Here is a 43,990-nt window from a genome sequence, read left to right as displayed (position 1 = left end):
GCTTTAACTGGCATCAATGCTCTAACATCTGATCGACTGGGCAACAAAATTTTAGAATTTCTTCACTTCAACCCTTAAACGCAACATAGCTGTCTGTGACCATGGGTGGACCATCATGGACCAAAAATTGGCCATCTTTAATGACCAGCTCAAGCAACCGATTACCTTCCCTGTCCACAATGGCAATGTAGCCAGGACAGTTAAAATCAAAGCAAATTGGGTCTATAAATAATGACCTACCTATATCTACTGCTGCAGTGGCAATGGAACCACGGGCACCCTTTTCATTAATGGATGCCTTGATCTTCTGAACTATGTGCAGTTGATCATCCGACTGTGTACCTAACTTTGATAAATCCTGTGCTTTTATGGAGGTTCCTAATACCTGATTAATTTTATCCAGTAACTCAGTATTACAACTGTTCGTTATGTCAATTTTGGGTAGTTTTAGCTCAACCTCCATTTCAACATTTTTTAGCTTGTCAATCAGATGATTAATCGTTTCAGAATTCAGGTTGTTAATTGCTGTCGCACTGCTTTTGCGTGGTTTTATCGCCACTAATTTAAGATCTTCTCCATTTGCAGATCGGAATTCTTTGGCAATGGCCGCAAAGTTTCCGTCAGTAGCCACGTTAAGAACTTCAGTTTTACACATCATAAGGACGTTATTAATAAAAGTTCCATCTGCACACTGAAATAGCCCCTTTTCCGTGTCATCTTCAGAAAATCTTTCATCCCAGTCAATCTGGAAATTCATCACACTGCCTAAAGCCGCTTCAACTTTGTGCCGCTGAGATTCAGTAAGATGACCAAAAACCGTATCAATTTCTCCTTCGGTCTTATCATGAACAAAAGAATCTATGGTGTCGGCAAGGTTCTTGCCGTTGTTATTATTGTCCAGCTTTTTGGTTTTATAATATTTTGACAGTGACTGTTCATACTGCTCATTATCGTAGCAAAAGGTAGACCCAATAAAGTTAGTGATACGGATTGACTGATCAGAGTCAGGATCGTTAGAGTGTTTTACGGCACATTTACCGAGTTCTGTATGAATCTTATCTTTCAGGTCTTGAGTTAAGGAACCCGGGGAGATGCCAAGAGCCGATGCCACGATGGTGTCGTCTGTCATACTCAACAGAGCCATGCCCAGAGCCTGAAGCAGGCTGACAAGAGAGAGTGCCTTACTTTTATTGCCTTTAATGTCCAAGAGTTCAAGGGATAATTTATCCACCATTGTTTTAACAATATCAGAGGCCGATAAAGTGGCCGGGGACGCTGTGTCTGGCAGATTTGTTCTCTGGAATAACGCTGACATCCCTGGGTCAAAAGGTATGGCATCCATAGTATTCTCTCCAATGCTTGATAAAAATTATTTAGCGAGGACAAACTCGCTGCCTCCATGCTTTGTGGCAAGGGATTGTCTTGTTAATCAGCCGCAAGTGACGGAAAACTGTAATGATTTACAGTATTGATCTGATAAATGGATATTCAGAGTTGCCGACCTGGATATTATTAAGACATTTTGTGTGGATAATAGTTCCCTGGACGGTCACAATCTTTGGTCTATTCTCGGTCCCCAGAGCCCTGCGCCAGCACCACATGCACAAGCTGAGCATACCAATCGCAAATTTCATGCAGGGTGAATTGTTGACCGATATCGGCAATGGCTTCTTTGAGACTTTTGTTAATAAATCCGGAGGTGATTAATCTCCGGTTTTGCATTGTATTTATTTATTCACGAAGTAACTTATCACGCAGTGCTTTCCAAGCCTTGAATGTAACCTTTACTTTAACAGGTTCTAATCTCTCCCAAACGTCAACAAAGTTTTTATGTTCTTCTTCATCAATTAATTCAAATACTTTTTGTCTAACCTTATTTGCGGTATCCACAGTATCAACAGTGATAGATAACTCATAATCATAAAATAACTTAACGCTGGAAATATTCAGCTCTCCACTCGGGTTAAGCCCATGTTGTATTAATGTACTCACATCATTAACAGCTTGAAAAGGTTCAGGAGTTGATAACCTGTTTAATGTAGAGGTATTAACGTCATCATCATAATCCGACTGATCATCATGCCACGGATCAACATCTTTCCAACCTTCAGGGATAGTGATCACAGGCGAACCATCAGGCACCAAAAAGCTGTCATCCTTAATGACCATCTCAAGCAACCGATTACCTTTGCTGCCTACAATGGCTATATAGCTGGGGCAGTCAATATTAAAGGTGTTTTCGCCCCCCCTTGAAGCCGCTGTTGCAGCAGTGGCAATTGTGCTGTCAGCACCCTGTTCGTCAACGGATACTTTGATTTTCTGCACCATCCGCAGATTATAAGTGGGTGATGGGTTTAACCTGGACAAATCCTGAGCGGTTATGGATGTTCCCAGGGCATCTGTAATTTTTTCCAGTAGTTCAGTATCACCACCTTTCTTAACTTCTATAACTGGAAGATCCAGCGTAATCTCCGTTTTATTTTCATCCAAATTGCCAATCAGATGGTTAATGGTTTCAGAATCAAGTTTGTTAATCGCTGTCGCACTGGTCTTGTTCGGTGTTATCGCGACCAATTTAAGATCTTCCCCATTTTCCGATCGGAAATCTTTGGCAATGGCAGTAAACACTTTATTGCGAGCAAAGTGTAAATTTTCTTTTATACGCATCTTCCTGACGTTTTTCATAGTTCCATTTGCGCACAGAAAACGGCACGAAGCCTCACTATTCAGGGGAAAAGCTTCCCTCCAGACACCTCGGATTTCCATCACATTACCTAATACCAATGAAATCTGGTTCCGCTCATATTCAGTAAGATCATCAAACAACTGTTTAATTTTTCCTTTGGTTTTCTCTTTAACAAAAGTATCTGCGGCGTCCGCTACTTTCTCTTTATCAATTTCCAACGTTTGGGTTTGATAACATTCAGACAGTATCCGGTCAAGATACTGATCCGTGGTAACAGAGGCTGTACCAACAAAGTTAGCGGCAGAGATGATCTTGCCAGTTTCATCATAAGGGCGGTCTTTGCTGAATTCACCAAGCTTTTGATGGATTTCCATCTCCAGCTCTTCAGTTAAGGAGCCCGGGGGGATTTTCAGGAGCAATTCCTTCTTGGCGTTATCTTTCATACAGGCCAGAACCATGCCCAGAACCGGTGCCAGGCTGGCAGAAGACACTACCCTGCTTTTTTTGTCGGTAATACTCAGGATCGCAAACGATACGGTATCCATCAGTTTTTCAACGATATCAGAGGCCGATAAATCGCTCCGGGAGGATGTGTCCGGCGGAGTTAATGGCTCCAATGGCACTGATCGTGTTGGGCCTGACGATATTGGTCCCATAATATTCTCTCCATTTGATAATAATTAATGAGTCAGAAAATACGATTTCATTTGGTTAACTACTTACTGATGATTGACAGTATCCGGTCACGTATTGCCATCCGCTGTGCCTCTGTTATTAATGCCGCCCGTTCCCATTGTGGCGGTATCTCTGTCCGAAGTTCCGCCAGAAGCTGTTGGGCTTCCGTCTGTTTGTGGGATATGCCCTCAAGCCACTGTAACCAACGCAGATCAAGGGTCGCTTCATGCAAATCAAGAAAACGGCGATGAATGTCCAGAACTTCCGGACACCGGCTGGCAGATGGGTAGATATACATAACATCCCCCTCCCGACCATCGATGGGATCAAATGGGTCGGCAGTCGGCATACGGCCATGCCATTGTAAATAGCCCTCAGCACCGGATCGCCAGAGATACAGGCCAGCTGCTAACCGGGGTTTGGGCATGTTGTATAGCCAGACCGTGCTGTTTTCCTGCCAATCGTCAATATTTTCTTCGGTCACTTCGGTGCCGTGGTTGATCAGGAGAAGATCCGTTACTTCGGCAAGTTCAGCCTGATGGTCATGGTTCAAATGGCCAGCCGTTTTCAATGGCAGAGCGTTATCGGTTAGCACTCTGACGGTGTTCTTTATTTGCGAAAAGTGATCATTGGCGGGCTCGTCAAAAATTGACCAGTAAATGTCAGGGAGATTCTGGTTCTCTGATAACTGTTGCAGCTGTTTTAAGTCCGCTATTGCCTTTGTTTCGCCCTTCTGACTTAACAGGCGTTTCAGCGGTGCGTAAGCCAGAATCTTGCCGTTGAAGCCAAAGCGCATTAGTTGTTGCAGTTGCTGAATAAACGTCTGTCGTCCGGTCTCGGTGCCAGGTGTTGCCAATGCCGGGGCAACCGTGCTGAAACCGTGGGAAGCCAGCAGGGAAAGATCGCAGGAGGTGGCATTGGCACTCTGTCCTGCCAGTGCCTTGAACCACTGATAGTAAGGTGGCGGTTCCAGATAGAGGCCTACAGGGGTTTCCAGTTCTGGCAGCACGGTCGGAAGTACCCGTACTTTATAATGCAGCAACCGCAGTTCACCGCCGCTGAACAGCTGAATCATACCAGCGTAGTCGCCAGCACGTGCTTCAGCGGGAACTTCCACCTGAACATAGAGACGTCTGGGCCTTTTGCTGGAGAGACGAAGGCTTGCCATATCGGCACGGAGATAGCTGTCATCCAGTATCAGTGACGTGGCATTGGGTGTTGGTCTTTCATAGCGCCAGTGCCCATAGCGGGTGATGACGGTTAAGGGCTCTCCATCCGACGATTTGGGCGGGGAGACTACAACCGCAGGTGCAACATCATCCATCGGGCTGGCTATTTCAAAGGTCAGGTTCAGCAGGCTGTTTCTGGCTGCCAGATAAAAAGTGTCATCATCTTTTACCTGCTGGCTGATATCTGCCAGTGACAGTGAGTCTGGCGGGGTGTATGGCTCAGTCGCTACAGGCCATTGATTTAGCAGGCGTTCCTGTCGTTTTTTCTGGGTGGCCTGGGCAAAGGTACCTTTAATAGGTTCCAGAACCAGAGCCGCCAGGTATCTGGCGTCATAGTCACCGGTCAGATCGATAGTCAACATCCCGTTGATGACACCAATGTTTTTGCTGATAAAGTGACTTCGGCGTTCACCAACCAACGCCCACAAGTCCCCATCGATACCGCCTTCTTTTTTCCTGCCAGCCAGATAAACGTCATTGATCCACTGCTCTTGAGTAAACTTCTCATCAACGATGGTGGTGCCATTGGCGATGATTTGCCGTTTAAGAAAGTGAGGCAGGTATTCCCATTCCCCTTGATCCTGTGTCCACAGGCTGAGTTTCCATAATCCATCAGACCAGGGGATCTGCAGGCTGGTAACCCCGGCAATACCATCCCGAATCAGTGCATCACCGGAAGTACGAACCCGTTCGGTGATTTTGCCTTGCAGGTATGAGCTGTTTTTGCCAATGGATTCAAAGCCGGGGAAAGCCGCACTGTCGCCTGAGCCAAAATCCAGCGCCAGGGTGTTTTCGGGCAGACTGGCGGCGGAGCTGATATGGATTTTTTCCAGCTCGATGCCCGCCCACATATCGGCACTGAACACAAACAGTTTGGTGTATGGCTGTGTAAACGGTTGTCCGCCGGATGTTTTCAGCCCTGAGAGGGGCAGTACCACGGCAAACGGACCGGGTGAGAGCGTGAACTCCTGGTTGACCCTGGACCGGTAATCTGCGGAGTTTTCATTATCAATCCGCACAATCAGGATTTGCTGTTTGTCTGAGCCATTATTACCACTGATGATCAGCTCAGATCCATTTTTAAAGTCGGACTGCTGGAAGGTGTGGATAAAGGGAGGGGATTCCGCTTCACTCAGCAGCAGGTTTTCATCATTTGCCGAAGAGAAAGGACTGCTAAGGCTTAAAATACAGGCAGCTGATGCAAACCATTGTCTGGTCGTTCTGCCAGTTAACCTTGCTTTCGGCCATATTAACTTTCGAAGCATGTACTCAATGGCCTGTTCCATGATCCTTTCAGCTGCCTCACAGTTGTTTGGGGGTAGCCTTAATATCGACGGAAAGAAGACAGTTTAAAGAATCTGAAATGGAGGGGGAGACAGGCGCTAATCCAGAGATCAGCGCCAGTGGTCAGATTGGCAGAGTCAGGCCAGGGCACCCAGAAAATTCTTCAGGGTAATAATAATGATCACCAGAACCATCAGGGAAAAATCCAGCCCGCCAAGGGGTGGGATCACTTTGCGTATACGGCTGGTGAGTGGCTCGGTAATCTGGAACAGCAGCATCAGTCCAGGGTTATAGCTGTTCGGCGCTACCCAGCTGGCGATGGCAATAATGATCAGACTGAACATATAAATATTCAGAAACTCGATGCCCAGTTTAATCAGGCTGCTGATCAGGACGCTGGGGAAAGGAATGGTCGCCGGAGAGAAACCGCCTATCAACAGCAGTACATAGAGCAGTGTGATCTGAAGTATCAGCGCCAGAACCAGAGAGGCCATGTCCACACCGCCATAACCGGGAATTATCTTGCGGATGGGGTTGAGCAGTGGCGATGTGGCTTTCACGATAGCTTGAGAAATCGGGTTATAGAAGTCGGCTCGAACCAGCTGAAGCAGGAAGCGAATCAACACAGCCATGATATACAAACCGCCCAGGGTCTGGATCAGGAAGCTGAGACTCGAAGAAAGTGCAGACATAGAGTGTATTGGTTACCCTTTGGTCAAAATAATTTAATAATCTTTGCGCATATTACCGCTTTCCATCGCCCGTCAACAGAATCAGTCTTGCAGCGTTTCTGCCAGTTCTATCGACCGGTTGACGGCAGCATTCATCGCCTGTGCCACCAGCTCAGGCAACCCCTGTTCCTGAAACGTTTTTATGGCCTGTTCCGTGGTTCCGTTGGGAGAGGTAATGCGACGACGAAGCTCGGCGACATCAACATCACTTTCCGTTGCCATCCTGGCAGCCCCCAGGGCCGTTTGCAGGGTCAGCTGTCTTGAGGTTTCTGTATCAAGGCCAAGGCGAACACCGACCTGTTCCATAATTTCCATCAGCAGGAAATAGTAGGCCGGGCCACTGCCGGAAACGGCAATGACCGCATCAATTAACGACTCATGGTCGACCCATCTGGCAATACCAATGGCATTAAAAATATCATCGGTCAGCGCTTTTTGGGCAGTACTGACGTTTTTGTTAGCAAACAAACCGCTGGCACCGCATTGCAGCGCAGAAGGTGTGTTTGGCATGCTGCGCACGATCGAAAGGTGCTCGCCTCCCCAGTTCTGCAGACTTTCCATGGTAATGCCGGCAGCGACGGAGATAACCAGGGCATCCGGTTTTATGGACGGGCTTAAGTCGGTCAGAACCGCTTTCATCACCTGTGGCTTCACACAAAGCATAATGATGTCCGCCTGGCTGACGGCCTGGTGGTTATCCACGGTGGTGGCAATATTAAATTTTTCACGGATATCGGACAATGTTTCTGCCGTTCTGGCGGAAGCAATCAACTGGTAGGTTGGCCAGCCATTATTGATCAGGCCACCGATAATACTGCTGGCCATATTGCCAGCACCGATAAAAGCAATGGTTGATTCATTCATGCGTTGCTGTCCCTTTCAGGCGCTTGATGGGCAGAGGTTCTGGAGCCAAACAGTGCAGTACCAATACGGACCATGGTTGAACCTTCCTGAATCGCTGCCTCAAGATCATCCGTCATGCCCATGGACAGGGTGTCCATCGTCAGTGAGAACTCGGTATTCAGGGAATGTAACGCATTGGTCAGTGCCCGGAAAGGCTCGCGCTGTCGGTCAGGGTCGGTTTCCGGGGCGGGAAGAGCCATCAGGCCACGCAGCTTCAGGTGGGGTAAACGGGCAATGGAGGTTACCAGCGCTGGCAGCTCATGCAGGCGGATCCCGGATTTTGACGCTTCGCCGCTGATATTCACTTGCAGGCAGATATTTAACGGGGGGAGCTCCCGAGGACGTTGATCATTCAGCCTTTGCGCGATTTTCAGCCGGTCAACACTGTGAACCCAGTCAAAGTGGCTGCTGATATCCCGGGTTTTGTTGGACTGGATTGGACCGATGAAATGCCAGTGGATATCCACAAGGTCACTGAGCTCATCCATTTTGCCCAGGGCTTCCTGAAGGTAGTTTTCGCCAAAATGCTTTTGACCCAGATGCCATGCTTCACGCACCATAGAGGCAGGTTTGGTTTTGCTGACTGCCAGCAGTTGCACTTGCCCGTTGCGATTGCAGGCTTGCTCAGCTTGATGAATTCGGTCATAAACCCGTTGAAATCGGTTTTGTAATAAGGTCATCAGGTTGTACATTACCGGGTAAATAATAAATTGGCAGGAAGATTGTCCGGGAATAGCGCTATTCCCTGACAATCTCATAGTTTACCTGCTTCCTGGTGTAAGGGGGATAATAAATGGATATTACTGAGCTATTGGCGTTCAGCTATAAACAGGGGGCTTCGGATCTGCATCTGTCGGCAGGACTTCCGCCAATTATTCGAATCGACGGTGATGTTCGCCGTATCAATCTGCCGCCCATGGAGCAGAAAGAAGTTCATGGTTTGATCTATGACATCATGAACGACAAACAGCGTAAAGATCTGGAAGAGCACCTGGAAGCGGACTTCTCGTTTGAAGTACCGGGCGTTGCCCGTTTCCGTGTCAATGCTTTCAATCAAAACCGGGGAGCGGGGGCGGTGTTCCGGGCTATTCCCAGTAAAGTACTGACCATGGATGACCTGGGCATGGGACAGGTATTTAAAACCATTGCGGATAAACCCCGGGGGTTAGTGCTGGTGACTGGCCCTACCGGCTCTGGCAAGAGCACCACGCTGGCGGCCATGATGGATTACATTAATGACACCAAATATCAGCATATCCTGACCATCGAAGACCCCATTGAATTTATCCACACCCCGAAAAAGTGTCTGGTTAACCAGCGGGAAGTGCATCGGGATACTCATAGCTTCAGCAATGCCCTGCGCTCTGCGTTGCGTGAAGATCCCGATATTATTCTGGTTGGTGAGATGCGTGACCTGGAAACGATTCGTCTGGCGATGACCGCTGCGGAAACCGGTCACCTGGTGTTCGGTACGTTGCACACCACCTCGGCGGCAAAAACCATTGACCGTATCGTCGATGTATTTCCGGCGGAAGAGAAGTCCATGGTGCGTTCAATGCTCTCGGAATCACTCCAGGCTGTGATCTCGCAAACACTTTTGAAGAAAAACGGTGGAGGCCGGGTAGCTGCCCATGAGATTATGCTTGGCACGCCAGGTATTCGAAACCTGATTCGCGAAGATAAAGTTGCCCAGATGTACTCGGCCATTCAGACCGGCGGTGGACTTGGCATGCAAACACTGGATCAGTGCCTGACGAACCTGATGAAAAAGGGACTGATCTCTCGTGATGTGGCCCGTGAAAAGGCCAAGGACCGTGACGCATTCTAGGAGCCTGTCCGAGAATAGCGCCCGTAGCGAGGATGGCAGAAAATTGAGGATAAAAATTCCGTTTTGTGAGGTGAATAGCGGGGCTATTTGCCGAACAAAACGGAATTTTTAGACCAATTTGCTGCCACCGCAGTAGGGCAGTCTATTCTCGGGCAGGCTCCTAGGTCTTTCAGATCACCGTTTGCCGGGAGTGAGCACCGGGCTGTCTTTTAACGTCAATGTGATGATAAATGGATATTGAAAAATTATTAAAACTGGTTGCCGTAAAAAAAGCATCGGATCTGTTTATCACTGCCGGCTATCCTCCCAGTGTCAAGCTTGACGGACGTTTGATACCTGTCAACAAGACACCGTTGACGGCCGCAGAAGCAAAAGATTTTGTGCTTGGGGTAATGGATGAGAAGCAGCGCCTGGAGTTTGAGCTGAAGCATGAGTGTAACTTTGCCATTGCCAAAATGGGTATTGGCCGGTTCCGGGTCAGTGCTTTTCAGCAGAGAAACCAGTCAGGGATGGTTTTGCGCCGAATTGAAGAGAAAATACCCGGTTTTGAACAGTTGAAACTTCCACCTATCCTGAAAGACCTGACCATGGTCAAACGAGGGCTGGTTATCCTGGTGGGCGCTACCAGCACGGGGAAGTCGACAACCCTGGCGGCGATGCTTGGCTATCGTAATGAAAACGACACAGGTCATATCATCAGCATTGAAGACCCCATTGAATTTATCCATCAACACAAAAGGTGCATTGTAACCCAGCGGGAAGTGGGGATTGATACCAAGTCTTATGAAGTCGCGCTGAAAAATACCCTGCGTCAGGCTCCTGATGTCATTATGATTGGTGAAATTCGCAGTCAGGATACCATGCAATATGCCCTGAACTTCGCAGAAACCGGCCATCTGTGCCTGGCAACGCTGCATGCCAATAATGCCAACCAGGCATTGGATCGCATTCTTCACTTTTTCCCTCCGGAACATCATCACCAGGTGTGGATGGATCTTTCCCTGAATCTGAAGGGCATTGTCGCCCAGCAGCTGGTTCCTTCTCTGGATGGTAAAGGGCGGCTTCCGGCCATAGAAGTGTTACTGAATACCCCCCTGGCCCAGGATATGATTCGCAAAGGGGATGTTCATGCACTGAAAGAGTTAATGAAAAAATCCCGGGAGCTGGGCATGCAAACTTTCGATCAGGCATTATTTGATCTCTACAACCTTGGCGAGGTCAGCTATGAAGACGCCATCCGGCATGCTGATTCTGCAAACGACTTGCGTCTGATGATTAAGCTGGGTTCAGAAGTAGATGAGAGTTATCTTACCCAGCGTTCCGGTAAATTGACCTTGCAGATGGAAGAAGCCTAGGAGGCTGACCGAGAATAGACTGCCCTACGCGGTAACTGCTCCTGCGTTGCTCTAGCTCCTGCATCCATGCAGTCGTGCGGTGGCAGCAAATTGGTCTAAAAAGTCGGAAATTTTTAGCAAATAGAACCACTATTCGCTAAAAATTTCCGACTTTTTATCCTCAATTTTCTGCCATCCTCGCTACGGGCGCTATTCTCGGTCAGCCTCCTAGAAACGTCGGCTCTTGATCCCGAGAACCTTGCCCATGCCTTCTTTACACAGGGCAAGTTCCAGGGAGCTGCGAATCACCTGCGCATTGTCGTGCTTCATTAAATCCGACAATATCATTTTTGCACGATCCATACCGATGCGTCTTAACACCCATTTTACTTTTAACAGATTCACGGCGCTCATCGACAGCATATCGAAGCCCATGGCCATTAACAGTACCGCTGCCGCAGGGTCACCTGCCATTTCACCGCAGATGCTGACGGTCTTTCCTTCCTGATGGGCATCGTCCGCAACCTTCTGCAAGGCATGCAGTACGGCGGGGTGAAAGGAGTGATAAAGGTCAGATACCCGGGGGTTGTTGCGGTCTACGGCCAGCAGGTATTGAATAAGGTCATTTGATCCGATGGAAAGAAAGTCGACACGTTGTGCAAGGTCCTTGACCATATAAACGGCAGCGGGCACTTCCACCATCACACCCACCGGTGGCATGGAGACTGGCAGGCCTTCAGCAAGCACTTCCGCATGGGCCCGGTGAATGAGGTGTTGCGCTTCCTCGACTTCAAAAATACTGGATACCATCGGCAGCATAATCCGGAGATTATCCAGCCCCACGCTGGCTTTTAACATGGCCCGGACCTGCACCAGAAAAATTTCCGGATGATCCAGTGTTACCCGAATCCCCCGCCAGCCAAGGAAAGGGTTATCTTCCTTGATGGGGAAATAACTCAGCGACTTATCACCGCCAATATCCAGGGTTCTCATGGTCACGGGGCGTGGCGCAAAAGCTTCAAGCTGGTGCCGGTAGATCTTTTCCTGTTCGGATTCACTGGGAAAGCGATCCCGAACCATAAAAGGGACTTCTGTCCGATACAGACCAACACCTTCAGCTCCTCTGTCCAGTGAGCGGATGGTATCGGTCATCAGTCCGGTGTTGACCCAGAGCGGAATACGGTAATTATCCGGGGTCTCACAGGGCAGATCTCTGATGGCTTCCAATCCCTTACTGAACTGATTTTCCTCTTCCAGCACTTCGGTGTAATAATCCAGCAGCTCCTGGGCCGGAGAGGAGTAAATCAGGCCAAGATTACCATCCACAATCAGCTTTTTACCGGACAGCTTATGGAAAGGCAGATCAACCACCCCCATGACGGTAGGCACGCCTAAAGCGCGGGCAAGAATAGCCACATGGGAGTTACTGGAACCTTGCTTGGAAACCAGACCCGCCAGTGACTCCTGTGGCACCTCGCCCAGCATAACCGGAGAAAGCTCCTCACTGATCAGAATGGTATTCGCCGGGTATTCAACCCTCGCATGCTCTCCCTGCTGGAGATGAGAAAGTACTCTGCGCCCCAGGTCCCTGACGTCGGCAGCCCGTTCACGGAGATAATGATCGTCCATCATTTCGAAATTGCGGATATGCTCTTCGATCACCTGTCTCAAGGCACCCTGTGCCCAGGATCCACCCCGAATCCGCTCTCTTATCTCCTGCCCAAGGGCCCGGTCATCCAGCATTCTCAGATAAACATCAAAGAGTGCATGTTCCTCGGCAGGTAAACGGTCAGACAATCGTTCAGCGGTGTCTTTCATTTCTTTTCGCACCGCAGCCAGTGCATCGTCAAGCAAGGCGAGTTCCAGATCTATATCCTTGCAGGTACGCTCAGGTACTGCACCAAGATCGGCCGGAGGCGTAATCACCACCGCCTCACCAATGGCTACCCCTGTGGCGCCGGCACTCCCCTGAAAGCGAGCAATTCGTTTTGTGCGGGTGGGCGTGGAGACATTATTGATCGAGCCGGTTGCCTGGGCATGGGCAATAACCCCTGCCAATTGGGCCGACATGGTGACCAGAAACGCTTCTTCATGTTCATCAAAACGTCGCTGCTCAACCTGCTGAACCACCAGCACACCCAGCGTATTACGGTGATGGATAATGGGGACACCGAGAAAAGAGGTGAATCGCTCTTCTCCGGTTTCACGGATATAGTGAAATTTCGGGTGAGAAGCGGCATCTTCGAGGTTTATGGGCTCTTCCCGCAGCCCCACCTGCCCAACAAGACCTTCAGAATGAAAGAGAGTCACCTGTCCGACCGCGGAAGGGTTCAAACCCTCTGAAGCCATCAGCGTATAAGAGGTGCTCTCAGAATCGTATAGATAGACCGAGCACACCTCGGTGTTCATGGCACCACGAACCCGCTGCACAATAATCTGCAGTGCCACCTGTAGATCAGAGGCAGAACTGACTTCCTGTACGATATTGCGCAGGGTGTTTAGCATGTCTATCACGTATCCGGTCTGATAAGTAGTTGGCCAAATGGAATCGTATATTTCTGGCTAAGTGGGCAGTTGCTATGCAAGGCGCAACGTAGGGAGCATAGCCGTAGCTATGTGACCGGAGTTGCAACGCCGCAGAGTGACTGACAACTTAGTCAGAAATATATGATTTCATTTGGTTAACTACTTAATACTTGCTGCAACTACTTTAACAGTACAATAGCAATCCATGGCAAATTATATTGCCTGTTAACATCTTTCCTGTTATTGCAGCCCACAGGTTTAAAGAAATATCCATTGGGCCCGGGAGGCTGGACGGAAGCTTAAGTCCGACAGGCTCATGGCAACCTGTCACCCCCCTCTGGACTGTAACTTCCCAATTCTGGGTACCAACTCTTTCAGCGCCCGCCTGTAGACTTCCCGTTTAAAAGAAACCACCTGACCAAGAGGGTACCAGTAACTCACCCAGCGCCAGCCATCAAATTCCGGAGACCTCGTGTGGTCAACCCGAATACGGTCATCATTGCTCAGCAGCTGCAGCAAAAACCATTTCTGCTTCTGCCCGATGCACAGCGGTTGCTGATCCCGTCGGACGAGACGTCTCGGTAGACGATAACGTAACCAACCCCGGGTGCAGCCAAGGATTTCTACATCTTCAGGATGAAGACCTATCTCCTCAAACAGCTCTCTGTACATGGCATCTTCCGGCGTCTCCCCATCATTGATACCACCCTGGGGAAATTGCCAGGCATCCTGCCTGATCCGCCGAGCCCACAATAACTGACCGTGATGATTCGCCAGGATAATGCCTACATTTGGCCTGAATCCATCGATGTCAATCACGTATATGGCTACCTTAGAGCCACCATCCTATGGTACGAATACCCTCCCACTTCCAGGAACATAATCATAACCCCACACTAAAACGGGGCATGAAGCTGACTGTTCAAAGAACAACAGGATTTAGACGCAATCACTTGTCGGTGGCCACTTAAACTATTACTTATCACGCATTGTTTCACAAACGGATACAATACAGCAAACCTTCAGGGTGAATGGCGATTGGAACTATCAAACTCATTGACATGACGTACCAGAAGGCTGTTCGAAAATATCCGGTATAGACTGCACTACTACACGGATGCAGAATCCAGAGGTAACAAGGGGGCCTTTGTTACAGAGGTCCGTTTCTTCCCGAACAGCCGTTTGTCTTCCATTGATTGTGAGTAAAGCCGGTTATACCAGTCATTTGCTGAACGACTGAATTCAGGGTCCACGTCGTCCTGGAAAGCGCGCATGGCGATGGTTATATACTGGTAGGTCTTGTCGGCTAAAGCTCTTGAGCCATCAAAGCAATTCATATAGTAATGAATAGAGTCCAGATACTCACCTTTTCTGAAAAAGATAAACCCCAGTTGCTTATTTATGGCCATGAAGTACGTGTGTTCATTTGCATATTCATGCACAGACAACTGCTGGAACAGAGTGTCGATGGCCAGATCCAGCTGATTCAACCGGGTTAATGCTATCGCTACATTAAGGTTGAAATGATAATTCAGCTTTTTACACTCCAAAGCAAAATTCAAGGCACAAGTCCAAGACGCAAACCAATTAGGATCTCCTGGCTTCAGGCTCGCAGCCAGGGATTCCAGATCTTTCCATCGGGTAATGGCCCATTTCATCTGATCTGGCACCAGATACTCTGTGTAAGTCTGTGAAGCTTCTAAGGAAGACATAGATGAATAATAGAGTGGAAAGATAAAATTAGAGATCTCTACTTTATTTTTTCTTGTCTTTGGCTGCAGGTAATTGAACCAGCAAACAGCATTGGTTACAAATTGTTTGTCATCACACATTCTAATAGTTTGCTTCATTGCGGAATGTATAAATGAGTAAATATAATTAGGGACATCCATCGTGCCTACAAAGCCATGCATATAATATTTTATGGAAGTGACGTAGCTCTGTTCTTTATAAAATAAGAATCCTAACTGTTTATTAACACCCAAAAGATATCTCTGATCATTAGACTTAGCCAGCTGATCAAGCAAAATCTCTTTTGCCCGGTCCATATACTTGAGTCTTGTTAAAGCTTTCGCCACATTTAAATTGTAGTGATAGTCCTCCTCAGAGCACTGCAAGGCAAAATCAAGGGCGTTCTGCCACGCTTTAGCCCATTGACTGCTCCCTCCTTTCTGAGACTTTGCATACCTTTCCAATAAGCCCCAATGGGAAATCAGGATTTTTTTTCTTAAAAAAGCCGGAAGTTGTTGAGAACTGTGTACATCCGCCGCCGATGACTCCAAATGTGCAGCGGTAATTACTTCTTCACCACGGTTGGTCGAAGCGACAGATTCACTTGCATGAGGTGTCTGGGGAGGTGCAAGATCCTGTGTTTTTACAGGGTCAGCACTTGCTTCTGCTTCCAGTGGCCAGAAGTTCGGAAAACTGACTGCTCCAGATTGCTCACCGATACTCAGGTTTTCCATCAAATAAACAGGAGCTGATGCAACATGATCTCCCGATGGGGTGGGTTTGCTTAAATAACCATCCACCGTTTCAGGCCCTGTGTTGGATACCTGCCTTTGCTTCCATAAATGGCTAAAGCTATTATCCACTGTTTGAACATAAGGCTCTGCAAACGGCTGTGGTATCATGCAGGTAGTTGGCAGAAACACAGAAGAGAGGCTCTCTCTTTGCTGATCCACCAGACAAGTTGTAACAGGCGTAGATGGAGAAAACCCGGTCACCGGCACCGCATGAGTCTGTTGGCCTTGCAGGGCATTTAAATGACTCAGAGGAGTCGAATAATGGGCTGGCTTCGGAGCTAAACGCCCTCCATTCTCATCAAGCAGGTTAAACAGATCTTCCTTAATCCTATATCCCGGATCTTGACTATTCGCATTAGCCAGATAATTTGTTCTTGCTTCAGGGGGGCAGTTTGATACTTGACGTTGGCCAAAAACAGCTGAATCAGTCTGAACGGTTTTGCGGTGATCATAATAATTCATCAGGCCAAATGGCGTACCCGGTAATACACCACTATTTCTTTCCATAACAAAACTCAATCGATAAAAAACTATTAGACAGTCTTGGTAATAAAAAATTCAAAAAACTTAATATTCAGAATTGGGTAATTGCTTTTGGGTTGATAAAGAACCTGTATAATCCCGAAACACTCGGCCTGACTAATAAACCGGAGTAACAATGACCCTGGCAATCTTTGATCTGGACAATACTCTCATTGCTGGCGACAGTGATGCCCTGTGGGGAGAGTTTATGGCCGCTAATGGCCTGGTGGATAGTGAAAGCTTCAGGGAAGGTAACCATCGTTTTTATAAACAGTATCAACAGGGGGTTATGGACATCCGGGAGTATCTGGATTTTTGCCTTGAACCATTAACACAATACTCCCTGGAAGCGCTTGCAACCTGGCATGGTCAGTTTATGGCACAGGTTATCAGCCCCATCCTGTTGGATAAAGCACTGGCCAGGATAGAACACCACCGCCAGCGTGGTGATTATATTATGATCATCACCGCCACCAATCGCTTTGTGACCAAACCCATTGCTGACCAGTTCAAGGTAGATGCCCTGCTGGCCATTGACCTGGAGATCAGCGACAACCGCTATACTGGCAACGTTACCGGAATCCCCACCTATCAGCAGGGGAAAGTACTCCGCCTGCAGGAATGGCTCAACCAGCACCCGGAGCACTCAATGGCAGGCAGCTACTTCTACAGCGACTCTCAAAATGACCTGCCGCTGCTGAAGAAGGTCGACAACCCTGTCGCTGTCGACCCCGATCCGGAACTCAAAAGCTTTGCAGAAGCCCATGGCTGGCCAGTTATCAGTTTCCGTTAGTGGCTCTATGAACCTTAAAGGCCATTTATTGAACAGTTAACCGGCCAAAAATCGCTTTAATATAGTCCGTTTCCGGAATGCATGGGTGCACAGGATGATCCGGTCCCTGGTGCCCCTGATCCAGAATCTGCAGGTTACGGTCAATATGACGACTGCCAGCCCGTAGCAAATCAATCATATTATCCCGGTGCAAATGCATTGAGCAGGAGGCTGCCACCAGATAACCATCCCTCTCCAGTAAACGCATAGCCAGCTCATTGATGCGACGATAGGCCTGTTCACCAGCTTTCATATCTTTGCGCTTTTTAATAAAGGCGGGCGGATCAACAATAACCAGGTCAAACCGTTCCTGGCTGTCTTTCAACGCCTTCAATGCTTCAAAGGCATCACCTTGCAGAGTGTCCACCTTATGCTGAACCTCATTGAGTTCCGCATTGGCATGAACATTTTCCAATGCCAGGGCAGACGCATCGACGCAGGTCACTTTATCCGCCCCGAAAGCCGCCGCCTGAATGCCCCAGCCACCCACATAACTGAAAACATCCAGAACCCGTTTACCTTTAACATAATGCCGCAGGCGGTCCCGATTGAGCCGGTGATCATAAAACCACCCGGTTTTCTGGCCTTCCATCACCGGAGCCTGAAAGCTTACGCCATTCTCTTCCAGCACCACCACTTCCGGAACCGCTCCGGAAGCGACCTCAATATATTGCGGCAGGTCTTCCAGCTTGCGGGCATTGCCACGGTTCTTGAACAAAATACCTTTAGATTTCAGAACCTGGTTTAACGCTTCCACAACGTCATCCCGAACCTGCTCCATACCCGCCGTGGATATCTGCGCCACCAGTACCTCATCAAACCGGTCAACCACCAGCCCGGGCAATCCGTCACTATCACCATAAACTAACCGGTAATAGGGCTTTTCAAACAATCGCTCGCGCAGACTGAGAGCAACGTTAATTTTATCAATCAAAAGCGCCTTATCCAGTGGCCGGTCAGCTTCCCGACTGACCAGGCGGGCACAGATCAGGCTATTGGGGTTCACATAAGCCGTACCCAGCGTCTTGCCAAAGGAGTTTTCAACCAGTACGCACTCACCCACAGCAAAGCTGCTCAGTGGTGTGGTCTGCGTATCCACTTCATTACTGTATATCCACAGGTGCCCGAGTTTCAGGCGGCGGTCAGCCTTATTCTTCAGGCGTAATCGTTTTAATATCATGAGCAAACCCCAGCATGAACGCTGTGATGGTAAAACTGAAGCTGGCTTCCAGTGCCGTCAAATGGAAACTATACGCCAGCATTGGCAACAGAGGCTGGCTGATATAAAGATTGGCAAACACCATAAAGGAGCCAAGGCAGAGTGTAAACGTTGTACGCCAGAAGCCTGTTGTCTGTGGACGGATCATAACATCTGTTCCAAAGCAGTCCGTGTCCTGGTTAGAGCGGTTGCCCTCGCCATTTTTTATCACTTTTTAATGTCAGGTTAATCTGGTAAAAAATTAACAGGGCTGAACGCCCGGGTAATGATTGTAATGGATTAAGGGTTACAGTGAATGGAACAATCACTTTATTATCTGATTTATGTCAGTTCTGCCAGTCAACTGATGAACAATGACAGCCTGCTCGCTCTGCTGAACGAAAGCAGAGACAATAACCTGAGCCTGGATATTACCGGAATGCTGTTGTACAAAGGCGGTAATTTCCTGCAGATGCTGGAAGGAACAAAACAGCATGTGCTGCAGGTATATCAGGGAATCTGCAAAGATAGCCGCCACCACAATATCATCAAAATCATATCTGCGCCTGCGGCCTGCCGCAGCTTTCAGGACTGGTCCATGGGTTTTTGCAATATGGAAAAAGAGACCTCGTTACAGGATTTTCCAACCTACATTCATGAAAACCTGAATCTGCGGCAGTTCACTCATGAAACCCATCATGCCCGCAGTTTCATCCAGTCGTTTAACGCGCTTAACTACTGAGAATGTCCTGATTACTCGCGCTTACACGGTACTGATCATCATGACACTGGCAAATATACGGATACCAACGCCATTAATGGAATTTTAGTCTCTACAGAACCTTCACAGGAGCTGTAGAGATGTCTCATAACCATTCCCATAACAACGAAGAACCATTGAACACCCTGCTCCAATCATTGATGGACAGCGCCGATAACCGCTCAGCGATGGACCTTCTCGAGTCAGCCCACAAAGGATTTACCCGGGGTGCCAATGACTACGTTGAAGGGGCAACAGGAAAAATATCCCCAGCCGATATTAAAAACCATCTTCGGATTTATCCCCTGGCACAAATGCTGATCAGCATTGTCAAATACCATAAGCTGAACAAGAACACGGATATTATCCGCCAAACAGTTATGGCCTTGCTGGATAGCCTTGATGACAGCCTGCCTTCAGAGTTTGATGAGGCTCAGACACTGGAGTCAACGCTGCACTGAAAACGTTCCGCAATAAGCCAATAAATAAGGGACCTGAGTAATGATTGATCAAAGCGAACTGCAGGAAAAAGGTTACATCATCGTTCCTGACCTGGTGCCCGGGCAGTTACTCCAGCCCGTTATCAAAGCCATTACTGACTTTCTGGAGGTTGATCTGGATGATCCCACAACCTGGTACCGGAAAAACCTGGGCAGTAATGGTATTGTGCCCATTCATCATCATCAGGCATTCTGGGATATCCGCCAGTATGAGCCTGTCTACCGATTGTATGCTGACCTTTTAAAGACAGACGATCTCTGGGTAAGATTGGATCGAGCCTCCTTCAAACCACCCTGGCGTCCGGAGCACCCGGATAAGAAAGACGACAGTCAGATCCACCTGGACAGCCATCCGGAAAAAGTGTTCCTGCCAAGATACCAGGGGATTCTCTACCTGACGGATACGGCGGAAAATCAGGGGGCATTCCGTTGTGTTCCCAGCCTTTACACCGGGAAACAAACGACACTGGATCGCAACTCTCTACTCTTTACCGATGAAGAGCTGAAAGGCCATGATATTGTCCATCTGGCGGGCAAGGCCGGAACCTTCATTCTCTGGGACTCACGCCTGCCCCATGCCAGCAGCCTGAACCACCATTCAAAGCCACGCCTTACCCAATATATCTCCATGTTCCCGGCGGGTACCGAAGATAATCGGGAAGAGCGTATTCAGCTATGGCGTGATAAAAGAGCGCCTGAGCGCTGGCGTAACTTTCCGTATCAACAGGACCCGGAACCCGGGGAGCCCGCTAAACTGACGCCCGTTGGAGAGCAGCTTCTGGGTCTAGGAGGCTGACCGAGAATAGCGCCCGTAGCGAGGATGGCAGAAAATTTCCGACTTTTTGCCCTCAATTTGCTGCCACCGCAGTAGGGCAGTCTATTCTCGGTCAGCCTCCTAGGATCAACATAGTCTTGACTGATGCATCAAGAGCCTGTCTTAGCCTCTGCAATAAGACGAATGGTCGTTTCTGTCAGCAAACTGACCGAACGCCAGAACTGGCTTTTTTCTGTTTGCGATTCAGGCTCACTCTTTTGCAGTTGCAGCAAACTCTCTTGCAGTGCTTTCGGGCATAGCGCAGGACGGCAGGGGGCCTCTGGCCCCGGGTAGTTCTCTCGGTAAAAACGGGGCCAGTCAAACAGTATGCCGGGGTCAGCTTTGCCACGAAAGCCGGCAATATGCTCATGACCAAGCACCCTCTCAGGGTCGCGCAAATCAGGGTAGTGTTCTTTGAACCTGGCCATCACCTGCTGCAACGACCGGTACTGTGCTTCGGTAAACGGGAATACATTACCGTTATAATTCACCAGCTCGATGCCAATAGAGCAGTCATTGAACCCCTGAACGCCTTCCCACTCACTAACCCCGGCATGCCAACCGCGATAGACATGGCCATCCAGACAGTCAACCAGTTCATAAATCTCACCATCCGTATCGATCACCAGATGTGAAGACGCACAGGACTCAGGGTTCATAAAAATGTCCAGCGTATCTTTCAGGTCTACCGCTGTATAATGAATTACCAGATAATCCACAGGAATTAACCAGTCATCCCTGTTCGCAGTTTTTACCCTGTTCACATTCAGAGTCATAAGCTCGCAGCCAGCCAGATATCGATCAACTTATCATTGTCTGATTATCCAGAGACTGCAAGCGGTCACGATGTAACGATAAAGAAATTTTTGGAGGATAAACCATGGCCAAAGGGCTACTAAAGCATCAGGAGCGACAGAGTGCCCTGAGTATGCTGGGAAAGGACCTGGCACGGCGGGCAAAATCGAAATGTGAACTGTGTGAAGCGTCCGGCGTTCCACTGTCGATCTATGAGGTAGAGCCTGTACCCGGTGAGCCAGATTACGACCACTGTCTGATGCTCTGTGAAACCTGTAAAACGCAACTGGAGCAGCCAAAACGTCTGGAACCCAACCACTGGCGATGCCTGACTAAAAGTATCTGGAGCCAGATACCCGCCGTTCAGGTGGTTTCTCTTCGACTGCTAAGAAAATTATCGGAAAGACAGGACTGGGCTATCGAAGCGCTGGAGCATGCTTACCTTGAGCCTGACATTGAGCAGTGGGCAGACGCCGCAAAAATCTGAAAAGGGGGCAAAAAAAGAGCCATTTATTAAATGGCTCAGCGTTCTTTAATCTTTTCGCTTTAACATCACCAAAGCTATCTGGCTATCAAGCGCTTTTAGCTTTCCTTCGGCTTCTCTGAAGTGTCTATGAATGTCATTGACCTTTTGATCAGCAATTTGTAGCGCGGCTTCTGTATTCTGATCCGGCATCGTAACCACCACAGGAATCGTAACATTGTCTTCACTATCGCCCATGGAGTCCGTATAGTGAAGCAGCCCGTTTTTACGATCTCTTAGCCAGGCTAAAAAGTGGCTTTCAGCAATCGTAACCATGGCATCGGCTCCATAAGTGACTTTTTTGTCACCTTGTAACGTGGGCAGGCTAACATCCTTTTGCCAGTCTAATTTACACCTTTTGTGTTTACCCTCATTAGGTATGACCATGAATATGACTTCCGGACAATCATCTTTTCCCTCCGGTAAAAGTGCTTTTAAAGCACCGTTACTGTATTTACCTTTCAAGCCATCAATAAAGATATCGATCAAATCTTGAAAGTTATCCGCTCTCTTTGTTTTCGTTGTTACTACATTTCCTGAATGTGGAGTGTTTTGTGAATATCCAGTCAGCACTTCTGCAACTTTGATTCTTTCTCCGTTTTCAACTTTTTCTGACTCTCTGGAACGAACGAAAGGAGTCTCAAGCAGACAGTGTTTATCCATTCCAAGGATGATTTTCTCGGACAGATTCCCGTCCTTATCAAAGTACTCAAAATTCTTGCGGATTACACCCTTATGTGCATGATGGTGCTCCTTCGTCAGCTTTAAACTCAGGATGTCATTTTCATTATGATAATATTCAATAGTCTGTCCGATAGTATTCCTGTTGTACTCGTGAGGTTTGGTTTCCCTTTTTTTGAGTTTTAAATTTCCAGGAACTTCTTCCTCCTTTATGGCAGTATTAAAATTTGGTGCTTTTCTGGTAGTTTTTTCTAATTCTTTACGATCATGAGACATCTCAATCAAGGTGACTTTTTGTTTGAGTGACATGGGTACACGCTCTAATTGCGATATACTTTGTAACGGCTCGGCTTCAGTATTCAAATACCCATAGATTTCACTGAGCATCCTGTTAATAAGCTCATTGTGTTCCAGTTGTTCTCCAAAGGGTACAAATTTCAAATCCTTAAGATCAGCTTTAGTTATCTGTTGACCTGCAACCAGAGGAGTGCCTTTGAGAACCATACAACCTGTAGATGAATCAGGAAGAGAGATAACCGTAGCGTATAATGAACCATGTTTTGGAACTGCTGATATTGCTAATAAAATTGCCGCTTTTTTATTGTCATTTATTAATTTTGTGCCATTGATAAATTCCGATTCAACCACAAGCCTTACAAACTCCCCTTTATTATTGAAAGCAAAATCGATAGCTTCACTCTTCAATTCGGTTGCTCTCAGGCTAAAGTGTACTCTGATCTTATCAAGTTCATTATTTGGAATATATTTATCAGTATTGCCACCAGTATTGAATTTCTTCAGTAGGCTAACTAACCTTTCCAGGGATCTGGCATCATTATATTTCCTTGAATGTTGAAGTGTTTCACTTCTATGATTGGCATCACTAATCAAGGTATCCAGCACGCCATCATGTGAAAGACACATAAAGAAGGATGCAAGGCTACAGTTATTGTTTCTTGCTTGAATGCCTGCTTGTCTTACCGTTGCTTCACCTGGATGAGTGTTACGTCCGTCGGCATGAGAGACTGCTTGTTGTGGTAATGGTGGCCTCTCAAGACATTTTGCCAGAACAATACAAAGTGAATCTCTACCACCATGAATGGCTGCCTTAACCTCCGTGGTAGTCAGTTCTATAGTACCAATATTGCGCCATATCTTTTCCTCGGTAGCGGCATCCATAGGAATTGACTTTTTAAATTGTTTCATTATTTTCGGGATTTGCGCCTCAGTGATTCTGGTATTCTCGGATTGATCAGGCAGCGCTGACGTATCAATCTTTTGATTATTTAAATCAAATACCAGAGAGGGAGTCGGGTCATTCATGCCCAGGGCGACCCAAGGCTCCGCTGCCTGTCTTTGCGGATGGTCCGGCCAATGGGTAGCTTGAGTTTCGGCGCGGATAAGATATCCAGTACCACCATGCCCATCTGGTTTAGTGTCTACGAAATGCCATGAACTATCTGGACTAGATCCTGAGCTGTGACCAGATGAAGGAAGACCTACCTCTTCATTCATTGCCTCCCAAAGAGCCTCACTTAAGTCGTAACCGCCTTCATCTTTCTCAGAGCACCTGGAGTCAGGGGCAATGGTGTGACGACCTCCAACAGCTTCTATGACTTGATCTCTGGTTGCACGCCCCAAATGTTTAGAGTCAGCTTCCGGTGAGCTCTGAGTAAACCGCTGAACAGGGCTGTGTCGAACTTCTTTCAGGGCAGCATCTGAACCTGCCGTGGTTACCGGTGCTGTAGACCAGTTGCCCACTCTCGGTATTGGATGCTTTCGCCTTGCTCCACCGGGATCTGGGGCTTTCGGCAAATTCAGGCCTTTTGCCAAAGCGGAAGTGGCAGCAACATTCGCTTCAGGCCTGATTGGCCGGAAGTGAGAGCTCGGTGGAATAAGCGGGGTTTCCTGCTTTTTCTGTGCCGATGGGTGCAAACGGAAAGCGGAGGAGCCTGAAGCATTAGCCGTTAGCGGAGTCGATGCATGAGCCCCTGGTAAATCAGTCTGGATAAACGGGGGCGTAACGTTCTTATGTTGTGAACTGACCTTTGGAGACAGTTCTTCAGGCTGTCTGGCATGCTTTATCGAATTGGCAGCCGCCCGGCCAATCCTGATGTCAAACAAGAGAGATTTGGTCAGATCCTCACCACTCAGACCCAGGAAAGCATCATCAGATGGATCTGCAACCGGTGTCAGTGGCCGATCTTGCTTATTTTTAGTCGGTGGAATGGGCACACATTGCCGAGCTTGTGGTTTAAACCGATCTGACCGGGCATCCTGTATTTCTCTTTGAGTTCCCATACCCGGTGATTGCCTGGATCGGGTAAGTACCGGGCGTTTAATTTTTACTTTCGGTGGTGGAGGAGCGTTTGTTGCCTCTGATTGTCCCGGTCTATTGGCAGCGGTTTGAGCTCGCAGGTCGTACCTGGGTGAGTATTTTTGCCAATTCCCCTCAACTGTTGACTCAGACTTCTTTGCTCTTGAACCCGTTTCAGAATTGGTCGTCCCGGCAACTGGCATAGTCAGGTATGCTGTGGCCACCTCTTCGAGGGCCCGTTTGTGTTCGATATCTAATTTCGTATCAGGTTTCAACGCCTTTAAATGCTGCATGACTGTGACTGAGTTTTGCAGTGTCGACACAGCCTTAAGAACATCCTGTTCAATTACATCATTCATAAATTGGAGTCTTGGGTAAATTTCTTTATGGAAGATTTCACAACATACCCTGGCAATATCACTCAAAGACTTTGCAGAGGAGTCAGTGGCAGAACTTCGGTTGTGGGGTGGAGATAACTGGGTAACTGCAGCCAGTTGGCTTATTGAATAAGCAGAGGTTTTTGGTGCAAGTCGAGGTCCTGAAATATCGCCGATTACAGAACCGGGCCCCGTGCTGCCTGAAACTCCGTAAGGCCGCGCCAGCCTTGTTGAACAGGGACGACCTGCGAATTGCCGCGAGGGAGCAGGTTGTTCTGTGCCATCATTTTTAGCGTGATGTTTATATCTTTCATGAGTACCCGTTTCATGCCTGCGCCTTGCAGATTCAGAGGGGCCAACACCAGGAGAAGAACTTGTTGTTCCATAACCTTTATTCCCAACCTTATTATCCATTTTTTACTCCTTAAATACTCTGGAAAGATTTTTTAACCGTATGGGGTTTTAATCAGCTTATGGATTTCCTGTATTCCACAAGGATTCATTGTTTCGCTTACTTCAAGCAACAGTCATTGCATTCGTTAAGAAATCATATCTTAAGCCTGATTAGGTTCGAATGATTTTCTAATTACTTCTTTTAGATCAATATTGAGGACAATAGTTCATTAAAGAGATAAAAATACCAGGGTAGTAAATCCCCTGGTACTATTAATCTATTGATATTTAAAGACTATCTGAATATCAGGAGTCAATTGATCCACGTCTGGACAATCCATTTAAAATCACTGATTTAATAAGATGAGCCAATGAGCAGCAGGGGATTTCACCATTGCGCAGAATATAAACCAAATCAGAAGCTTGCACTCTGAGCCGGGAGAGCTTTATAGTCATTAGCATGAGACAATTATGCAAATATTACGCTTTCCTGTTATTTCTGCCCGCCAGCTTGATGGCTGAGACAGCAGAGCCTGCCAATCCGGTCAGTGAACTGGATCTGTTTCAGGTTGTCATGCCCATGCTGATGGTGGTCAGCCTGATTTTTGCGTTGGCCTGGCTGGTCAAGCGGCTTAACCCCAAACTGCCGGCCATGGGCAAAGATATCGAGTTATTATCCAGTGCGCCTCTAACGAATCAGTCACGCCTGACTCTGGTTCGGGTGAGTGGCAAAGATCTTCTTATTGGCATCACACCTAACCAAATCACGCTGCTGAAAGATTTTGATGCCCCGATCGTCGAAAGAAGTCAGATCAAAGGGCAGACGGATCTGGCAGAGCAGTTTAAAAAACTCCTGCGCTCCAAAACGGATGGTGATAAATCCTCTGAGAAAGCGGATGGTTCAGGGGGCCACGATTAACAGCCCCGTTATCCACGTGTTTTGATTTTCTGGGTTCTCCTGCCTGACTGTTGTTTTCGGTTTGTCCACACCTGCTTATACACAAATAAACTTATTCATAACTGGCAACAGGACTTATACAGGTAGCGCACAGGTTATCCACATAAACCTGTGCGCAACCTGTCAATGTCTAGTGCAGAAAAGCGTTAATACCCGTACGCTCCGTTCATCCTGAGCCTGTCGAAGGGTGGAAACTCAGGACTCTGATAGATCGTGCCAAGCACCCTTCGACTCCGCTCAGGGTGAACGGAGATTGTACACGTCAAACTCATTGAAACCATACACTGGTTAGGAACGGCCCTGAAATAACTTCAACACTTCTACAGACGCTACCCGCTACCCGAAAAGCTGAAACCGCTTGCGCTTTTACGGGCAGCGGGTGGCGACCTTTTCCCAGAGAGTAAAATGATCAAGTTATTCTGGGACAAATCCTCAGCGTTCCATCATTTGTGATATCAATATCATCATCTTCATCTCGGTCAGACAGATCTGCTGTAAGGATTGCCGGTTATCTTCACTGAGATACCCCAGGCATTCATTTTGCTCATCCCGATCGTGCCATTTTCCAGCGGCCATGTATCCCGGGTAGTAATGCAGCAGCTTCTCCTGCAGACCCTTGTGTTTTTCCTGCATGACCATCAGCATGCCGATCAGCACGGCAGGCGTGTCTCTTGATATTTCCTGGCGCAACTTGATGTAATTAAAGTAGAGCATGATGATCCGCTCAGTACTGTCCCGCAGGCATAACAGGCAGAGGTAGGATTCATCCTCAATGGGCAGCGAATCGGCAGAGACCGCCGTCGCCACTCCTTCCATACTGTCTTCCCGTGCGAACGGTCCACTGAGCCCTTTGACATCGCCATCCATTACCCACGCCATAGTAACCTCCTTCCCTGAGGTAGTGTTTTCTTCAGGTTAATCCAGATAGTGAACAGATTTCCACAGTTTCCCTGATCAACTCCCTGAATGAGCTGTGGATAAATCCTTTTATCCCTTACGGTTACTGGGCAAAACAATGCCTGTTCATTTTTTGTGCAGATGCAATTTGGCTCACACCTCCTGCAAAATATTTGCAGGAGACTGGCTGATGACCCGGCGAATCCCCAACCATCCGGCAATACCCAGAACAGCGGCACCAAACAGGGGTAATGCACACCAGATAAACCAGGCAGGTTCCCAACGCAACTGGAAAACCCGGGTATTGAGCAAATAGCTGGCAAGCTCGGTACCGCAGGCTGCCAGTAAACCCGCCAGAACACCGAACAGAACAAACTCGCCGATCTGCATGATCAAGAGCTGACGACGGGTTCCTCCCAGTGAGCGAATCAATGCGCCTTCGTGCAGGCGTTCATCAATGCTGGATTCAATCACGGACATCATCACCAGCAACCCTGCCAATAGCAGTGCCGCCAGCATTGCTTCGACAGCAATGGTTGATTGCGCCAGCATCTTCTTAACCTGGCTAATCACAGCATCCAGGTCCAGCAAGGTCATGGTGGGAAACTGAGTGACCAAACCATTGAGCAGCAGTTTATCCTCTGCATCCAGATAGAAGCTGTTCAACCAGGTAGCCGACAGATTCTGTAAAACGGCCTCAGGAAAAATCATGTAAAAATTAGGCCGGAAAGACTCCCACTGGACCGAACGAATACTGCTCACCGTTTCGGTAAACTCATTGCCTGACACCATAAACGTCAGCCGGTCACCCAGATCAATACCCAGGTTTTCAGCAATTTCTGCCTCAATGGAAAGCCCTTCATTGCTGCCGGGTTCCCACCATTCGCCCTGTTCAATCCGGTTACTTTCCGGCAACGTTTCTGACCAGGTCATGTTCAATTCACGGTTCAGGGCGTTATGGTTCTCCTGCTCTTTGGTTACTGCCTCCCTGACGGGCACATCATTAATGCGAACCAGACGACCACGGATAATCGGATAGAGCTGACTGGTATCCACATCATTAATGGTCAGAAACTCAGAGTATGCGTCAACATCAGACGGCTGGATATTCATGGCAAAGTAGTTGGGTGTCTCGTCCGGCAACTCATTCTGCCAGCGATCAAGCAGATCGGTGCGCAGTAGCAGCACCACCGCCATGGCCATAAAGGTCAGGGTAAATGCCAGAAGCTGGGCCGAGGTCTTGCCTTTACCCTGGATAATCCTGCTGACCCCGGGACGCCAGAACACCGGCAGGGCAGCAAGCCTCTGACGATTGCCCAGATGAGTAAGCAGCAATTGCACGCCCAGGGAGATCATCATCAGCACTGACCCCGAAGCCACGGCCAGAATCAGCGCCATCACCACCTCGCCGGTGTGATACCAGAGCAGCAGAAACACCGCCATTAACGAGAAACCGTATACCAGCCAGGAAGCGGCAGGCGCAGGCGACAGGTCACGTCTTAAGACCCTCAGTGGCGAAACGTCCTGCAGCCGTAACAGTGGCGCAAGCCCAAAGCCGACCAGGGTAATCACCCCGGTGAGCCCACCAATCACCATCGGCATGATGCCCGCTGCGGGCAGCCAGGCGGGCAATACCCCCCTGAGCAACTGGACAATCCCTTCCTGAAGCAACCAGCCAATCAATACGCCGGGAAGCGCCACCAGCACCGCCACAAAAGCCAGCTCCCCAAGCAACAGTCTCAGCACCTGCTGGCGACTGGCTCCCAGGCAACGCATCACCGCACAACTATCAAAACGGCGCTCTGCAAACCGCTGGCTGGCCATGGCCACCGCAACGCCAGCCAGCAGCATCGCGGCCATACTGGCCAGGCCAAGAAACTGCTTCAACCGCACCACCGAGTTGCGCAGATCACGTCGACTGTCGTCGGCCATCAGCAACTGTTCACTGGTATCCAGACGACTTTTGGACCATGCCTTGAATTGTTCCAGTGATGAAAGCTCACCTGCCATCAGCGTTTTCCAACTGACCCGGCTGCCCGGCTGGATAATGCCGGTACTTTCCAGGTCCGCCATATTGAACATCAGCCTGGGCGAAAAACTGTAAAAATCGCCTCCCCGATCGGTTTCCAGGGTGATTGCCCGGGTAATGGTCAGCCAGGTATTCCCCAGCATCACCTGATCGCCGATAGCCACGCCCAGTAAAGGAAAAAGCCTGGGCTCAAGCCAGGCTTCACCCGGATTGGGAGTGTCATTGACGATCTGGTCCGGGGCAAAGGGCTGATCGGCCGTACGAATATGTCCACGCAGTGGATAATTGTTTTCCACAGCCTTGGCAGAGACCATCTGCATTTCATCCCCGGCCATCACCACCGAGGGAAATTCAAGCACTGTGGATAACTTTAAATCCTGCTTTTTCGCTGCTTCGAGAATCTCTGGCTGCACCGGTCCCGGGCTGCGAATCAACATATCCGCACCCAGTACTTCTGCCACCTGTCGTCCAAGAGCCAGTTGCAGACGATCACTGAACAGGGCAATGGCGGTACTGATCGCCACCGCCATCAACAGGGCCGCCACCAGCAGCCAGAGTTCGCCGGAGCGCCAGTCCCTGAGCAGGAAACGCCAGGCGAGTCCGACGGTACTTTTCGGCTTGTGGATAACCTTATTGTGCTTAAGACTTGCGGAGGAACTGTTCACCGTCATACCACCGCCTCCAGACGACCGCCGTGCAATTTCAGTATTCTCTGACACCGTCTGGCAAGGTCCATATCATGGGTAACCAGGATAATGGTGGTACCGCTGGCCTGATTTACTTCAAACAGGAGTTCAATAATGCTTTCACCGGTTTTCTCATCCAGATTGCCGGTGGGTTCATCGGCAAAGAGAATATCCGGTTCCCCGGCAAATGCCCTGGCAATGGCGACCCGTTGCTGCTCACCACCGGACAGTTGTTTCGGGTAATGCTCCAGCCGGTGCTCCAGACCGACACGGGTTAACAGTTTCCTGGCCCGTTCACCGGGGTTATCCACACCCGCCAGCTCAAGGGGCAACATAACGTTTTCCAGTGCCGTTAAGTTGGCAAGCAACTGGAATGACTGAAAAACAAACCCGGTATGCTGCCCGCGCACCGTTGCCCGCTGATCTTCATCCAGATGATCAATGCGTTTTCCGGCCAGGCTGACACTGCCTGCCGTGGGCAAATCCAGCCCTGCCAGAATACCCAGCAGCGTTGACTTGCCTGAGCCGGAGGTCCCTACAATCGCAACGGATTCACCAGACTTGATCTGAAGGTCAAGTCCGGACAAGATGGTGAGTCGGTTATCACGGGCAACCACGGTCTTTTCCAGGCCTGAGGCAGTCACCGCCAGTGAATCAGATTCTATCGATGGAGTGGTTTCAGCGGCGGTCTCAGAGGTGAGAGTGTTGCGGGAACCGGAGAGCGCATCATTCATGAGAAAATCCTTATTTCGTCGTCTTTTCACCAGCTCAAAGCCTTTTATCAGCCCAAGGCTTTCTATTGGCTCAAGGCTGTTTACTCTTGTTTTAATGTCCCTTCCGGCCATCAATCTGTCAGCTTCAGAAAAAACACTATTAGTGTATGGCGACAGTCTTAGTGCTGCCTACGGTCTTACGGATATCAATCGGGGTTGGGTGCAATTACTTCAGGAAAAAATCGACAGCCATCAGTACCCCTGGAAAATTGCCAATATCAGTATCAGTGGCGAAACCACCGCCGGAGGCCTGAGCCGATTCAGGAAAACGCTGGCACAGACCGACCCGGACCTGGTGTTACTGCAGCTGGGTGCCAACGATGGTCTGCAGGGAAAGCCGCTGAAAACCATCAAATCCAACCTTGATCAGATGATCGCCCTGACCCGGGAATACAATTCTGACATTATTCTCTTTGAAATGAAGATCCCACCCAACTATGGACCGGTCTATACCCGACGTTTTACAGAAACTTTTCATGGGCTGGGTAAAAAGTGGGACGTACCAGTGATTCCCTTCTTCCTGGATGGCGTTGCAGGCAATGATTCACTCAATCAACCGGACGGAATTCACCCGACAGAAGCCGCTCAGCCAGTCCTGTTAAACAATGTATGGCCTGAGCTGCAACCCCGGTTGCAGCAGTGAATCCTCAGGTGGTTAAACCAGGGGCTTAACCACCTGTCGTACTTTATTACCCGCGACCAGTTCCAGAAATTCATCCCCCAGCCGCTTGCTCTCATTGACCACCCGCTGCCAGTAGCGCACCCGTTCATCGTAGGTAAATCGGGCAAAATCATTGCGATCGGGTATTTTTCCATAGGGAAGCCGGTCAACAAATGCCTGTGATGGCGAGACAAGTACCATATTGTCGGTATTCTGCGGCAACGGCCTGCGATGCTTTAAGGCCTTATCAAACCAGCCGGGAATCATCCTTGAATAAAAGTGTGGATAAAGCACCAGACCATCACCCTGATGAAAGCGCATATCGAAGTGGTAATCGGTAAGCCCGCCATCCCGATAGCAGCCTGCGGGCGCACCAGAGATATTCTTTACACCCTGCATCACCGCCGGAATGGAGCCAGAGGCCATAATGGCATCCACCATATTATTTGCCGTCAGTCGTACATGCTCAGTGGGAAGATCATCGGCATGGTAAAAAGCAGGCTTATCTGAAGTGTCATAGGCTGGATGATAGAAAAGAGTACGGGTAAAAAAGGACGACAAATATTTTCTATTAATCAAATTACCCGTAGCGGCAAGCCCCAGGCCGGCCAGTTGTAGCGGTTTACGCTCAGAAGCGGTCAGTCCATGGCTTCTCACGGCAATCAGATTAAAACGAAAAACGGGATTATCAAGAATCTGTCCAACACTATCGGAGGAAACGATGGTTTCTACCAACTCTCTGGCTTTACGACTTATTTCAGCAGCATCTGGCTTGCTGGAATAACTGGTATAAATATAGCCCTGTTCAAAACGCTCATGGGCAGCCAGAGGATCATTCTGGCAGTAACAGCTGAAACGCCAGCTGCCGGCGGACGTGCCAATCAGATCCAGCGGTGATGTTCTGTCGCGGAAGTATTCGCCCAGCAGGGCTTTATCCAGGCCACTGAGCACAAACCACTTTGGACCACCAGAAGCGCCTACCATGACCTTGACACTCTCCTGGGGCAAACCATTGGCACGAATACTGTCCAATGCCTTTGCCCCGGCCTGAATATCAATCAGACTGTCCATACACCGCTCTCCCTGAAAATTACCAACCAGTGTTATCGATTATAAGGATGATGAGTATGCCAGTGTTGGGCAATCTGTTCCCGTGTACATAGCCATACCTGCTCCATGGATTGCACATAATCCAGGAAACGGGTCAGGGCTGCCGCTCTCCCCGGTCGTCCAGCCAAACGACAATGAAGGCCTATTGAGAGCATTTTGGGAGCCGTGGCACCTTCTTCATAAAGTACATCAAAAGCGTCTTTCAGATAACTGAAGAACTGATCGCCACTGTTAAAACCCTGGGTGGTGGCAAAGCGCATATCATTGCAGTCCAGCGTATAGGGAACCACCAGCTGGGGTTTACCAAACCGGGTATCCCAGTAGGGGAGGTCATCGGCATAGCTATCGGCGTGATATAAAAACCCTCCCTCTGCCACCACCAGCTGCTCGGTATTTGGACTGCAACGCCCGGTATACCAGCCGGTTGGGCGCTTACCGGTTACTTCGGTGTGCAGACGAATCGCTTCCTGCATATGGCGACGCTCTTCATCAACGTCCATAAACTGATAGTCAATCCAGCGATAACCATGGCTGGCAATCTCCCAACCGGACTCCATCATGGCTCTGACAGCTTGCGGATTACGCGCCATGGCCATGGCAACACCGTACACAGTGACCGGTATCTGCCTCTGTGAGAACAGCCGGTGAAGTCGCCAGAACCCGGCCCTTGAGCCGTACTCATAGATCGACTCCATACTGATATGACGCATGCCCTTATGAGCCGGAGCACCAATGATTTCCGAGAGAAATGCCTCCGATGCCTCATCACCGTGAAGAATACAGTTCTCGCCGCCTTCTTCGTAATTGATAACAAACTGAACCGCTATTCTGCTATTGCCCGGCCACTGGGGATCAGGCGTCGTTTTGCCATAACCAGCCAGGTCTCTTGGGTAGTCATCTGTCGTTAAAAGAGGGTCGAACGTCATTGGGCTCTCCATTTTTTTATTGCCTGCCTGATGGGTTCTATGGCATAAATGCTCAAAAAATTGACTAAATGGTCAAATAATAAAACCTATTCTATCAGGATAAAGTGCCGCAAAGCTCACACAAGTTGGCACTTTAGACCGTAAAAATAATAACAGCAGGTTCAACACATTAATGAATAACTCTTCTGATGATCTCGCCGCACACTGGCAGCAGACAAGAATTGATCTGGCAGCCCGTGCGCTGGGTGGGGATGTTCTCGACTGCAGCGATGATTTCTTTGCCGAAAAAGATAACCTGCTATTGGCTGAAGACCCGGTATTTCTGCCAGAAAAATATACGGCCTACGGCAAATGGATGGATGGCTGGGAGTCACGCCGCCGTCGCGATGCACCGGGTTTTGATGGCTGTGACTGGGTTATTGTGCGCCTGGCTGCTGTGGGTGAAATCGAAGCGCTGGATATTGATACACGTCACTTTAAAGGTAATGCCCCCGGCGCAGTGCAGCTGGACTACCTGCTTGATGATGCCGATCCCAACGAACAGAGCAACTGGCTACCGCTGACGGATCGGGTGGACGTAAAGCCCGATTGCCGAAACCTGATTACTCTGGATCAGTCTCCGAGAGTAGCCAGCCATATTCGTCTGCGAATTTACCCCGATGGCGGTGTCGCCCGTCTCCGGGTTTATGGCAAGGTTTATCTTGATCAGCGCCATCGCTTACCGGGTGAGCCCCTGGATCTGGCGGCACTGATGAACGGTGGCCGCTCCGTAGCCTGCAGTGACTCATTCTTTGGCCCTATGCAAAACCTGTTACTGCCAGGGCGTGGTGTTGATATGCATAATGGCTGGGAAACCAGACGTCGGCGGCAGGGGGGCAATGACTGGATGATGGTCAAGCTGGCTCTGCCCGGCACTATTCATCGCGTAGAAGTGGATACCCTGCACTTCAAGGGTAACTACCCTGACCGTTGCAGCCTGGAGGCCTGTACCTTTGCCGGGGATAACCCTGAAGATGCAACGGATCCTGTGCAATGGCATACCATTCTTCCGGAACAGAAACTGCATGCTCATCGCAACCATCGGTTCTTGAATGAGTTGCAGAACACGGAACAACCATACACCCATGTGCGTCTGAATATATTTCCTGATGGGGGGGTATCAAGGTTTCGCGTTCTTGGTTATGAGAGCGGTTTTGAGAGCGACGTTGAGGGGGAGTAGTTCATGACACTGGATGAGCTGAACAGTCTGGATATGGATAGCGCCCGGCATTTTTTCCGCCAATGCTGTACCAGTGAACATTGGCTGGAATCCATGGCCAATAACCGACCGTACTCCAGTAAAGATGAGCTTTTATCCACAGCGGACACCAGTTGGTCCGCCTGTGGAGAAAAAGACTATCTACAGGCTTTTGCAGGCCACCCGAAGATTGGCGACGTAAACAGCCTGAAAGCAAAATACGCCAATACCCGTGATATGGCCGGTCATGAGCAATCAGGCGCAGCCACTGCCAGTGACGAAACACTCAAGGCATTAGCAGACGGTAACACCGCTTACGAAACCCGCTTTGGCTATATCTTCATTGTCTGCGCCACCGGGAAGTCAGCAGATCAGATGCTGTCTCTGCTGAATGACCGGCTGAATAACCAGCCGGAACATGAACTGACGATTGCCGCTGCCGAGCAACATAAGATAACCCGGCTACGTCTGAACAAACTGATTGAATGGAGGCAAATGGCATGACCGGCATCAGCACCCATATTCTGGATACCGGTAGCGGCTTACCGGCAGAAGGAGTCCCTGTCTCCCTGTCAAAACAGGAAGGTGATGGCTGGCAGCCAGTGGGCAGTGGCATCACCAACAATGATGGCCGCATTCCAAACCTGGCGACAGATGACCTGAATCTTCCCAAAGGAGTGTATCAGCTGCATTTCGCCATTAAGGATTATTTCCAGAAGCATAAAGTCCAGTGCTTTTACCCGGAAGTTGTGGTGACGTTTGAAGTCAGTGATGACCGTCATCACCATGTTCCACTGCTGTTATCACCCTATGGTTACTCAACCTATCGGGGCAGTTAACACCAGCAGTTGATTCGAATAATAAAAACGAGAACAAGGCTTATGGATAAAGAAATACCAGCCCAGACGCTGAAGGTGGAAATACTGACCCGTGAAGCCTTTGAACCTTTTGGTGATGTACTCGAAACCCGGGATACACCGTTGGTGATCAATCAGGGTCGCTGTCAGAAATACAGCGACCTGACATCCGTCACCACGGATGATCAGGGTTACACGACAATGCATATTTATAAAACAGCCCCGATTAATCACACTTATCAACTGGACCTGTTAGAACGACACCCGCTGGGTAGCCAGACATTTATGCCCCTGGCAGGCCAGCGCTTTCTGGTGGTGGTGGCCCCTGGCTCCAGCGACGGTGCGACGCCCGACTGGTCATCCATTCGCTGCTTTCTGACCAACGGTAAACAGGGAGTTACCTACCACCCCGGTGTCTGGCATCACCCTTTACTGTCCGTTGATGGCGGAGAAGAGTATCTGGTGATCGATCGTAAGGGACCTGGTGATAACTGTGATGAGGTCCTGATGTCTGCGCCGTATATTGTGGAGGTGCCATGATGAGTCAATCGGTAGTTTGGCGAGCCTCTGTCCTGCACTTTCTGGAGGATCCGGCAAAACAACAGGGTTCAGAGGACGCGTGGGAGTTTTTCGAAGACGGTGCCCTTCTGGTTGAAGATGGTCTGATAACCCGATGCGGTCCCTCCGATCAGGTCTTTAAGAATCTGCCCGCCGGAACAGAAATAAAAGACCTCACCGGTCGCCTTCTGGTTCCGGGTTTTATCGATACCCACGTACATTATCCACAGCTTGAAGTACTGGCAGGCTGCGGTGTCCAGTTACTGGACTGGCTCAACCAGTACACCTTTCCGGCAGAGCAGAAGTTTGCTGATGAGCAATATGCCAGTGAGATTGCACAGTTCTTTCTGGATCAATGCCTCAGCCATGGAACCACCACAGCCCTGGTGTTTGGTACCGTGGCACCTCAGTCCGTTGATGCCTTCTTTCAACAAGCCCATCAACGAAATCTGCGTATGATCGCAGGCAAGGTGATGATGGATCGTAATGCCCCTGACTATCTGCTTGATACTCCTCAAAGCAGCTACGAAGACAGTAAAGCATTGATCAACCAATGGCATAACAAAGGGAGATTGTCGTATGCAGTAACCCCGCGTTTTGCCCCTACCTCATCATCGGAACAGTTGCACATGGCTGGCCGGTTATTGCGGGAACACGATGGTCTTTATCTGCACACCCACCTCTCGGAAAACCCGAAAGAGATTGACTGGGTTCAGGAACTGTTCCCGGACAGCAAACACTACGTGGATGTGTACGATCAGCATGGTTTGCTGGGCCCCCGGTCCGTATTTGCCCACTCAGTCCACCTGTGTGACCACAGTTGGCAGCGAATGGGCAGTTCCGGCTCATCCATCGCCTTTTGCCCGGGCTCCAACCTGTTTCTCGGTAGCGGGCTGTTTAATCTGAACCGGGCAAAGGCCCATGGCATCCCCACCGGTCTTGGCACCGATGTGGGTGGGGGAACCAGTCTCTGCCTGCTCAATACCATGAAAGACGCTTATCAGGTATCTCAGTTGCGGGAGGAAACCATCTCGCCGCTTCAAGCTTTTTACCTGGCCACATTGGGAGGTGCCAGGGCACTTCATCTTGACGACAAGATCGGTAGCTTCCGCACAGGCAATGAAGCGGATTTTCTGGTGCTCAATCCGGCGGCTACCCCAATGCTTCAATTCAGAACGGAAAAAACCAAAACACTGGAAGAGTTGCTTGGCGTGTTGATGGTGATGGGCGATGACCGGGTCATTGAAAAAACCATCATCATGGGTCAGGAAGCCTGAAAGCCGGAAGTGCTGACGACACCATTACGTCTATAACAACCGTCGCTCAGCATTTTCAATAATAAAATGAGTATTGAACCATGGAATCCTATCTACAAGAGTGGTTAAACCTGCTGTTTCGCTGGCTGCATGTGACGGCCGGTGTCGCCTGGATTGGCGCATCCTTTTATTTCAACTGGCTGGAAGGACGGTTGGAAGCTGCGCCAGCAAACAAGCAGAAAAAAGGCATCAAAGGTGAGTTGTGGGCTCTGCACGGCGGCGGTATTTATGAAGTGAATAAATATCATCTTGCCCCGGAAAAACTGCCGACAACGCTGCACTGGTTTAAATGGGAGGCTTATGTCACCTGGCTGAGCGGCATGGGTTTACTGGCCATTATTTATTACTGGGGGGCAGAGAGTTATCTACTGGCACCGCAGTCTGCGCTGTCGCCCATTCAGGCCATTGCCATCAGTATCGTCAGCCTGCTGACCGCCTGGCTGGTCTATGACCTGTTGTGCAAATCCCCGCTGTTCAAACAGGAAACGCTGTTTAGCGTGGTGCTGTTCTCGCTGGTGGTGTTTGCTGCCTGGGGCTACGCACAACTGTTCAGTGGCCGTGCCGCCTATATTCACGTCGGTGCGCTGATTGGCACCCTGATGGTGGGAAATGTGTTCAGGGTGATTATCCCTTCCCAGAGAAAACTGGTTGCTGCCGCTGAACAGGGGGATAGCAGCTTTGATCCTTCTGGTCTTGGAAAGAGTGCCAGGCATGCCTTGCTGCGCTCTCGCCACAACAACTACTTTACACTGCCGTTGTTGTTTATCATGATCAGTGGTCACTATGCCATGACCTTTGGCAGCCAGTGGAACTGGGCAATTCTGGCGGTTCTGGCTGCGGCTTCAGTGCTGGTTCGTCATTTCTTTAACCGACGCAATCAGGGTGCCATTTTAACCTGGCTATGGCCTGCAGCGGCGGTGTTGATGTTGACTCTGGCCTTTATTATCCGACCACAAATGGCTGCACAGCAGGCACCGATGGCAGAGCAAGCGGCGGTGGAGCAGAGCGATATTGTTGAGCTGGTTACTGCCCGCTGCAGCACCTGTCACTCGGCAACACCGACAGATCCTCTTTTTCAGTCACCACCCGGTGGTCTGGTTTTCCACGACTATGATTCCATCGCCAACAAGGCTGATAAGATTTTTAGCCAGACCGTACAGACTCAGATTATGCCATTGGCTAATCGCACGGGCATGACCGATGAAGAGCGCAATTTACTTGGCCTGTGGTATCAACAAGTGAAGTCTGAACAGAGTGTTCAGTAACGTGCAGGTTGGTACAAAAGCTAAAAATTTTTGATAAAGTGCTGGCGATAAAACCGAAGTTCATCAATAGACTCACGGATATCTTCCAGCGCAAGGTGAACACCCTTCTTGGAAAACTGCTCCAGTAATTCCGGCTGCCAGCGACGGGCCAGCTCTTTCAGGGTGCTGACATCAATATTCCGATAGTGAAAGTAGTCGTGCAGCTCTGGCATATATTGCCAGAGGAAACGGCGGTCCTGACCGATGCTATTACCGCACATTGGCGAAACGCCCTGGTCAGCGTGTTGGCGGAGAAAATCCAGCGTCATCTGCTCAGCCTGCTTTTCACTGATGGTGCTGGCTTTGACTCGATCCGTCAGGCCTGTGGCTCCATGGGTGTTAACACACCATTCATTCATGGCACCCAGAACGTCGTCACTCTGGTGAACCGCGAGAACCGGACCTTCCTCCAGAATGTTCAACTGGCCATCGGTAACAATTGTCGCGATCTCAAGAATCCGGTCATTGACTGGATCCAGGCCCGTCATTTCCAGGTCGATCCATACGAGATTATCCGATTTAGCCATCCAACACCCGGTCGTCAAAGTTTAGAAAGTCTGAACGGTTTGATAATTACCTGTAAGTCAGGAAAAAACCAACTGATTCAATAGATTATAGAGAGCTTTAGTTGCCTGTCCTGTCGCTGAAAAAAGATGGATCAATTTAAGGGCAGATAACGAATCAGCTGACATAATAAGTCTACTTCATTCATAATTGCAGCGAAATCAGCTCAACACAAATTTATGATACTTTCCAACCTTACAATTCAGACTCTCTCCCGCACATCATGAGTAAGCGCAAACTAACGCGCAGACAAAGCTGGCGCATTGAGAAAATTCAGGAAGAACGCAAAGCCCGCGCCCAAAAGCGTGAGGATAAGATTACCCTGGAACTTCAGGATGACTCCCTGGGGCCAGAGCAACCCGGGCTGATTATTGCCCACTATGGCGCACAGCTGGATATCGAACCCATTGGCAAACCCGGTGAGACCTATCGCTGCCACCTGAGGGCCAATCTGCCACCACTGGTGACCGGTGACCGTATCGTCTGGAGAGCTTCCAGCAAAGGCGGCATGGGTGTGGTAGTGGCACTTGAGGACCGTGACAGCCTGTTATCCAGACCGGATATGCGAGGACAGCTAAAGCCGGTAGCTGCCAATATTGACTACATTGTTCTGGTCATCGCCCCGGTGCCTGTTCCCCACTCAAACCTGATTGACCGTTATCTGGTGGCTGCGGAAACCGTGGGTATTGAGCCGGTCATCCTGCTCAATAAAACCGATTTGCTGGCAGGTGGAGCGAGTTGTCCATCTGCCAGTAAAGAGCTTGACGATATGCTGATTAACTATGAGCGTATTGGCTATCGCGTACTTAAAGCCTCCACCCGGACGGAAGACGGGCTCAATGAACTCAAGAGCCTGCTGAATGAACACACCAGTGTTTTCGTCGGCCAAAGCGGTGTCGGAAAGTCTTCCCTGGTCAATACACTGCTGCCCGGCGTTGATACCAAGGTCGGCCCGCTGTCCGAAAGCACCGGCAAAGGCACCCATACCACCACGGCAGCCAGGCTATTCCACTTCCCGGCCGGTGGTATGCTGATTGACTCCCCGGGGATTCGTGAATTCGGACTTTGGCACATGGAACCGGAAGACGTGTTGCACGGCTTTAAGGAGTTTCGTCCCTTTATCGGGCACTGCAAGTTCAGGGATTGCAGTCATGAACAGGAGCCGGGTTGTGCTATTCGCCAGGCCCTTCAGAATGGCGATATTCTTCAGGAAAGAATGGACAGCTACCAGAGTATTCTGAATTCTCTGGAAAAAGCCTGATACATGGTCTCAATGAGTTTGATGTGTACAATCTCCGTTCACCCTGAGCGGAGTCGAAGGGTGCTTGGTACGATCTATCAGAGTCCTGAGTTTCCGCTCTTCGACAGCTTCAGCACCAACGGCAGCCGTCGTCAGAAAATAGTGAACGCAGGTTGGGTGGGCAAATAATAAGCCGTTAAAAAATAAGCTGGGGCAGCTCTTTCTTTTTGAACACATTCAAGACACGGGTCTGCCCACAAGGTCCTCGCCATGTGGCACAATAGCTTTCCAAAGTTGTGCACAGCCAATCTGCTTCGATGCAAAAACACACTGGAAAAATGGTTCTTTCCTCAAGCTGTCAATTACGGTACCCGTGCCTCTGTACTGTGAATGCCAATTGTCCTGGCGATAGTAAAATTGCACCAGGCTCGCGTTGAGATTCACGGCCTGCCTGATGACAGAACGCCTTACGGTTTCTGTTTTGGGTTTATCATAAGGGTCTTTCATGACCGTATGCCCCAGAGTAATCACCCGCCCTTGGCGATTGAGAAATAAATAAGCCAGCAAACCATCGGTATCTGTTGTCCCAAAATGCCTTTCTACGTACGCTTTGGCTGATTGATTGCTGGGAATGCAAGCCGGCGTAAAGGCCAGATACTGTTTCAGTTGCTGAGGCAGAGGTAGAGGCAATGCCGCATATTCGCTTAACAAAATTTTTTTTCGGGAGAGTTGCTGTTGAATGGCCCGCCTGCACAGATGTTTCAGGGAACCAACCTTCAGATGTTCATCTTCGTGCAGGCCATAAAGCTCAGCCACGGTACCTTGCCACTGACAGCCAACAAATGGACACCTGAGGTAAAATTTGCTGATATGACGTCCCGTGAAATTATCAACGTTAATCAAATTACAATAACTGATATTTTCTGGAGTATCCGGCTTATTCTCAGCTGAGCAATGGTGACATAATCGATCTGTTGGTAGTGTCAGGGTTCTGTAATGGCTACAGTCCTTGCATAGCAAACGGCCACACATTGTCTGAACTAACCTTCGTGGTATTCCGCCACAATCAACGCAAACGCGATCCTCTGGAAACCGAATGCGCTCGCTGTTTTCCGGCAGCCACTGAGCATTGCTGACAGCGTATCCACCCCACAACACTCTGTTACTGTCGCTATCTACAACGCCGCCATGGGCACTGCCCATCAGTGGCAGTATCGGGCGGCTGACTGCTGGGTTCATGTTCATAGGTGCTCCAAACCCTGGCTTCGCCAGTCCTGAGAATTGGTCATCTGGCTTCCCGGTTGCCCTGCACAAATACGACACTCTCAAACTACAGGGCGGGCCCGTTCGCGCCTGGCACAGCTTTCCCTGGGAAAGCTACCGCGGAGTATCAGTGGTTTCATGAAAACTCTCCAAAGTGTCACACCATCAATATGCGCCAAATCGTCGCAAGCGTCCCAATGCACACAATTCCATCGCAAGGATTCAGCTACGGTGTCATTACCTTCACAAGCGGGATTCCATTTTTTCGGGTGGTAGTAAAACTGTATATAGAACGCTTTGCGGTCCAATGCCTGCTCGCGGACAAAGCGCTTTACAGCTCTTTTTTTGTCGGCATCAGAGGGATCCTCCACGACCGTAGACCACGTAGCCATCACCCGGTCCATATTATTGAGCAACAGGCAAACCAGCAAACCAGGGGATGTCACAAAGTACTTTTCTACATAGGCTTTGGCTGAGCGGTTGCTGGGCGTGTAACCCGGTGGCGCATTAGCCAGATACTGTTGTAACCCCTGAGGTAAGCGCAAGACAGTGCAGCATTCGCTTAACAGAATAGTATTATGACCAAAGCGGCGTTGAATGGCCGACCTGCACAGATGTTTAAGTGGAGAGACAGGGGAAGCATTCATCAGATGTTCACTTTCATGAATGCCGTAAAGTTCAGCCACCGTACCTTGCCACTGACAATTGGTGAATGGACACTTGAGGTAAAATTTGTCGATCGCACGTCTTTTGAATGGAAAAGCTTCGATCACGTTGCAAGCATCTATGTGTTCCTGCGTGGCAGGTTTTCCATTAGATGTGCATATATGACATAAACGACCTGGTGGGGTTGTCAGGGTTCGGTATTCGCTGCAGTCTTCACACAGAAGGGAGACGCAAGCTGTTTGTACTGCGTTGCGCGCCAATCCCTGACAATCAAAGCAAATACTCCTCGGTAATGAATAGAGATACTCTTTATTTTCTTCCGGAAAAGCCTCCACATTGCAAATGTGGTATCCGCCCCACAACACTTTGTTGCTGTAAATATCCGTAACTGGACCACAGGCACTGCCCATCAGCGGCAGTTTTTGGGCGCTGGCTACTGCGTTCATGTTTCCCGATCATCCAAAATCAATGTTGCAATGCAAATGGCCCCGGACAAGTCATGGAAATCACCGGTTCGGAGTGTGATGCTCATGATCAGCGTCCACTATAGCCAGAATCTGCTCTGCCTGCCGAATTGCACAGAGAAAATTTGATCAGTACGTTGATATTTGTGAAAGAAAATATACTCGTCAGAAACTTAGCCATGGCTATGGATGTAACTAATTATTTGATTAACAGTCAAATCGATTTAATTCGGTTTGTGAAGAAATCATGTGTCAATTACTAGCAACGTAACCGCCAAAATAACCCACGTCCTACCCCGCTGAGATTTGATCGTGGATCATAAAGCCTCTGACTACATGGAGGCTCCGATGACCACCCCAGAAACCACTAAAGAACAATGGCTGCAACGGATCGAAGCCTGGCATGACTCCGGGCTTAGCCAAAAAGCCTGGTGCCGACAAAACGGCGTCAGAACATCACAGCCTGGTTATTGGAAAAAGAAGCTGTGTGAAGGCATCTCAAGAATAAGCCGATCCGGCGGGGTTGACTATACGCTGGTTAAATTAGCGTTTACGTTCTATTGTTGTCATCCCCAGACGATTCTCCAACTGGAAACAGGTAATCCCCGAAGAAACCATGCAGTCATCTTCCTCCTCAGTAACCGCAGACACGGCATCCCCGTTAACATCCACTGAAGCCGGAAGGCACCGGCCAGCAAACAGTCGAAAACAAGGAAGAAAGCGATCCATGTCAGGTTACCAGGTGGAACAGACAACAACGGGCACTGGAACATTTCCACCGCATCAAATGCAATCTGAATCCGGGCCCATCCCATCCATAAAGCGCAGGCGTGTTACTGACAACAGCAAGAGTATTGTGTGTTCTGCAACTTCGCTACCTGCTAATCCGGAGCCAATGGAGACCGAACCGGCCATGCCTGCTGAGGCAGCTTCCAGGCTTCCGGGAGTGATCAGTTTCCTATCAAGAAACCTGCCAACAGTCAGCGACAACAGGCTATTAACTGGCAATGAACATACCTCAGCGATGGTGCAGGTCATGCCTGAACCA

39 protein-coding genes are annotated in these 43,990 nt (G+C 49.3%); 17 read left to right on the top strand and 22 right to left on the bottom strand.

What is annotated here, in order from left to right; translation table 11 throughout:
- Positions 1-67 precede the first annotated feature (67 nt).
- The 6 genes from ACO6VE_RS18220 to ACO6VE_RS18195 form a co-directional block, all read right to left on the bottom strand.
- Positions 68-1,342, bottom strand: coding sequence for a serpin family protein (locus ACO6VE_RS18220; protein WP_422462736.1), 1,275 nt, complete (start codon positions 1,340-1,342; stop codon positions 68-70).
- 389 nt (positions 1,343-1,731) lie between these two features.
- Entirely contained in the window at positions 1,732-3,231 is a 1,500-nt protein-coding gene (locus ACO6VE_RS18215; RefSeq protein ID WP_422462734.1) for a serpin family protein, read from the bottom strand.
- Positions 3,232-3,401: 170 nt separating this feature from the next.
- The gene (locus ACO6VE_RS18210; protein ID WP_422462732.1) at positions 3,402-5,876 is read right to left on the bottom strand and encodes a hypothetical protein; all 2,475 of its coding nucleotides are present in this window, start codon (positions 5,874-5,876) and stop codon (positions 3,402-3,404) included.
- Positions 5,877-6,011: 135 nt separating this feature from the next.
- The gene (locus ACO6VE_RS18205) at positions 6,012-6,566 is read right to left on the bottom strand and encodes a YggT family protein (protein WP_422449745.1); all 555 of its coding nucleotides are present in this window, start codon (positions 6,564-6,566) and stop codon (positions 6,012-6,014) included.
- 81 nt (positions 6,567-6,647) lie between these two features.
- On the bottom strand, positions 6,648-7,469 hold the full coding sequence (gene proC / locus ACO6VE_RS18200) for a pyrroline-5-carboxylate reductase (RefSeq protein ID WP_422449746.1): 822 nt from the start codon (positions 7,467-7,469) through the stop codon (positions 6,648-6,650).
- Positions 7,466-8,200, bottom strand: a complete 735-nt coding sequence (locus tag ACO6VE_RS18195) for a YggS family pyridoxal phosphate-dependent enzyme (RefSeq protein ID WP_422450539.1) — start codon at positions 8,198-8,200, stop codon at positions 7,466-7,468. The genes proC and ACO6VE_RS18195 overlap by 4 nt, the downstream gene beginning before the upstream one ends.
- Positions 8,201-8,301: 101 nt before the next feature.
- On the opposite strand from ACO6VE_RS18195, the gene ACO6VE_RS18190 reads away from it, so the two are divergent.
- A complete protein-coding gene (locus ACO6VE_RS18190) occupies positions 8,302-9,336 on the top strand; it encodes a type IV pilus twitching motility protein PilT (RefSeq protein ID WP_422462730.1) in 1,035 nt (344 codons plus the stop codon).
- Between the two features lie 230 nt (positions 9,337-9,566).
- Positions 9,567-10,691, top strand: a complete 1,125-nt coding sequence (locus tag ACO6VE_RS18185; RefSeq protein ID WP_422462728.1) for a PilT/PilU family type 4a pilus ATPase — start codon at positions 9,567-9,569, stop codon at positions 10,689-10,691.
- 207 nt (positions 10,692-10,898) lie between these two features.
- Here the strand turns inward: ACO6VE_RS18185 and ptsP are convergent, their stop codons facing one another.
- From ptsP to ACO6VE_RS18170, 3 genes are all read right to left on the bottom strand, one after another.
- Positions 10,899-13,175, bottom strand: coding sequence for a phosphoenolpyruvate--protein phosphotransferase (gene ptsP, locus ACO6VE_RS18180; RefSeq protein WP_422462726.1), 2,277 nt, complete (start codon positions 13,173-13,175; stop codon positions 10,899-10,901).
- Positions 13,176-13,523: 348 nt separating this feature from the next.
- Positions 13,524-14,015 (bottom strand): RNA pyrophosphohydrolase, encoded by a 492-nt coding sequence (gene rppH / locus ACO6VE_RS18175; protein ID WP_101744739.1) that lies wholly within the window; start codon positions 14,013-14,015, stop codon positions 13,524-13,526.
- Positions 14,016-14,305: 290 nt separating this feature from the next.
- Positions 14,306-16,228 carry a hypothetical protein gene (locus ACO6VE_RS18170; protein ID WP_422449749.1) on the bottom strand — a complete coding sequence of 641 codons (1,923 nt, stop codon included), beginning with the start codon at positions 16,226-16,228 and terminating at the stop codon, positions 14,306-14,308.
- Positions 16,229-16,379: 151 nt separating this feature from the next.
- Between ACO6VE_RS18170 and ACO6VE_RS18165 the strand changes: the two genes are divergently transcribed.
- Positions 16,380-17,036, top strand: a complete 657-nt coding sequence (locus ACO6VE_RS18165; protein ID WP_209200614.1) for an HAD family hydrolase — start codon at positions 16,380-16,382, stop codon at positions 17,034-17,036.
- Positions 17,037-17,061: 25 nt separating this feature from the next.
- Here the strand turns inward: ACO6VE_RS18165 and ACO6VE_RS18160 are convergent, their stop codons facing one another.
- Complete coding sequence (locus ACO6VE_RS18160; protein ID WP_422462724.1) at positions 17,062-18,255, bottom strand: class I SAM-dependent rRNA methyltransferase; 1,194 nt, start codon at positions 18,253-18,255, stop codon at positions 17,062-17,064.
- Positions 18,224-18,442, bottom strand: coding sequence for a hypothetical protein (locus ACO6VE_RS18155; RefSeq protein ID WP_422462722.1), 219 nt, complete (start codon positions 18,440-18,442; stop codon positions 18,224-18,226). The genes ACO6VE_RS18160 and ACO6VE_RS18155 overlap by 32 nt, the downstream gene beginning before the upstream one ends.
- A 147-nt stretch (positions 18,443-18,589) precedes the next feature.
- Between ACO6VE_RS18155 and ACO6VE_RS18150 the strand changes: the two genes are divergently transcribed.
- The 3 genes from ACO6VE_RS18150 (at position 18,590) to ACO6VE_RS18140 (ending at position 20,329) form a co-directional block, all read left to right on the top strand.
- A complete protein-coding gene (locus tag ACO6VE_RS18150) occupies positions 18,590-19,015 on the top strand; it encodes a BLUF domain-containing protein (protein WP_422449752.1) in 426 nt (141 codons plus the stop codon).
- Between the two features lie 119 nt (positions 19,016-19,134).
- Positions 19,135-19,494: a hypothetical protein gene (locus ACO6VE_RS18145; protein WP_422462720.1), complete on the top strand. Its 360-nt coding sequence runs from the start codon at positions 19,135-19,137 to the stop codon at positions 19,492-19,494.
- A 40-nt stretch (positions 19,495-19,534) separates the two neighbouring features.
- The gene (locus ACO6VE_RS18140) at positions 19,535-20,329 is read left to right on the top strand and encodes a phytanoyl-CoA dioxygenase family protein (RefSeq protein ID WP_422449754.1); all 795 of its coding nucleotides are present in this window, start codon (positions 19,535-19,537) and stop codon (positions 20,327-20,329) included.
- A 128-nt stretch (positions 20,330-20,457) separates the two neighbouring features.
- On the opposite strand, the gene ACO6VE_RS18135 is transcribed toward ACO6VE_RS18140, so the two are convergent.
- Positions 20,458-21,123, bottom strand: coding sequence for an N-acetylmuramoyl-L-alanine amidase (locus ACO6VE_RS18135; RefSeq protein WP_422462718.1), 666 nt, complete (start codon positions 21,121-21,123; stop codon positions 20,458-20,460).
- A gap of 104 nt (positions 21,124-21,227) precedes the next feature.
- Here ACO6VE_RS18135 and ACO6VE_RS18130 point away from each other — a divergent pair, with 104 nt between their 5' ends.
- Positions 21,228-21,629 carry a phnA protein gene (locus tag ACO6VE_RS18130; protein ID WP_101748037.1) on the top strand — a complete coding sequence of 134 codons (402 nt, stop codon included), beginning with the start codon at positions 21,228-21,230 and terminating at the stop codon, positions 21,627-21,629.
- Positions 21,630-21,674: 45 nt separating this feature from the next.
- Here the strand turns inward: ACO6VE_RS18130 and ACO6VE_RS18125 are convergent, their stop codons facing one another.
- Positions 21,675-25,454: a hypothetical protein gene (locus tag ACO6VE_RS18125; RefSeq protein ID WP_422462717.1), complete on the bottom strand. Its 3,780-nt coding sequence runs from the start codon at positions 25,452-25,454 to the stop codon at positions 21,675-21,677.
- 493 nt (positions 25,455-25,947) lie between these two features.
- On the opposite strand from ACO6VE_RS18125, the gene fliO reads away from it, so the two are divergent.
- On the top strand, positions 25,948-26,352 hold the full coding sequence (gene fliO / locus ACO6VE_RS18120) for a flagellar biosynthetic protein FliO (protein WP_422462715.1): 405 nt from the start codon (positions 25,948-25,950) through the stop codon (positions 26,350-26,352).
- 471 nt (positions 26,353-26,823) lie between these two features.
- Here fliO and ACO6VE_RS18115 read toward each other — a convergent pair whose 3' ends face one another.
- The 3 genes from ACO6VE_RS18115 to ACO6VE_RS18105 form a co-directional block, all read right to left on the bottom strand.
- Positions 26,824-27,270 (bottom strand): hypothetical protein, encoded by a 447-nt coding sequence (locus ACO6VE_RS18115; protein WP_422462713.1) that lies wholly within the window; start codon positions 27,268-27,270, stop codon positions 26,824-26,826.
- Between the two features lie 171 nt (positions 27,271-27,441).
- Positions 27,442-29,988: an ABC transporter permease gene (locus ACO6VE_RS18110; RefSeq protein WP_422462712.1), complete on the bottom strand. Its 2,547-nt coding sequence runs from the start codon at positions 29,986-29,988 to the stop codon at positions 27,442-27,444.
- Positions 29,985-30,737 carry an ABC transporter ATP-binding protein gene (locus ACO6VE_RS18105; protein ID WP_269675975.1) on the bottom strand — a complete coding sequence of 251 codons (753 nt, stop codon included), beginning with the start codon at positions 30,735-30,737 and terminating at the stop codon, positions 29,985-29,987. Before ACO6VE_RS18105 ends, ACO6VE_RS18110 begins: the two co-directional genes overlap by 4 nt.
- Here ACO6VE_RS18105 and ACO6VE_RS18100 point away from each other — a divergent pair.
- Entirely contained in the window at positions 30,736-31,419 is a 684-nt protein-coding gene (locus tag ACO6VE_RS18100; RefSeq protein ID WP_422462709.1) for an arylesterase, read from the top strand. The two genes, ACO6VE_RS18105 and ACO6VE_RS18100, sit on opposite strands and share 2 nt — an antisense overlap.
- 12 nt (positions 31,420-31,431) lie before the next feature.
- Here ACO6VE_RS18100 and ACO6VE_RS18095 read toward each other — a convergent pair whose 3' ends face one another.
- A complete protein-coding gene (locus tag ACO6VE_RS18095; protein ID WP_422462707.1) occupies positions 31,432-32,508 on the bottom strand; it encodes a patatin-like phospholipase family protein in 1,077 nt (358 codons plus the stop codon).
- A gap of 32 nt (positions 32,509-32,540) precedes the next feature.
- Entirely contained in the window at positions 32,541-33,473 is a 933-nt protein-coding gene (gene puuE, locus ACO6VE_RS18090; RefSeq protein ID WP_422462705.1) for an allantoinase PuuE, read from the bottom strand.
- Positions 33,474-33,645: 172 nt separating this feature from the next.
- Between puuE and alc the strand changes: the two genes are divergently transcribed.
- The 6 genes from alc (at position 33,646) to ACO6VE_RS18060 (ending at position 38,706) form a co-directional block, all read left to right on the top strand.
- The gene (gene alc, locus ACO6VE_RS18085; RefSeq protein WP_422462703.1) at positions 33,646-34,692 is read left to right on the top strand and encodes an allantoicase; all 1,047 of its coding nucleotides are present in this window, start codon (positions 33,646-33,648) and stop codon (positions 34,690-34,692) included.
- A 3-nt stretch (positions 34,693-34,695) separates the two neighbouring features.
- Entirely contained in the window at positions 34,696-35,214 is a 519-nt protein-coding gene (gene uraD / locus ACO6VE_RS18080; protein ID WP_422462701.1) for a 2-oxo-4-hydroxy-4-carboxy-5-ureidoimidazoline decarboxylase, read from the top strand.
- On the top strand, positions 35,211-35,549 hold the full coding sequence (gene uraH, locus ACO6VE_RS18075) for a hydroxyisourate hydrolase (RefSeq protein WP_422462699.1): 339 nt from the start codon (positions 35,211-35,213) through the stop codon (positions 35,547-35,549). Before uraD ends, uraH begins: the two co-directional genes overlap by 4 nt.
- A gap of 42 nt (positions 35,550-35,591) precedes the next feature.
- A complete protein-coding gene (locus ACO6VE_RS18070) occupies positions 35,592-36,107 on the top strand; it encodes an ureidoglycolate lyase (protein ID WP_422462697.1) in 516 nt (171 codons plus the stop codon).
- On the top strand, positions 36,107-37,402 hold the full coding sequence (guaD, locus tag ACO6VE_RS18065) for a guanine deaminase (RefSeq protein ID WP_422462738.1): 1,296 nt from the start codon (positions 36,107-36,109) through the stop codon (positions 37,400-37,402). The genes ACO6VE_RS18070 and guaD overlap by 1 nt, the downstream gene beginning before the upstream one ends.
- Positions 37,403-37,482: 80 nt before the next feature.
- Entirely contained in the window at positions 37,483-38,706 is a 1,224-nt protein-coding gene (locus tag ACO6VE_RS18060) for a urate hydroxylase PuuD (protein ID WP_422462695.1), read from the top strand.
- Between the two features lie 20 nt (positions 38,707-38,726).
- On the opposite strand, the gene orn is transcribed toward ACO6VE_RS18060, so the two are convergent.
- The gene (gene orn / locus ACO6VE_RS18055) at positions 38,727-39,272 is read right to left on the bottom strand and encodes an oligoribonuclease (protein WP_422462693.1); all 546 of its coding nucleotides are present in this window, start codon (positions 39,270-39,272) and stop codon (positions 38,727-38,729) included.
- A 260-nt stretch (positions 39,273-39,532) separates the two neighbouring features.
- Here orn and rsgA point away from each other — a divergent pair, with 260 nt between their 5' ends.
- The gene (gene rsgA, locus ACO6VE_RS18050; RefSeq protein WP_422462691.1) at positions 39,533-40,570 is read left to right on the top strand and encodes a small ribosomal subunit biogenesis GTPase RsgA; all 1,038 of its coding nucleotides are present in this window, start codon (positions 39,533-39,535) and stop codon (positions 40,568-40,570) included.
- A 216-nt stretch (positions 40,571-40,786) separates the two neighbouring features.
- On the opposite strand, the gene ACO6VE_RS18045 is transcribed toward rsgA, so the two are convergent.
- Complete coding sequence (locus ACO6VE_RS18045; RefSeq protein ID WP_422449772.1) at positions 40,787-41,794, bottom strand: hypothetical protein; 1,008 nt, start codon at positions 41,792-41,794, stop codon at positions 40,787-40,789.
- Between the two features lie 80 nt (positions 41,795-41,874).
- Positions 41,875-42,924, bottom strand: a complete 1,050-nt coding sequence (locus ACO6VE_RS18040; protein WP_422449773.1) for a hypothetical protein — start codon at positions 42,922-42,924, stop codon at positions 41,875-41,877.
- Positions 42,925-43,290: 366 nt separating this feature from the next.
- Here ACO6VE_RS18040 and tnpA point away from each other — a divergent pair, with 366 nt between their 5' ends.
- On the top strand, positions 43,291-43,617 hold the full coding sequence (gene tnpA, locus ACO6VE_RS18035; protein WP_422449774.1) for an IS66 family insertion sequence element accessory protein TnpA: 327 nt from the start codon (positions 43,291-43,293) through the stop codon (positions 43,615-43,617).
- Between the two features lie 108 nt (positions 43,618-43,725).
- On the opposite strand, the gene ACO6VE_RS18030 is transcribed toward tnpA, so the two are convergent.
- Positions 43,726-43,990: hypothetical protein (locus ACO6VE_RS18030; RefSeq protein ID WP_422462689.1), on the bottom strand; the 265-nt coding region annotated here is incomplete at its 5' end.

The organism is Endozoicomonas sp. ALB115 (assembly GCF_049310245.1).
In the GTDB taxonomy this organism is placed as follows: Bacteria; Pseudomonadota; Gammaproteobacteria; order Pseudomonadales; family Endozoicomonadaceae; genus Endozoicomonas.
This window is presented reverse-complemented; position numbering and strand designations above follow the sequence as displayed.

Excerpts from the sequence above, each read along its gene's own strand:
- ACO6VE_RS18040 (WP_422449773.1), bottom strand. The coding sequence starts at position 42,924 with ATGAACGCAGTAGCCAGCGCCCAAAAACTGCCGCTGATGGGCAGTGCC.
- ACO6VE_RS18210 (WP_422462732.1), bottom strand. The coding sequence starts at position 5,876 with ATGGAACAGGCCATTGAGTACATGCTTCGAAAGTTAATATGGCCGAAA.
- puuE (WP_422462705.1), bottom strand. The coding sequence starts at position 33,473 with ATGACGTTCGACCCTCTTTTAACGACAGATGACTACCCAAGAGACCTG.
- orn (WP_422462693.1), bottom strand. The coding sequence starts at position 39,272 with ATGGCTAAATCGGATAATCTCGTATGGATCGACCTGGAAATGACGGGC.
- ACO6VE_RS18165 (WP_209200614.1), top strand. The coding sequence starts at position 16,380 with ATGACCCTGGCAATCTTTGATCTGGACAATACTCTCATTGCTGGCGAC.
- ACO6VE_RS18135 (WP_422462718.1), bottom strand. The coding sequence starts at position 21,123 with ATGACTCTGAATGTGAACAGGGTAAAAACTGCGAACAGGGATGACTGG.
- ACO6VE_RS18105 (WP_269675975.1), bottom strand. The coding sequence starts at position 30,737 with ATGAATGATGCGCTCTCCGGTTCCCGCAACACTCTCACCTCTGAGACC.
- ACO6VE_RS18190 (WP_422462730.1), top strand. The coding sequence starts at position 8,302 with ATGGATATTACTGAGCTATTGGCGTTCAGCTATAAACAGGGGGCTTCG.
- fliO (WP_422462715.1), top strand. The coding sequence starts at position 25,948 with ATGGCTGAGACAGCAGAGCCTGCCAATCCGGTCAGTGAACTGGATCTG.
- tnpA (WP_422449774.1), top strand. The coding sequence starts at position 43,291 with ATGACCACCCCAGAAACCACTAAAGAACAATGGCTGCAACGGATCGAA.
- ACO6VE_RS18140 (WP_422449754.1), top strand. The coding sequence starts at position 19,535 with ATGATTGATCAAAGCGAACTGCAGGAAAAAGGTTACATCATCGTTCCT.
- ACO6VE_RS18115 (WP_422462713.1), bottom strand. The coding sequence starts at position 27,270 with ATGGCGTGGGTAATGGATGGCGATGTCAAAGGGCTCAGTGGACCGTTC.
- alc (WP_422462703.1), top strand. The coding sequence starts at position 33,646 with ATGAATAACTCTTCTGATGATCTCGCCGCACACTGGCAGCAGACAAGA.
- ACO6VE_RS18110 (WP_422462712.1), bottom strand. The coding sequence starts at position 29,988 with ATGACGGTGAACAGTTCCTCCGCAAGTCTTAAGCACAATAAGGTTATC.
- ACO6VE_RS18185 (WP_422462728.1), top strand. The coding sequence starts at position 9,567 with ATGGATATTGAAAAATTATTAAAACTGGTTGCCGTAAAAAAAGCATCG.
- uraD (WP_422462701.1), top strand. The coding sequence starts at position 34,696 with ATGACACTGGATGAGCTGAACAGTCTGGATATGGATAGCGCCCGGCAT.
- ACO6VE_RS18155 (WP_422462722.1), bottom strand. The coding sequence starts at position 18,442 with ATGATCCGTCCACAGACAACAGGCTTCTGGCGTACAACGTTTACACTC.
- ACO6VE_RS18220 (WP_422462736.1), bottom strand. The coding sequence starts at position 1,342 with ATGGATGCCATACCTTTTGACCCAGGGATGTCAGCGTTATTCCAGAGA.
- proC (WP_422449746.1), bottom strand. The coding sequence starts at position 7,469 with ATGAATGAATCAACCATTGCTTTTATCGGTGCTGGCAATATGGCCAGC.
- ACO6VE_RS18095 (WP_422462707.1), bottom strand. The coding sequence starts at position 32,508 with ATGGACAGTCTGATTGATATTCAGGCCGGGGCAAAGGCATTGGACAGT.
- ACO6VE_RS18215 (WP_422462734.1), bottom strand. The coding sequence starts at position 3,231 with ATGGATACCGTATCGTTTGCGATCCTGAGTATTACCGACAAAAAAAGC.
- ACO6VE_RS18145 (WP_422462720.1), top strand. The coding sequence starts at position 19,135 with ATGTCTCATAACCATTCCCATAACAACGAAGAACCATTGAACACCCTG.
- ACO6VE_RS18170 (WP_422449749.1), bottom strand. The coding sequence starts at position 16,228 with ATGGAAAGAAATAGTGGTGTATTACCGGGTACGCCATTTGGCCTGATG.
- guaD (WP_422462738.1), top strand. The coding sequence starts at position 36,107 with ATGAGTCAATCGGTAGTTTGGCGAGCCTCTGTCCTGCACTTTCTGGAG.
- ACO6VE_RS18130 (WP_101748037.1), top strand. The coding sequence starts at position 21,228 with ATGGCCAAAGGGCTACTAAAGCATCAGGAGCGACAGAGTGCCCTGAGT.
- ACO6VE_RS18045 (WP_422449772.1), bottom strand. The coding sequence starts at position 41,794 with ATGAACATGAACCCAGCAGTCAGCCGCCCGATACTGCCACTGATGGGC.
- ACO6VE_RS18150 (WP_422449752.1), top strand. The coding sequence starts at position 18,590 with ATGGAACAATCACTTTATTATCTGATTTATGTCAGTTCTGCCAGTCAA.
- ptsP (WP_422462726.1), bottom strand. The coding sequence starts at position 13,175 with ATGCTAAACACCCTGCGCAATATCGTACAGGAAGTCAGTTCTGCCTCT.
- uraH (WP_422462699.1), top strand. The coding sequence starts at position 35,211 with ATGACCGGCATCAGCACCCATATTCTGGATACCGGTAGCGGCTTACCG.
- ACO6VE_RS18160 (WP_422462724.1), bottom strand. The coding sequence starts at position 18,255 with ATGATATTAAAACGATTACGCCTGAAGAATAAGGCTGACCGCCGCCTG.
- ACO6VE_RS18205 (WP_422449745.1), bottom strand. The coding sequence starts at position 6,566 with ATGTCTGCACTTTCTTCGAGTCTCAGCTTCCTGATCCAGACCCTGGGC.
- ACO6VE_RS18060 (WP_422462695.1), top strand. The coding sequence starts at position 37,483 with ATGGAATCCTATCTACAAGAGTGGTTAAACCTGCTGTTTCGCTGGCTG.
- ACO6VE_RS18125 (WP_422462717.1), bottom strand. The coding sequence starts at position 25,454 with ATGGATAATAAGGTTGGGAATAAAGGTTATGGAACAACAAGTTCTTCT.
- ACO6VE_RS18100 (WP_422462709.1), top strand. The coding sequence starts at position 30,736 with ATGAGAAAATCCTTATTTCGTCGTCTTTTCACCAGCTCAAAGCCTTTT.
- ACO6VE_RS18195 (WP_422450539.1), bottom strand. The coding sequence starts at position 8,200 with ATGTACAACCTGATGACCTTATTACAAAACCGATTTCAACGGGTTTAT.
- rsgA (WP_422462691.1), top strand. The coding sequence starts at position 39,533 with ATGAGTAAGCGCAAACTAACGCGCAGACAAAGCTGGCGCATTGAGAAA.
- ACO6VE_RS18070 (WP_422462697.1), top strand. The coding sequence starts at position 35,592 with ATGGATAAAGAAATACCAGCCCAGACGCTGAAGGTGGAAATACTGACC.